This window comes from Chloroflexota bacterium (assembly GCA_011322445.1).
In the GTDB taxonomy this organism is placed as follows: Bacteria; Chloroflexota; Anaerolineae; order Anaerolineales; family DRMV01; genus DRMV01.
Window position 1 is genome coordinate 1 of record DRMV01000033.1, and the last position, 57,671, is coordinate 57,671.

Annotated in this window: 45 protein-coding genes (1 of these 45 running past the window's edge); 20 read left to right on the plus strand and 25 right to left on the minus strand. The window is 61.4% G+C overall.

All coding sequences use genetic code 11. The annotated features are described in order from the left end of the window. Positions 1 to 77: 77 nt before the first annotated feature. Together fabD and nifJ are read left to right on the plus strand one after the other, a co-directional pair. Positions 78 to 1,019, plus strand: a complete 942-nt coding sequence (gene fabD, locus ENJ54_06280; protein ID HFC09439.1) for a [acyl-carrier-protein] S-malonyltransferase — start codon at positions 78 to 80, stop codon at positions 1,017 to 1,019. A gap of 152 nt (positions 1,020 to 1,171) precedes the next feature. Next, positions 1,172 to 4,762: a pyruvate:ferredoxin (flavodoxin) oxidoreductase gene (gene nifJ, locus ENJ54_06285; protein HFC09440.1), complete on the plus strand. Its 3,591-nt coding sequence runs from the start codon at positions 1,172 to 1,174 to the stop codon at positions 4,760 to 4,762. An 88-nt stretch (positions 4,763 to 4,850) separates the two neighbouring features. Here the strand turns inward: nifJ and ENJ54_06290 are convergent, their stop codons facing one another. The 4 genes from ENJ54_06290 to ENJ54_06305 are packed head-to-tail and all read right to left on the minus strand — an operon-like array spanning position 4,851 to position 9,106. After that, positions 4,851 to 5,897 (minus strand): L,D-transpeptidase, encoded by a 1,047-nt coding sequence (locus ENJ54_06290; protein HFC09441.1) that lies wholly within the window; start codon positions 5,895 to 5,897, stop codon positions 4,851 to 4,853. After that, positions 5,894 to 7,087, minus strand: a complete 1,194-nt coding sequence (locus tag ENJ54_06295) for a GAF domain-containing sensor histidine kinase (GenBank protein ID HFC09442.1) — start codon at positions 7,085 to 7,087, stop codon at positions 5,894 to 5,896. Before ENJ54_06295 ends, ENJ54_06290 begins: the two co-directional genes overlap by 4 nt. After that, a complete protein-coding gene (locus ENJ54_06300; GenBank protein ID HFC09443.1) occupies positions 7,084 to 7,857 on the minus strand; it encodes an NAD-dependent deacylase in 774 nt (257 codons plus the stop codon). Before ENJ54_06300 ends, ENJ54_06295 begins: the two co-directional genes overlap by 4 nt. A gap of 13 nt (positions 7,858 to 7,870) precedes the next feature. Next, positions 7,871 to 9,106 carry a response regulator gene (locus ENJ54_06305; GenBank protein ID HFC09444.1) on the minus strand — a complete coding sequence of 412 codons (1,236 nt, stop codon included), beginning with the start codon at positions 9,104 to 9,106 and terminating at the stop codon, positions 7,871 to 7,873. A 97-nt stretch (positions 9,107 to 9,203) separates the two neighbouring features. Here ENJ54_06305 and tal point away from each other — a divergent pair, with 97 nt between their 5' ends. Further along, a complete protein-coding gene (gene tal / locus ENJ54_06310) occupies positions 9,204 to 10,301 on the plus strand; it encodes a transaldolase (GenBank protein HFC09445.1) in 1,098 nt (365 codons plus the stop codon). 257 nt (positions 10,302 to 10,558) lie between these two features. Here tal and ENJ54_06315 read toward each other — a convergent pair whose 3' ends face one another. Continuing rightward, positions 10,559 to 11,149, minus strand: a complete 591-nt coding sequence (locus ENJ54_06315) for a hypothetical protein (protein ID HFC09446.1) — start codon at positions 11,147 to 11,149, stop codon at positions 10,559 to 10,561. Between the two features lie 75 nt (positions 11,150 to 11,224). Continuing rightward, positions 11,225 to 13,087, minus strand: a complete 1,863-nt coding sequence (locus ENJ54_06320) for a DUF2207 domain-containing protein (protein HFC09447.1) — start codon at positions 13,085 to 13,087, stop codon at positions 11,225 to 11,227. Positions 13,088 to 13,338: 251 nt separating this feature from the next. On the opposite strand from ENJ54_06320, the gene ENJ54_06325 reads away from it, so the two are divergent. The 5 genes from ENJ54_06325 (at position 13,339) to ENJ54_06345 (ending at position 20,350) form a co-directional block, all read left to right on the plus strand. Then, positions 13,339 to 13,938 carry a TIGR00730 family Rossman fold protein gene (locus ENJ54_06325; GenBank protein ID HFC09448.1) on the plus strand — a complete coding sequence of 200 codons (600 nt, stop codon included), beginning with the start codon at positions 13,339 to 13,341 and terminating at the stop codon, positions 13,936 to 13,938. Positions 13,939 to 14,282: 344 nt separating this feature from the next. Next, on the plus strand, positions 14,283 to 15,557 hold the full coding sequence (hisS, locus tag ENJ54_06330; GenBank protein HFC09449.1) for a histidine--tRNA ligase: 1,275 nt from the start codon (positions 14,283 to 14,285) through the stop codon (positions 15,555 to 15,557). Positions 15,558 to 15,604: 47 nt separating this feature from the next. Further along, entirely contained in the window at positions 15,605 to 17,740 is a 2,136-nt protein-coding gene (locus ENJ54_06335) for a diguanylate cyclase (GenBank protein HFC09450.1), read from the plus strand. Positions 17,741 to 17,852: 112 nt separating this feature from the next. Next, positions 17,853 to 19,538, plus strand: a complete 1,686-nt coding sequence (locus tag ENJ54_06340) for a methylmalonyl-CoA mutase (protein ID HFC09451.1) — start codon at positions 17,853 to 17,855, stop codon at positions 19,536 to 19,538. Positions 19,539 to 19,621: 83 nt separating this feature from the next. Beyond that, positions 19,622 to 20,350, plus strand: a complete 729-nt coding sequence (locus ENJ54_06345; protein ID HFC09452.1) for an SDR family oxidoreductase — start codon at positions 19,622 to 19,624, stop codon at positions 20,348 to 20,350. A 95-nt stretch (positions 20,351 to 20,445) separates the two neighbouring features. Here the strand turns inward: ENJ54_06345 and ENJ54_06350 are convergent, their stop codons facing one another. Genes ENJ54_06350 through ENJ54_06365 form a run of 4 tightly spaced genes read right to left on the minus strand, consistent with a single transcriptional unit; the run spans position 20,446 to position 25,653 of the window. Next, positions 20,446 to 22,068: a hypothetical protein gene (locus ENJ54_06350; protein HFC09453.1), complete on the minus strand. Its 1,623-nt coding sequence runs from the start codon at positions 22,066 to 22,068 to the stop codon at positions 20,446 to 20,448. 8 nt (positions 22,069 to 22,076) lie between these two features. Next, the gene (locus tag ENJ54_06355) at positions 22,077 to 22,778 is read right to left on the minus strand and encodes a TIGR01906 family membrane protein (GenBank protein ID HFC09454.1); all 702 of its coding nucleotides are present in this window, start codon (positions 22,776 to 22,778) and stop codon (positions 22,077 to 22,079) included. A gap of 12 nt (positions 22,779 to 22,790) precedes the next feature. Next, positions 22,791 to 23,240 (minus strand): nucleoside-diphosphate kinase, encoded by a 450-nt coding sequence (locus tag ENJ54_06360; GenBank protein ID HFC09455.1) that lies wholly within the window; start codon positions 23,238 to 23,240, stop codon positions 22,791 to 22,793. Between the two features lie 49 nt (positions 23,241 to 23,289). Further along, positions 23,290 to 25,653, minus strand: a complete 2,364-nt coding sequence (locus ENJ54_06365) for a ComEC/Rec2 family competence protein (GenBank protein ID HFC09456.1) — start codon at positions 25,651 to 25,653, stop codon at positions 23,290 to 23,292. Between the two features lie 114 nt (positions 25,654 to 25,767). Here ENJ54_06365 and menD point away from each other — a divergent pair, with 114 nt between their 5' ends. From menD to pyk, 6 genes are all read left to right on the plus strand, one after another. Then, positions 25,768 to 27,564: a 2-succinyl-5-enolpyruvyl-6-hydroxy-3-cyclohexene-1-carboxylic-acid synthase gene (gene menD / locus ENJ54_06370; GenBank protein ID HFC09457.1), complete on the plus strand. Its 1,797-nt coding sequence runs from the start codon at positions 25,768 to 25,770 to the stop codon at positions 27,562 to 27,564. Between the two features lie 38 nt (positions 27,565 to 27,602). Beyond that, positions 27,603 to 28,379: an SDR family NAD(P)-dependent oxidoreductase gene (locus ENJ54_06375; GenBank protein HFC09458.1), complete on the plus strand. Its 777-nt coding sequence runs from the start codon at positions 27,603 to 27,605 to the stop codon at positions 28,377 to 28,379. Between the two features lie 95 nt (positions 28,380 to 28,474). Then, a complete protein-coding gene (gene argF, locus ENJ54_06380; protein HFC09459.1) occupies positions 28,475 to 29,401 on the plus strand; it encodes an ornithine carbamoyltransferase in 927 nt (308 codons plus the stop codon). 71 nt (positions 29,402 to 29,472) lie between these two features. Beyond that, positions 29,473 to 30,561: an alanine dehydrogenase gene (locus ENJ54_06385; protein ID HFC09460.1), complete on the plus strand. Its 1,089-nt coding sequence runs from the start codon at positions 29,473 to 29,475 to the stop codon at positions 30,559 to 30,561. A gap of 3 nt (positions 30,562 to 30,564) precedes the next feature. Then, positions 30,565 to 31,875: an acetyl-CoA hydrolase/transferase family protein gene (locus ENJ54_06390; protein ID HFC09461.1), complete on the plus strand. Its 1,311-nt coding sequence runs from the start codon at positions 30,565 to 30,567 to the stop codon at positions 31,873 to 31,875. Positions 31,876 to 31,923: 48 nt separating this feature from the next. After that, the gene (pyk, locus tag ENJ54_06395) at positions 31,924 to 33,381 is read left to right on the plus strand and encodes a pyruvate kinase (protein HFC09462.1); all 1,458 of its coding nucleotides are present in this window, start codon (positions 31,924 to 31,926) and stop codon (positions 33,379 to 33,381) included. 105 nt (positions 33,382 to 33,486) lie between these two features. Here the strand turns inward: pyk and ENJ54_06400 are convergent, their stop codons facing one another. From ENJ54_06400 to ENJ54_06470, 15 genes are all read right to left on the minus strand, one after another. Next, entirely contained in the window at positions 33,487 to 35,505 is a 2,019-nt protein-coding gene (locus ENJ54_06400) for a DUF505 domain-containing protein (GenBank protein HFC09463.1), read from the minus strand. Between the two features lie 25 nt (positions 35,506 to 35,530). After that, positions 35,531 to 36,253 (minus strand): TIGR00703 family protein, encoded by a 723-nt coding sequence (locus tag ENJ54_06405; GenBank protein HFC09464.1) that lies wholly within the window; start codon positions 36,251 to 36,253, stop codon positions 35,531 to 35,533. 363 nt (positions 36,254 to 36,616) lie between these two features. After that, complete coding sequence (locus ENJ54_06410; GenBank protein HFC09465.1) at positions 36,617 to 37,690, minus strand: hypothetical protein; 1,074 nt, start codon at positions 37,688 to 37,690, stop codon at positions 36,617 to 36,619. Then, positions 37,677 to 38,582, minus strand: coding sequence for a DMT family transporter (locus tag ENJ54_06415; GenBank protein HFC09466.1), 906 nt, complete (start codon positions 38,580 to 38,582; stop codon positions 37,677 to 37,679). The genes ENJ54_06410 and ENJ54_06415 overlap by 14 nt, the downstream gene beginning before the upstream one ends. 175 nt (positions 38,583 to 38,757) lie before the next feature. Next, positions 38,758 to 38,904 carry a Flp family type IVb pilin gene (locus tag ENJ54_06420; protein ID HFC09467.1) on the minus strand — a complete coding sequence of 49 codons (147 nt, stop codon included), beginning with the start codon at positions 38,902 to 38,904 and terminating at the stop codon, positions 38,758 to 38,760. 100 nt (positions 38,905 to 39,004) lie between these two features. Then, a complete protein-coding gene (locus tag ENJ54_06425; protein HFC09468.1) occupies positions 39,005 to 40,060 on the minus strand; it encodes a hypothetical protein in 1,056 nt (351 codons plus the stop codon). 21 nt (positions 40,061 to 40,081) lie between these two features. After that, positions 40,082 to 40,723: a response regulator transcription factor gene (locus tag ENJ54_06430; protein HFC09469.1), complete on the minus strand. Its 642-nt coding sequence runs from the start codon at positions 40,721 to 40,723 to the stop codon at positions 40,082 to 40,084. Continuing rightward, positions 40,714 to 42,189, minus strand: coding sequence for a hypothetical protein (locus ENJ54_06435; GenBank protein HFC09470.1), 1,476 nt, complete (start codon positions 42,187 to 42,189; stop codon positions 40,714 to 40,716). Before ENJ54_06435 ends, ENJ54_06430 begins: the two co-directional genes overlap by 10 nt. A 71-nt stretch (positions 42,190 to 42,260) precedes the next feature. After that, on the minus strand, positions 42,261 to 43,877 hold the full coding sequence (locus ENJ54_06440) for a hypothetical protein (protein HFC09471.1): 1,617 nt from the start codon (positions 43,875 to 43,877) through the stop codon (positions 42,261 to 42,263). Continuing rightward, complete coding sequence (locus tag ENJ54_06445) at positions 43,877 to 45,427, minus strand: hypothetical protein (protein ID HFC09472.1); 1,551 nt, start codon at positions 45,425 to 45,427, stop codon at positions 43,877 to 43,879. The genes ENJ54_06440 and ENJ54_06445 overlap by 1 nt, the downstream gene beginning before the upstream one ends. Next, positions 45,424 to 46,662: a DUF2029 domain-containing protein gene (locus ENJ54_06450; GenBank protein ID HFC09473.1), complete on the minus strand. Its 1,239-nt coding sequence runs from the start codon at positions 46,660 to 46,662 to the stop codon at positions 45,424 to 45,426. Before ENJ54_06450 ends, ENJ54_06445 begins: the two co-directional genes overlap by 4 nt. Next, entirely contained in the window at positions 46,659 to 47,999 is a 1,341-nt protein-coding gene (gene hflX / locus ENJ54_06455) for a GTPase HflX (GenBank protein HFC09474.1), read from the minus strand. Before hflX ends, ENJ54_06450 begins: the two co-directional genes overlap by 4 nt. Continuing rightward, positions 47,984 to 49,162 carry an aminotransferase class I/II-fold pyridoxal phosphate-dependent enzyme gene (locus ENJ54_06460; protein HFC09475.1) on the minus strand — a complete coding sequence of 393 codons (1,179 nt, stop codon included), beginning with the start codon at positions 49,160 to 49,162 and terminating at the stop codon, positions 47,984 to 47,986. Before ENJ54_06460 ends, hflX begins: the two co-directional genes overlap by 16 nt. Positions 49,163 to 49,165: 3 nt before the next feature. Then, complete coding sequence (locus tag ENJ54_06465) at positions 49,166 to 50,419, minus strand: HAMP domain-containing histidine kinase (protein ID HFC09476.1); 1,254 nt, start codon at positions 50,417 to 50,419, stop codon at positions 49,166 to 49,168. Positions 50,420 to 50,475: 56 nt separating this feature from the next. Then, entirely contained in the window at positions 50,476 to 50,991 is a 516-nt protein-coding gene (locus tag ENJ54_06470; protein HFC09477.1) for an NUDIX domain-containing protein, read from the minus strand. Between the two features lie 163 nt (positions 50,992 to 51,154). Here ENJ54_06470 and phnD point away from each other — a divergent pair, with 163 nt between their 5' ends. The 6 genes from phnD to ENJ54_06500 form a co-directional block, all read left to right on the plus strand. Next, positions 51,155 to 52,165: a phosphate/phosphite/phosphonate ABC transporter substrate-binding protein gene (phnD, locus tag ENJ54_06475; GenBank protein ID HFC09478.1), complete on the plus strand. Its 1,011-nt coding sequence runs from the start codon at positions 51,155 to 51,157 to the stop codon at positions 52,163 to 52,165. 95 nt (positions 52,166 to 52,260) lie between these two features. Then, complete coding sequence (gene phnC / locus ENJ54_06480) at positions 52,261 to 53,031, plus strand: phosphonate ABC transporter ATP-binding protein (protein ID HFC09479.1); 771 nt, start codon at positions 52,261 to 52,263, stop codon at positions 53,029 to 53,031. Between the two features lie 1,039 nt (positions 53,032 to 54,070). Further along, positions 54,071 to 55,201, plus strand: coding sequence for an ABC transporter permease subunit (locus tag ENJ54_06485; GenBank protein HFC09480.1), 1,131 nt, complete (start codon positions 54,071 to 54,073; stop codon positions 55,199 to 55,201). An 85-nt stretch (positions 55,202 to 55,286) separates the two neighbouring features. Further along, positions 55,287 to 55,946, plus strand: a complete 660-nt coding sequence (locus tag ENJ54_06490) for a hypothetical protein (protein HFC09481.1) — start codon at positions 55,287 to 55,289, stop codon at positions 55,944 to 55,946. Continuing rightward, complete coding sequence (locus ENJ54_06495) at positions 55,943 to 56,518, plus strand: HDIG domain-containing protein (GenBank protein HFC09482.1); 576 nt, start codon at positions 55,943 to 55,945, stop codon at positions 56,516 to 56,518. Before ENJ54_06490 ends, ENJ54_06495 begins: the two co-directional genes overlap by 4 nt. A 128-nt stretch (positions 56,519 to 56,646) precedes the next feature. Then, positions 56,647 to 57,671: the 5' portion of a nuclear transport factor 2 family protein gene (locus ENJ54_06500; protein ID HFC09483.1), read on the plus strand. Its footprint extends 85 nt past the window's final position; the window shows 1,025 of its 1,110 coding nt (coding positions 1-1,025); its start codon is at positions 56,647 to 56,649; its stop codon lies beyond the right edge, outside the window.

The window sequence follows — 57,671 nt, forward strand, 5'->3', positions numbered from 1 at the left end:
ATTCCACCGCCATAGGGGTTTTAGCACTACAAGCCGCGGGAAGTCCCCGCCGGAATTTTCTTACTTCGAGGTTGCCCATGAAGCTCATTCCCGAACAAACCGCATTCGTCTTCCCAGGCCAGGGGTCGCAGGCCGTTGGCATGGGAAAAGCCCTCGCCGAAGCCTTTCCCGTGGCAGCCGAGACCTTCGCCGAAGCCGATGACATCCTCGGCTTCCCTCTCAGCCGCATCGCGTGGGAAGGCCCGGCCGAGCGCCTGAACGACACCCGCTACACCCAGCCCGCCCTGGTGGTGCATTCCATCGCCGCGCTGCGCGTGCTACACCAACACCTGCCGGGCTTCCAGCCCGCCTTTATGGCAGGGCATTCCCTGGGCGAACTGAGCGCGCTGATTGCTGCCGGCAGCATGACCTTTGCCGAGGGCCTGCGCCTGACCCGCGCGCGCGGCGAAGCCATGCACGCCGCCGGGGGTGCTCAGGGGGGCATGGCCGCCGTGCTGGGATTAGACATTGCCACGCTGGAAACCATTTGCCAGGAAGCCAGCACCGCCGAAACGCGGGTGGAAATTGCCAACGACAACTGCCCCGGCCAGGTGGTGATCTCCGGCCACAAAGAGGCGCTGGCGCGGGCCATGCAGATGGCACAAGCAGCCGGCGCCCGCAGGGTCGTGCCGCTGGCCGTCAGCGTTGCCGCCCATTCCTACCTCATGGCCCCCGCCCAGGAAGCCTTCAACCGCGCCCTGGAAGCCACCATCATCCAGAAGCCTGCCGTGCCCGTGGTGGGGAACATCCATGCTCGCCCTTTAGAAACCGCCGACGACGTGCGCGCCGACCTGCACGCCCAACTGACCCATCGCGTGCGCTGGACGGAAAGCGTGCGTTTCATGCTTTCCCATGGCGTCAGCACTTTCGTCGAAATCGGCACCGGCAACGTGCTCACGGGGCTCATCAAGCGCATCGAACGCAAAACCACCCGGCTGACGTGCGGTCTTCCCGAAGAATGCGCCGCTTTCGAAGCCTGACACTGCCTTCGGCAACCCCCTCAAAGGCGACATCATGCCAATCGTCACCTGTTGCAGCATAGCAACAGTAGTATAATGAAAGTTGGTAAGTGAAGGTATCTACCGGCCCCCGTACTCGGGGAACGACGACCCACCCTTTTAGGAGGCTTTTCATGGCAAAACGGCCCTTTGTAACCGTAGATGGCAATGAAGCCACCACTTACGTCGCCTACCAGGCCAGCGAAGTGGTTGCCATCTACCCCATCACTCCGGCTTCGCCCATGGGCGAATTGGCCGACCTGTGGGCCGCTGAAAAACGCCCCAACATCTGGGGCAGCGTGCCGCAGGTCATTGAAATGCAAAGCGAAGGCGGCGCCTCCGGCGCAGTGCACGGCTCGTTGCAGGCCGGCGCGCTGACCACTACCTTTACGGCTTCCCAGGGCTTGCTGCTGATGCTGCCCAACATGTATAAAATTGCGGGCGAACTCACGGCAACCGTGTTTCACATCGCGGCCCGCTCCGTAGCCGCTCAGGCGCTTTCCATCTTCGGCGAACACAGCGACGTCATGGCCGCACGCGCGACTGGCTTTGGGATGCTCTTCTCGGCCAACCCGCAGGAAGCCCAGGACCTGGCGCTCATTGCCCACGCGGCCACGCTGGAAGCCCGCGTGCCTTTCTTGCACGTGATGGATGGCTTCCGCACTTCCCACGAAATTCGCAAAATCGAGCGCTTGCTGCCCGAAGACATCCGCGCGATGATCGACGACGAACTGGTGCGCGCCCATCGCGACCGCGCCCTCAACCCCGAAAAGCCCTTCATCCGCGGCACCGCCCAAAACCCCGATGTCTTCTTCCAGGCGCGCGAAACCGTCAACCCCTATTACCTGGCCACGCCCGAAATCGTCCAGAAAGCCATGGACAAATTCGAGCGCATCGTGGGGCGGCGGTACGAACTATTCCAATACGTGGGCGCCCCCGACGCCGAGCGCGTCATCGTGCTGATGGGTTCCGGGGCCGACACCGCGCACGAAGCGGTCGAATACCTCACCCAAAAGATGGGCGAGAAAGTCGGCGTGCTCAAGGTACGCCTCTATCGCCCCTTCTCGGTGGAACACTTCCTCAAAGCATTGCCCAAGACCGTCAAGGTCATTGCTGCCCTCGACCGCACCAAGGAACCCGGCAGCGCGGGCGAGCCGCTTTACCTCGACCTGGTCAACGCCATCGACGAAGCCTACGCGCAGGGCGAAGCCCCCTTCGAAACCCGCCCACGAGTCATCGGCGGCCGCTACGGGCTTTCCTCGAAGGAATTCACGCCCGCGATGGTCAAAGGCATCTTCGACGAGATGACCAAGCCCAACCCGAAGAACCACTTCACCGTGGGCATCTACGACGACCTCACCCACACCAGCATCGACTACGACCCCAACTTCTCTACGGAAGACCCGCGCACCACGCGCGCCGTGTTCTTCGGCCTGGGTTCCGACGGCACCGTCGGCGCCAACAAGAACAGCATCAAAATCATCGGCACCGAAACCGACAACTGGGCACAGGGCTACTTCGTTTACGACTCGCGCAAATCGGGTTCGATGACCACCTCGCACCTGCGCTTCGGCCCCGACCCCATCCGCTCCACCTACCTCATCAGCAAGGCCAACTTCGTGGCCTGCCACCAGTTCTCCTTCCTTGAGCGGGTGAACATGCTCAAAGTGGCCGAAGAGGGCGCAACCTTCTTGCTCAACAGCCCCTACGGCCCCGACGAAGTGTGGGATAAACTCCCCCGCACCGTGCAGCAGCAAATCATCGATAAGAAACTGCGCTTCTTCGTCATCGACGGCTACAAAGTCGCCAAAGAAACCGGCATGGGCGGCCGCATCAACACGATTTTGCAGACCGCCTTCTTCGCCATCAGCGGCGTGCTACCGCGCGACGAGGCCATTGCCAAAATCAAAGAGGCTATCAAGAAAACCTACGGCCGCAAGGGCGAAGACATCGTCCAAAAGAACTTTGCCGCAGTGGATGCCGCGTTAGAGCACCTGCACGAAGTGAAGGTCCCTGACAAGGTGACTTCCACCTTCGATATGCGTCCGCCGGTACCCCCTGAAGCGCCGGAATTCGTGCAGAAAGTTACGGCGAAAATGATTGCCGGCGAAGGCGATGAAATTCCGACCAGCATGTTGCCGGCCGACGGCACCTACCCCAGCGGCACCACCCAATGGGAAAAACGCAACATCGCCCTGGAAATTCCGGTTTGGGAAACCGACCTGTGTATTCAGTGCGGCAAATGCGTGATGGCCTGCCCGCACGCGGTGATTCGCGCCAAAGTGGTGGATCCCGAACTGCTCAAGGATGCACCACCGACCCTCAAGCACATGCCGGCCAAATGGCGCCAGTTCAAGGGCATGGAATACATCATCCAGGTCGCCCCCGAAGACTGCACCGGCTGCGGCCTGTGCGTGGAAGCCTGCCCCGCGGTGGACAAGAAAGACCCCAACCGCAAAGCGCTCAACATGGCGCCTCAGCCGCCGCTGCGCGAGCAGGAAGCCGAAAACTGGGACTTCTTCCTCAACCTGCCCGACCCGCCGCGCAAGGAACTCAAATTCAACGTCGTCAAAGACGTTCAACTGCTTGCTCCGATGTTCGAGTTCTCTGGCGCGTGCGCGGGCTGCGGTGAAACGCCGTACCTCTCGCTGCTCACCCGCCTCTTCGGCGACCGCGCCGTCATCGCCAACGCCACCGGCTGCTCCTCCATCTATGGCGGCAACCTGCCCACCACGCCGTGGTCCTACGGCAAAGATGGGCGCGGCCCCGCCTGGTCCAACTCCCTCTTCGAAGACAACGCCGAATTCGGCCTGGGGATGCGCGTGGCGATCGACAAACAGCGCGAATACGCGCTGGAACTGGTCGAGATGATGGCTTCCCAAATCGGTGAAGACCTGGCGAAAGCCATTCTGGAAGCCGACCAGAGCACCGAAGAAGGCATCCACGCCCAGCGCGAGCGCGTGATTGAACTGAAGAAACGCCTCGAGAAGATGGAACAGACCCCCAAAGTCAAAGACCTCTACCACGTGGCCGACGCGCTGGTCAAGCGCAGCGTGTGGATTGTCGGCGGCGATGGTTGGGCCTACGACATTGGCTACGGCGGTCTCGACCATGTGTTGGCTTCCGGGCGCAATGTCAACATCCTCGTGCTCGATACCGAGGTGTACTCCAACACCGGCGGGCAAATGTCGAAAGCCACCCCGCGGGCTGCGGTGGCGAAGTTTGCCGCTGCCGGTAAGCCGCTGCCCAAGAAAGACCTGGTGATGATGGCGATGACCTACGGCAACGTCTATGTTGCTCGCGTAGCCATGGGCGCCAACGATGCCCACACCACCAAAGCCTTCCTGGAAGCCGAATCTTACGACGGGCCTTCGCTGATCGTGGCCTACTCCCACTGCATCGCCCACGGCTACGACCTGCGCTATGGCTTCGACCAGCAAAAGAAAGCCGTGGATTCCGGCTACTGGCCGCTCGTGCGCTTCGACCCGCGCCGCATCAAGCAGGGCAAGAACCCGCTGCAACTCGATTCTCGCCCGCCGAAGATTCCGTTGCACGAATACGTCTACAACGAAAACCGCTACACCATGCTGGCCCGCAGCCAGCCCGACCGTGCAGAGGAACTCCTCGCCAAAGCGCAGGAAGACGTCAACATGCGCTGGCAAATGTACAAGATGTGGGCGCAGATGAAGTTCGACGTGGACGAAGACGACGGCGGGAAGAAATGACCGCCCACCAGGCAAAAAAAGCGCCGCCCTTGGGGGCGGCGCTTTTTTTGTGCAAGGGAACCGTTTGATAACCTCTGCTTCGGATTTGTTATTCGTGCACCCACACTCGCGTGCCGTTGCCGCTGCTTTCGAAATCCCACGGTGCATAAGTCGGCGTGCTCCACCGAAAAACCCACAACGCATCGGCATTCCGCATGTTGATGCACCCGTGGCTCATCGGCATACCGAAATTGTCGTGCCAGTAAGTGCCATGAAACGCCACGCCCGTCTTCACGAAAAAACTCACCCAAGGCACGCCGGGCAACTCGTAGGCTTCCAGCGATGAAGTCAGGTCGCCGTTACCCATGTGCCGGGCAGGAAACTTGTTGAAAATGCGGAAACGCCCCGATGGTGTGCGCGTGGGAATGCCATTATCGGTCGGCTTATCGCTGGGAATGCCCGAAGAAATCTGCATGCGCCGCACTTCCTGGCCAGCCTCATAGGCAATTGTCTCCTGGGTGCCGAGGTCTACTTCCAGCAATTTCTCGCCAGGGGGCACGTCGGGCGAGAGCGGCGCCACCTCTTCGGGCGGAATCAGCCGCAAATGGGGGGCATAAACCTCATACGGCACTTTCAACAGGTCATCGGTGATTTCGTACAACGGCTCACCGTGCTCGCCCAATTTGACCCCCGTCACCCAATGCGTCGAGCCATAATACAAGCGGTAAAGCGGCCGACGGCTGCCATCGGGAAGCCGTTGCCAGCTCTGTGTAAAGGGCACCGTCACCTCTGCCACACGCCCTCCCGGCGGAATTGCTACCGCCACCGGGTTGAGGCGCACAGCCACCCGCTGGGTGTAAGCCGTGTGCAGGAAACCACCAGGCACGCGATACCAACGAGGGTTGCGCGGCGGGCCGTGCGGGGAAACCACCTCCGCCAGCACCCGCACCAGCGTATCGCGAGGGTAAGTGAGCACACGCGGACTACGCAGGTCGGCTTCCCGATGCAAAGGGACGTCAGGAATGGTAATGCGCGCCAGGCCAATGAAAGGCCATGCCCCCTGGGGCATGCGCGCCAACGGACGCCACGCCAGCCCCCCCAGCCCCAGCAAAGCCAGTTTCAATACATCCCGGCGGCTGAGCGCAGCAGGTTTCATGGCGTCAACGGAAGGTCCACGATGAACGTGGTGCCCTCACCGGGCTTGCTATGCACGCGAATATGGCCGTGGTGGGCTTCCACAATGCGTTTGCAAATGTAAAGCCCCAACCCCGAACCGGTGGCTCGCTGGGCGCTGCCCGGCACCCGATAAAACTTCTCGAACAGGTGCTTGAGGTGCTCCGGTGCAATCCCCACACCGGTGTCGCTCACGGTCACGACAAGGTGCCCGTTTTCCCGATAGGCCGCCACGCGAATTTTCCCGCCTGGCCGGTTGTATTTGATGGCATTGCTGACCAGGTTGATCAACACCTGCTTGATTTTGCCCCGGTCGGCTTCCAGCGGCGGCAAATCGTGGGGGATGGCCGTTTCCACCGTCAAGCCGGCTGCCTCGATTTCGGCTGCAAAGAGTTGCAGCACTTCGTCCACCAAAGGGGCCACGGCAAAGCGTTCACGATGGAAGCGCGCGCGCCCCGACTCTAACGCTGCAAGGTCGAGGAAAGTGGTCGTGAGTTCATTGAGATAGCGGGCTTCCCGCTCGATGGCATCAATGGCCTGCCGGCGCTGCGCTTCCGAAATCTGGGGAAAGCGCAGCAGTTGGGTTGCCGCCAAAATAGCCCCCAACGGCGTGCGCACTTCGTGCACCAGTTCGGCGATCAAATCAGCCTGCAAGAAAAGGCGGGCGTTCTGAATAGCCACTGCCGCCTGCGCGCCCAACACCGTCAGGATCTCTTCATCGGCATCCGAAAAAGCGCCGCTGCGCTTGTTGACCGCTTCCAGCACGCCAATGGGCTCGCCATTGGCAATCAACGGCACGGCAATCAGGCTTTCGGTCGCGATATGCGTCAGTTTGTCGAGGTGTCCGTAATGGTCGGGGTCGGTATGGGCATGCTGGCGCCGCACAGGGCGACGGCGACGGAGCGCCAGGCCAGCCAGGCTGCCTTCCAGCGGCACTTGCATCGTTTCCTGCAACGCCCCAGAAAGGTTGGTCGCCGTTTGGAAATGCAAAATCTTACGCTGAGGGTCATACAGCAAAATCGAAGCAGCCTCAGCATCGCTAAGTTCCGCGGCAGCCGTCACAATGCGATGCAAAAGCGATTCCAGATCCAGCGTGGCTGCCAGATCGCGGGCAATATCCAGCAAACGGCGATAGGCCTCTAACGGCAATTGCGGCACAGAAGGCGTCATCATGGGGAAAGCACCTGTTCAGCAATAGCGGGCAGAATATCGGCCACATCCCCCTGAAGCACCACATCGGCGCGAGCATCCATGTAAGTGGGCGTTTGGTTGATGATAATCACCGCGGCGCCATGATTGGCAGCCTCCACCGGCAAACGCGCCACCGGCATCACGGCCAGCGACGAACCCGCGATGAGCATCAAATCGCTCTCATGGGCCAAAGCCTGCGCCGCTTCCCACGCCCGCCAGGGCAGTTGTTCACCAAACAACACGACGTCGGGCTTGAGCACAGCGCCGCAATGCGGGCAGTGGGGCACTTCGCCGCTCTCTAAAAAAGCCGGCAGGAACTCGGCGCTGGTGTATGTGCGGTAGCACTGGGTGCAGGTCGCCGTCTCGAGGGAACCATGCACTTCCACCACCCGTTTCGAACCAGCCTTTTGATGCAGGCCATCGATGTTTTGTGTCACAACCCCCGAAAAATGCCCGGCCTGCTCCAACGCGGCCACGGCTTGATGCGCTGCATTCGGCTCGGCCTGCAAAATCGTTTCCAGCAACGGACGCACCCAGGCAAAAAAACGGTCTGGGTGATGGCGAAACGCCTGCAACGAAGCCACTTCTAACGGGTCGTGCTGCGCCCACAGGCCGCTGGAAGGCGAGCGGAAATCGGGAATGCCCGAGGGGGTCGAAATGCCAGCCCCCGTGAGCACCACGCCGCGGCGCGCCCGACGAATGAGCGCCGCCGCCTGGGCAATGCGAAATTCGGTTTCAGAAGTCAAGGGCATAACAAAGTCAGCATCAACGGGATTTTTCGATTTGGGTGCGGACCACTTTGCCCATCTGGGCCGCCAGCATACCGTGGGGCTGCATCAGCACCATCGGCTTGTTGCTCATCTGGGCCCGGTAGGCAACTTCCGGCATCGGTGGGATTACCGTAGCAACCGGCACCCCCAGCCGGTTCTGGATGTCCATCCAGGCCATTTGAATATCCGCCCGGACACGATTGACCAACACCGCAGCAATCTTGCCCTGGCCAATGCCGTGCATAAGTAAGTAATCGATCAGGGTTTTCCCCATCTGCACCGTCTGCGGGAAACCATCGACCACGACGAGAATTTCATCGCACAAAGGTAAAACCTTCGGCGTGGCAGGCTGCAACGAAGGGCCTAAATCCAGCACACTAAAACGCCCCGCCTGCCGCACGTAGCGCGCCACCGTTTCCAGCGCGCTCAAATTGGTGCTGCGAGCCACCTCAGCCGGGTCGAAGGAAGCGAAAAGCAAACGCACCCCCGCAAGATAACTCACCAGCATCTCTTCCACGGCCTGCGGTGTAATCTGCTGTGCAGGCTGGGCCAACAGCGTTCCCAAGCCGTTCAATGCCGGGTGTCCCAGTTCTAACCCCATCGTCCCCTGCCCCGGCCGCAGTTCGGCGATCACCACATCTTCTTTGCTTTCCTGATACAACATAATGCCCAGGGTCAGGGCAATGGTCGAAGTGCCAACCCCGCCTTTGGCCCCCAACACCCCCACCGTCCACCGCGGCTGCGAAGGCCCTGCCGGCGCCGCGGGCAAATTGCCAGTCGTGTGCGTGCCGTGGAGCAACTTCTTGACCCGAGCCAACAATTCGGCAGGATGGGCCGGCTTGGTGAGGTAGTCATCCGCACCGGCATCGAAGCCCGTGAGTTTGTCTTCCACCTGGCTTTTGGCCGTGAACATCAAAATCGGGATGTTTGCCGTTGCCGGGTCTCCCCGCAGGCGGCGGGTAACCTCAAAACCATCCATCTCCGGCATCATGACGTCCAGCAAAATCAGCGCCGGCTTTTCGGCCTTCGCCATCGTCAGCGCCTTCGGGCCGCTATTCGCCACCACAATGCGGTAACCCTGCCGCTGGAGCATCAGCCCCACCAACTTGAGGGTATCCAGGTCGTCATCGACAATCAAGATCTTTTCGTTCGCCATGACCGTTGCTCCTCGTCCTGGGGGGAAACACCGGCTTTGCCATCTGCCGGTCGCCGTGGAATGCCACCCCTTCATTTTACCCTAAAACGCGCCGAAACGGGGAAGGCGCGAGCCGCTTCGCCAGCAGGGTGGTGGTAGAATTTCTCCATCTTCTCTTCCGGGAGGCACTTGCATGAACCCCCTGAAACAACTGCAAACCTTTGGCCAAAGCATCTGGCTGGATTTCATCCGCCGCGGCATGTTGCACGACGGCACGCTGGAAGCCTTCATCACACGCGACGGCATCTCGGGGATGACCTCCAACCCTTCCATTTTCGAACAAGCCATCGCCCAAAGCGACGATTACACCGAGGCGATTGCAGCACTGGTACGCGCGGGCTACAATGCCGACGCCATCTACCAAACGCTCACCGTGGAAGACGTCCAGCGGGCAGCCGATATTTTCGGCAGCGTGTATCAAGAAACACAGCGTCGCGATGGCTACGTCAGCCTGGAAGTCGATCCCCGGTTGGCCTACGACACCCCCGGCACGGTGGAAGACGCCCGGCGCCTTTGGGCGGCGTTAGACCGCCCCAATGTGATGATCAAAGTCCCCGCCACGCGCGAGGGACTGCCCGCCATTCGGACACTGCTCACCGAAGGCGTGAATGTCAACGTCACCCTGCTGTTCAGCGTCACGCGCTATCGTGCCGTAGCCGAAGCCTACCTGGAAGCCCTGGAAGCCCGCCAGGCCCAGGGTTTGCCGTTAGACGGCATCGCGTCGGTAGCCAGTTTCTTTGTGAGCCGCATTGACACCTTGCTGGACGCCTTGCTCGACCAGCATCCCTGCGCCGACGCCCGCGCGCTGAAAGGCCGCATCGCCGTCGCCAGTGCCAAAGCCGCCTATGCCGTGTATCAAGAAATCTTCCACAGCGAGCGGTTCCGGGCGCTGGAAGCCCACGGTGCACGCCCCCAACGCCTGCTGTGGGCCAGCACCAGCACCAAAAACCCGGCTTACAGCGACGTGAAATACATCGAGGCCCTCATTGGCCCGGAAACCGTTTCCACCGTTCCGCTGAAAACCTTAGACGCCTACCGTGACCACGGCCGTCCGGCCGAGCGCCTCACCCAGGGCATTCCTGAGGCCCAGGCCACGTTAGCCCAACTGGCTGAACTGCAAATTGACCTGGAAGCCGCCATGCAGCAATTGGAAGAGGAAGGTGTGCAAAAATTCATCAAGGCTTTTGAAAGCCTGATGCACACCCTGCAGGAAGCCGCCGTGCGTGCCTAAAGCCGCCTTCCCGACGCAAAAACCGCAGGCCGGGAACATGAACCGGCCTGCGGTTCTTCGTCGCTTCTTCATTGGAGCGAGGGGGCAGGAGACTGCTTCCGCAGGCTTCCACATCGCTCGGCCTGCCTCGCAGTGACACACCCTCAAGGGAAGTTCATAACCTGCGTTTCGGATAACGGGTTGAGCGGAGATCGCGAAGCCATCGTCGTCAAAACAGGGCCACAGAGATGATCCGAAACGCAGGCTTCAATCGGCTCTCAATGCTCCGTAGCGGTACCCTGTCCGGCAGAAGGGGGCGGCTTGGGTTCGGCCCGCGTGTTCGGTGCATCGGGGGGAATGAACAAGGTTGCCCCACAATACGGGCACTTGACAATCCCTTTGCCCACGAATTCCCGCGTGCCGCCGCAGTTAGGGCACACGTTGCTCACCATTTTCGCCGCGTCGCTGGCGTAAAAGGTCATGCTTTCCCAGTCGATGTAGCCCGTGAACAACCCCAGACTAACCAAATCGTAAATGGCCTGGGTGATCTGCTGGCGGGTCATCTTCATTTCCACCATCACCTGGCCCAGCGAAACCTGCCCGTGGCTTTGAATCATGCCCAACAGGCGCTGCAACTTGTCGGCTTCGGCTTGCTCCTTTGCCTCGGCCTTGCCTTTCACCAACAAATAGACCCCGATCGCCCCCAGCACCATCGCCGGAAGCGCGCCAAACAAAATAAAGCCCAACACAGCCCCAGGCACAGTGAGTTTGTGCACCGCCAGGCCGCTGGCCATGAAGCCGCCCGAAACGACCAGGGCAGCCACGGCCAGGCCCAGGGCAATCCATCCGCTGGTTTTACCGACGTTCATAGAGCGTCCTCCTTGATTGATCGCCTCGTTAAAGTTTCCAATGACGTAGTTCCAGCGACTTCTGCAAAAGGCGGTTTAGCCGAAACCGCTGGAGCCGCCGCCACCGCCGCCACCGCCGCCGCCACCGCCGCTGAACCCACCACCGCTGCCGCTGCTGCTGGGGTGGCTGACGAAAGTAGCCGAGGCCTCATTCAGCGTCGAGAGCAGGCTATCGGCAATGTTGGAAAAGGAATTGAAGGCGCCCGATGCCATACTATCCAACGAAGGTGCACCCTGCCCCGGCGATGCCATGTGGCCGCCCACGGCAGCGCCGCCTCGAGACATGCCGCCGCCATAAGGGTAGAGGGTGTACCATCCGGGCGCAGGCATATCGGGCACCCGTGCAAACTTGCGCACCCAGAGTTTGGAAATGCCAAATGCCGTTGCGTATGGCAGGTAACGATCGAACAGATCTTTGGCTCGTTCCAGCGAAGTATGACGCTCGAGTTCCTGCAAATAGCGTTTGAACGCGCGCCACTTGGCGGCTTCCAGCGCGCCCTGGCGGGTCTTTCGTGGCATTGCCCGGGCAAGCACCAGCCACACAAGCGTCACCACAATGCCCAGGAAGATGGCCGCGCCTCCCGCTGCATGCGCTCCCATCCACTGTGCAGGGAAGTACAGGGCTGAAATCACCCCGCCCAGCAACACTGCCCATGCCATGTATTTCGTGCGCACCTTCTCAGGATCTGAAGGGAACAAGCGAGCACTGACCACCGCCTGGTAGAGTTTGCGCTTAATGTCGGGAATGGAGGTGTAAAATGCGTTTTTCAGGCTTTCCAGCGAACGCTTTTCACCCGGCACCACAACGCCGCCAAAAATCGCCACCATCAACGCCGTCTCAAACGGCAACAAATCGGGCGGCATTTTCTCGGCCACAAAATACGTTTCCTCATGCGTGCCCAGGAAAGCCTTCTTGCGCACCGTTTCAATTTTCAGCACCCCGCGCCGCGCCAGATCGAGCAGCGTAGCCAAAATATCGTCCATATCGGCGCGCTCATCCACCAGCGTGCCTACCATGCCAGGCGGCAACTTACTGGGGGGTTCCGTCACCAACGTCGGCACCACACCCACCGCGGGGTCGCGCCCCCGCTGATACCACAACAGGAAACCACCGCCCAGCGCAGCGGCCATCACCAGGAAGAGAAACAGCCACCACCCCAGGTCGATCCACGGCTGCAGTTTCATCCGCGTTTCCCAGGGCGGGGGAGAAGCCGAGACAAACCCGTGCGGCCATTGCACACGAATTTCCCACTCCGTGCCACCGGGGAAAGGCCCACCCTGAAACTGCACTGTGCTTGCATCCAGCAGTTGTGCGTTTCCATCCTTCTCTCCGTCGAGATACGTCGCGGTCAGAATCTGGCTGCTGTTAAACTCTCCTGGCAGGTGCACCACCACCCGGGCACTCTCAATGGGGTAAGACCGATCGCTTTCGATGAACTTCCAGAAGAACTGGTCGCCTTTGTCGTCAATCCACAACGCCCCCTTCAACACGTAAGTCAGCGTAAATGTCCGCGTCGTATCGGTGATTTCCGGAAAATACCACACGATTTTGCGCGCATTGTCCGTAGCCTTGAGCGTGAACGTATAAGGCTGCCCGCTGTCGTCATGGAGATAGCGCGTTCCCCCTTCCGAAACGCCCCAATCGGTAATGTCTTCCACTCGATTGAGAGGGATTTCGCGGAAAGCGTAATGAAAAGGGCCGCCCATAAAGTCGACCTGCCAGGTTTCCACAATCCGCACATCACCATTTGGCAAAATCGTGATCTCGGCATCTCTGCGCAGGACGTCAACGCTTTTAGCATGAGAAGCCGCCTGGGCCGTTCCCATGCTGCCCCCCACCACCGCAAGCAGGGCTGCCAATAAAAGGACCCACAGCACCCTACGGACAGGCACACGCATACGCCACTCCTTTCAAGTGAACCTTGCACACCCCCGCGGGTATTTCAACCACACTCTCATCATATCATAAAACACCTCAGCCTTGCAAAAGAGCCGCCCGGCCATCGCAAAACATCCGTGGGACCGAGGCCAGAACGCGCCGCCGCTTTTTGAAAGTAACTGCATTAGCGGCCTGCACAGCATCATAGCAGGCATCATAAAAAGTGCGTAACTCTCAATAATAACAAAGGTATATGCGGTATAATTTTTTCATGGTTACATCGACTTCTCTTAAATCCATTTGCGTTTATTGCGGCTCATCGGATGATGTGCCAGCAATGTATTATCAGGCTGCCCACGAGATTGGGCAGGCCATTGCAGCCCGCGGTTACACCGTCATCTATGGCGGCGGCTCCACCGGCCTGATGGGCGCCGTAGCCGATGCCGCGCTGGAAGCCGGCGGCGACGTCATTGGCGTCATTCCCGAACACTTTTACACCCCCCAACTGGCCCACGACCACCTGACCCGGTTGGAAATCGTTGCCGACATGCACACTCGCAAAGCCCGCATGGCCGAACTCGCCGATGCGTTCATTGCACTCCCTGGCGGTTATGGCACACTGGAAGAAATGTTCGAAGCCCTGACATGGGCCCAAATTGGCCTTCACACCAAACCCATTGGGCTGTTCAACTTCCAAGGCTATTACAACCACCTGCTGGCCTTCATCCGCCACGCCCGCGAAGAGGGCTTCATCTTCGACGAGCACGAAGCCCTTTTCGTTCACGCCGCGGCTGCAGAGCCGTTGCTGGATGCCCTGGAAGACTACCGCCACCCTGGCGGGGTGGAACGATGGTTACGCGAAGCGCCTTAAAAGCCGCTGCTCTTGCGGTGAAGGTGGGGTCGCCCCAGTTCACCCCCGGTGAAGCGCTCTTATGGGCGGGCGTACCGAAGGCCCCCCACGCCGCAATGTGACTTGGCGGCTTTCCTGCTTCATGATACTCAGCCGGCCCCCAGGTTCCCCCGCCTGCCACCCCGGGAACGCCTTCCCCTGCTCCCCAACTTCAACACCTACATCATGAACCGGCGTCGTCACCCGCGGCGGTGGGACGACTCGCTGGAAACCGTTGACCTCAAACACAATGGGCACGAATTCCTTCCCCCCAACATGAAACCCTATATCCCTTTCAAGCGTCTAATTTAACACGAGGTTCCTTCATGGCCAAGAAAATCATCGCATCCGTCAAAGGCACTCGCGACTTCTACCCCGAAAAGATGGCCGTGCGCACCTGGCTCTACCGCCAAATGCGCGCCGCCTCCGAAGCCTTCGGCTATCAGGAATACGACGGTCCGTTTCTGGAACCCATTGCCCTTTACGCGGCCAAATCGGGCGAAGAACTGGTCAAAGAACAAGCCTTCGTCTTCCCCGACCGTGGCGGCGACCTGATCACCTTGCGCCCGGAACTCACCCCCACTCTCGCCCGCATGGTCGCCCAAAAGCAAGGGCAACTGGTCTTCCCCCTGCGGTGGTGGTCGTTTGGCCCCTTCTGGCGCTACGAACGCCCGCAAAAAGGTCGCGCCCGCGAATTCTTCCAGTGGAACATTGACATGATCGGCGTCAACAGCCCCGAAGCCGACGCCGAACTGGCCGCTGTGGGCGCAGAATTCTTCCGGCGGGTGGGCCTCAGCCCCAACGAAGTGCAAATTCTGGTCAACAACCGCCGCCTGATGGATTCCCGCCTGGACGCGCTTGGCATTCCCACCGCACAGCGCAAGGCCGTCTTCCGCCTGATTGACCGTCGCGAAAAAATGAACGCCACAGCGTGGGAAGCCTACGCCACCGAAATCGGCCTGAGCGAAGCGCAACAGCAGGGCCTGAAAGACCTGCTGGCCGACGACCGCCTGTGGGAACAATCGGAGGAACTGGTGCGCTTCTTCGCCGCGGCCGAAGCCTTGGGCGCGCGGGAATATCTGCGCTACGCCCCCTACATCATCCGCGGGCTGGATTACTACACCGGCACCGTGTTCGAAGCCCGCGACCGCGACGGCGAATTCCGCGCCATTCTCGGCGGCGGGCGCTACGACAACCTGGTGGGCGATGTGGGCGGCAACCCGCTGCCCGGCGTGGGCTTTGCCATGGGCGATATGGTGGTCACCTTAGTGCTGGAAAAATACGGCCGCCTGCCCGAACTTGTCACCCAGCCCGCGCCCATTCTGGTCACCGTCTTCGACGCTGACCACCTGCTGGAAGCCTACCGGTTGGCCGCCGAAGTGCGTGCTGCGGGCTTCAACGTAGTGACCTACCCCGAACCGGCCAAACTGGGCAAGCAATTCAAATATGCCGACCGCATCGGGGCAAAGGTGGCCCTGGTGCTGGGCCCCGACGAACTCGCCGCGGGCAAAGTGGCCCTCAAGAACCTCGCCACGCGCGAACAACTCCTCATCGACCGCACGACCTTAGACACACAATTACGCCAATATCTCAACCTCTAAATTTTCAAACGCCGCTGTTTACGTCCTGCAAGGCTATCTCCTTCCACATGGCTACTGAGTTTCTGTTCAAGCAAGCCGCCAGGTTATGCAAAGTCCGCTGGGTTGTCTTGCTCTTTGCCACCCTGCTTGCCCTGCTTAGCGTCTCATTGGGGGCTTCGCTTCACCTCTTTCACATTTACCTGCGCCTCATCGCGCTCACAGCAGTCACCAACCTCATCTCCACCATCGCCTACGAACACTATCAGGCCCACGCGCGGGAATATACGTCCCGACAAACCACCGCGCTGCAATGGTGGACTTACTTCCAAACCCTGGCCGACCTGCTGCTCCTCACCGCAGGCATTCATTACACCGGCGGCATCCACAGCCCCGGCATCTACCTGCTTCTCATTTACATCGCTGGCATGGCCATTACCTACGGCGCCATCCTCCCCGTCGCCATCTTTACCGGTATCAGCATGGCGCTGTTCACTGGCCTCTTCGTCGCCTACAAACATCAATGGCTGACACCCGTCGCTATTTTCTCTCCCCCAGCCGACAACCTGCCCCCTCCTGCCAGTTTTACCATCACGATTATCGCTGTCAACGGGCTTCTGCTGGCAATGGCAGGCATTACCCTGGCACAATCCAGCCGCTTGCGCAAATTGTGGGAAGACTCGGAAGCCCAGCGCGCCTTTTTTTCCTCACTGCACCAACTTAGCCGCCACGGCTTGCAATACCACGACCTTCACCAGACCGTAAGTTTTCTCTCACAGCGCCTTCAAACGCTGTTGGAGGCCGATGAAGTTTTCACCATTTTGTGGGAAGAGCGCGGGGGGCATCTTTCACCGCTGGCAACCTACAACATCCACAACGACCTGAAGCACCGCTCTCTTTCACCCCAAGAAAGCGAGGCTTTCCACGAGAACTGCAACATGCTCTTCCAACATCTGGAAGGGCTGCATCCCTTCTGGGTTCACCTCCACAAAGGCCCCCACCCACCGCTTCCGCCCGCCCTGCACCAGCGGCTTCAACAATACCAAAGCCTGCTCCTCTTCCCCATCCACACCCCAGGAAGGCAAACCCTCATTGGGGTGGTTACCCTGGGCTTCCGTCGCACGCCGCGCGACCTGCAGGAATACACCCAACGCGCCCAGCGGGCGCTGGAAGTGGTCGCTCCCCTCTTTGCCCGCACCGTAACCCTCCACCAAACTTCGGCCCATCTGGCGCTGTTACAGGAATTAGCCAACGACGTCACCGGCCTGACACAGAACCTCAACCTGCACCACCTGGCGCCTGCGATCACCGAAAACGCAGCACGCTTGCTCAACGCCACCACGGCCATTTTCATTCCCTATGCCAATGCCCCCCTCGCCCAATACCTAAAAACCTGGCACACGGCAGGGCTTGACCCCTTCCTGGCGCAGGAATGCTACAAACATCAAAACATTTGCCAGCGCCTGCTACGGGACGAGACCTTCCTGCAACTGGCCTTGCCCGAAGATTGCGCGCTTCTTCCGTCCACCTTGCAAGAAGCCTGCAAGGCGCACCATTTCCATGTGCTGGCTTTCTTCACCATCCCTTCCCCGCGAGCGCCGCTCGGCCTGCTCATTTTGCTCTGGCAAGACAAACGCCTGCTGCTCACGCCCCACGAAATCGCCGTGGGGAAACTCTTCGCCGCGCGCGCGGGCGCAGCCCTTTACAACGCTTATCTTTACCACTTGCTCCGCCGAGAAGCCCGTACCGACGCCCTCACCGGCCTCCCTAACCGCCGCGCCGTTGACGAAGCCCTGGAACAGGAATGGAAACGCGCCCAACGCTATCGTCACCCATTTTCCATCGTCATGCTCGACCTCAACCATTTCAAGCGCATCAACGACCAGTTCGGCCATCAAAAAGGCGATGTGGCCCTTCAACACGCCGCAGCCCTTTTGAAACAAAACCTCCGGGAAACCGACTTCGTCGGGCGCTACGGCGGCGATGAATTCCTCATCATCCTCCCCGAAAGCACGCGGGAAGACGCCCGCATCGTCATGCACAAAGTCACCGAAGCCGCGGCCCACACTTCCTGGGACTTCCTGGCCCCCGATTTCCGTCTGACCCTCTCTTACGGCATTGCCACTTACCCCGACGATGGCACCGATGTGTACACCCTGGTAGACATCGCCGACAGAAGGCTATACGAAAACAAGCCTGCCGAATGAGAGGATATGCTATACTTTTTCCCAAAGCCGTCCGGCCTTCCCAAGCCCTGACGCCTTCCCCCCGCATTCTCCCCGGCGGCTATTCCATCCTGTCTTCTAAGGAGACGGAGCCATGTCCCTCTATGACCCCAAAGCCGTTGAAGAAATCCGCGAGCACAAGCAGGCATGGGAAAACACCACCCTCAAACGCTCGCTGGAGCGCTTCCCTGAACGCCAAGAGGAATTCGTCACCGCCTCATCCGAACCCGTGGAACGCCTCTACACCCCCGACGACGTGGCCGATATGGACTACGCCCGCGACCTGGGCATGCCCGGCGAATACCCCTACACTCGCGGCATCCACGCCACCATGTACCGCGGGCGGGTGTGGACGATGCGCATGTTCGCCGGCTTCGGCACCGCCGAAGAGACCAACCAGCGCTTCAAATATCTGCTCGAGCAGGGGCAAACTGGCCTCTCGGTGGCCTTCGACCTGCCCACGCTGATGGGCTACGACACCGACGCGCCCGAGGCCCTGGGCGAATTTGGCAAATGCGGCGTCGCCATTTCCTCCCTGGCCGATATGGAGCGGCTGTTCGAGGGCATTCCGATGGGCAAGGTTTCCACCAGTATGACCATCAACGCCCCGGCAGCCATCATCTGGGCCATGTACATCGCCGCCGCCGAAAAGCAGGGCTTCCGGCAAGAAGAACTGCGCGGCACCATCCAGAACGACATCCTCAAAGAATACATCGCCCAGAAGGAATACATCTTCCCGCCCGAACCCTCCATGCGGCTGGTAACCGACACCATCGAATACGGCTCGAAACACCTGCCGCTGTGGAACACCATCAGCATCAGCGGCTACCACATTCGCGAAGCCGGCTCAACCGCCGCCCAGGAACTCGCCTTCACCCTCTCGGACGGGCTGGAATACGTGCGCTGGGCATTAGCACGCGGGCTGAAGATCGACGAATTTGCGCCGCGGCTGTCGTTCTTCTTCAACTCCCACAACGACTTCTTCGAGGAAATCGGCAAATTCCGCGCTGCCCGCCGCATCTGGGCACGCGAAATGAAGGAAACCTTCGGCGCCAAGAACCCGCGCTCGTGGCTGCTGCGCTTCCACACCCAAACCGCGGGCTGCACCCTCACTGCCCAGCAGCCCGAAATCAATGTCGTGCGCGTCACCATCCAGGCGCTGGCCGCGGTGCTGGGCGGCACGCAATCGCTGCACACCAACAGCCTCGACGAAGCCCTCGCGCTGCCTTCCGAAAAAGCCGTCACCATCGCCCTGCGCACCCAGCAGATCATCGCCGAGGAAAGCGGCGTCACCAACACCATCGACCCGCTGGGCGGCTCGTTCTTCGTGGAAGCCATGACCAACCGGCTGGAAAAGCAGGCCTACGACTACTTCCGCCGCATCGAAGAGATGGGCGGCGTGCTGCCCGCCATCGAAAAGGGCTTCTTCCAGAAGGAAATCTCCGAAGCCGCCTACCGCTACCAGCAGGAAATCGACGAAGGCCGGCGCCACATCGTGGGTGTGAACATCTACAACGACAACAAGCCCTACGAAGTGCCCCTGCTGGAAATGGACCCCGAAGGCTACAAACGGCAGGTCGCCCGGCTCAACGAAGTGCGTGCCAAGCGCGACAAAGGCCGTGTGGGGCAAACGTTAGACCGCCTGCGCATTGCCGCGCAGGGCACCGAAAACATGATGCCCTACATTCTGGACGCGGTGCGCGCCTACGCCACCCTGGGCGAAATCGTGGGCGTGCTGAAAGAGGTGTTCGGCACTTACGAAGAACCGACGTGGATTTAGAAGATGCCCGGTGCACGGTGCAAGATGCATGGTGCAAGATGCACGAATGAAGCGACCGGGCAACCAGGTAACGAAGTGACGAAGTGACAACCCTCAACGTGCTCATCACTGGTGCGGCGCGGCGGGTAGGCAAGATGTTAGCCGAAGCCGTCGCCGAAGCAGGGGGCAACATCGCGCTGCATTACGGGCATTCACGCGCCGCCGCGGAAGCCACCGCGGCGGCGTTGCGCGCCCGCGGCGCCACCGTCGCGCTGCTGCAAGCCGACCTGAACGACCCCACCGCGGCCGCCGCGCTGGTGGGCCGCGCGTGGGATGCCCTGGGCAGCCTGAACGCCCTGGTCAACAGCGCCGCTATCTTTGAAAACCTCACCTGGCAAACCACCGACCTCGCCGCCTGGGAACGCCACCTGCGCATCAACCTGACCGCGCCCTTCCTGCTCTCGCAGGCCTTTGCCCGCCGTCTGCTGGCCCAGCCGGAAGCCACAGGGCGTATCGTCAACATCCTCGACTGGCGCGCCCTGCGCCCCGCCGACGACCACCTGCCCTACACCATCAGCAAGGCCGGGCTGGCGGCGCTGACGCAATCCCTTGCGGTGGCTTTTGCACCCCGCATCACGGTCAACGGCATCGCCCTGGGCGCGGTGCTGCCGCCTTCCGACGGGCAGCCCGCCCCCAAGGTACTGCACGCCACACCCATCAGCCGCTGGGCCACGGCTGAAGAAGTCCGGCACACGCTGCGCTTCCTGCTCACCGGCCCGGCCTACATCACGGGGGAAATCCTTCACCTCGACGGCGGCAGGCATCTGGTGTAACCGAGCCCAAGCGAGGCGCATGGAGATATCAAAAACAGCCCCCGAATCGGGGGCTGTTTGCGTTTCCAGGGCCAAACGCCGCATCTGCTCAGAACTTACGGCAAACTCGTCCAGTAATCCACTTCATCTACTGCCACGGTAAAGTTAGCCGTCTTTTCCGAAGCAATCACCAAACCAAACTTCCCCGCCGCACTGTATCGGCTTTGCGATACCGAAGCCAGCAACACCCGGTTGGCATACAGTTTGATCGTGTTGCCTTCCAGCCACACGCCCATGCGGTTGGTCTGATTAGGCCCTGCATGGATGCCCGCCCCATGAGCCCAGCGGTGCAAGGCAGTGTAATTCGAGCCATCCCAGATATAGATGCGGTAACGCCCATCACAAGAGAACTCAATGACGATACCCTGCGTGGGGTCAGGAGCGCGCACAATCAAGCCGTAGCGGTCCAGGCCGGTGCAGGTATTGCCAGTGATGAAAGTTGCCTCAATGAAACCATCGCCCAACGGCGGGTAAGATGAAAGCGCCCACGAATCCAGCATGCCGGGGGTCAAGGCGTGCAACAGCAGTTTGCCGCCCCCCATCTCGAACCGGGCATCGGCGGTGTCGAGCAAATACCACCGGGCTGCGCTATTCATCGGGTCGGTCACGCTGGGCGCGCCGAGGTTCAGCGTCGCCACCACTTCCGGCACCTTGATTTCCACCCATACCGAGCCTTCGCCCTGTTTCCCCGGCCCAAAGCGGTCGCCTTTGGGGTCTTCCAGCCGCCACTCGCTGCGATAAGTGCCGGGGGTTGTGGGGGCCACAAACTTCACCTTCAGCGTCACCTGCCCTCCCGGCGGCACGGTCTCGGTCAACGGCACCCGGTCGGGAGCGCCCAGCAACTCGCCATCGGTATGCACCAGGGCATAGTTTTTCGTCCACGGGCAGGTGCCGGTGTTTTCCAGCACCCACTCTTTCGTGAACGGGTCGCCCGGTGTGACTTCCGAACCGTCGGGGTAATTCTCGGAAACGAACTTCGCCCGGTTGTCGCAATGCGTCCAGGGGAACCAGCCGAAGCCCACCTCAACGGTCTCTCCCGCACGCACCACGACCTGCCGGAAGCCGGTCTTGACGCCGGGGGCGGTCCATTCGCCTGCGAGAAAGCGCCCAGCATTCGGCGGCTGATAGGGGTCAATGCTCACGCAATAGGTGCCGGGGGCAAGGTTAGGGAAAGCATAATGCCCTTGCTCATCGGTTGTCACCGAGAGGAAAGGCTCACCGGGACATTCCCCGCTTGCCAGGCTCACCTCGACGCCGCTCATGGCCGGCTCTTCATCCTGATGTACGCCATCACCGGCATAGCCAATTTCGGGGTACTGCTTGCAATTAGGACCAGGCGTGGGGCTGGCAGCATCGCCGGTGGTGGTACACAGATCTTGCCATACCAAACCTTCTATCGTGCCGGTGGCAGGCGTGGGCGTGCCTCCCGTCGCTGTCGGGGTAGCACCTCCCGGTTGAGCGGAAGGCACCATCGCACTACCCGAGGGTCCAGCGGTTCCTTGGGGAGTGCCTGCCATCCCCGGCGTGGGTTGGTTCCCCCCGCCGTGCCCCACGATGGCTGTCAACGTCGCCTGCACCGCCGTCGCCACTGGCACCGGTGTGGCCTGCGGCAAATTGCAAGCGGCCAATGCCAACAACAAAACCACAGCAAGCAGAAAGCCAACCCGTTTTGCCACCATCTCGCACCTCACTTGCGCCCCAACAGCGCCAGCGCCCGCCCAAGCAGCAGGCTCAGCCCTCCCAGTAACACAAAGGCATCACGCCAAAAGCGTTCCGGGAACAGGCGGATCAATGAATCACTATAATTGAAAAGCCAGGTATCGCCCTCGAAAAACACGCGATGGAAATCGACGAAGAGCGTTTGGAAAGCAACGACGGCCAGCACGACCACAGCCAACATCAAACCAATGGTCAACCAGCCGCCCCATGCCAACCCACGCCGATAAGCCGCCCACTGACCGCTGCGATAAGCCGCCAGCCCCAACAACACCAGCAGCGCGAGCACGCCATACCACACGGTCAACGCCGCCTTGACCACCCGCTTGACGTCGGCCATGTGGCGCAATTCACGGGCGTTGTAAAGCGGCGAGCCATCGGGCAGGCGTTGCTCAGCCAGGAAGTCAATGCCCGCATTGTTGAGCAGGTATTGCCGCGAAATGTCGGCCCAGTGCAGGCGGTCAGCGGTGGTAAAGCCAAACACATCAGGCGGGAAGTTGGGGGTGCGGTATTCCACCTGAATGAAAAGAGGGGTCAGCATCAGCCGCACCACCCCCAGCACAATGGCAGGCGGCACCAACAACATCACGAGCCAGGAAAGGATTTTGGAAAGCGTCATCGCGTTGCTCTCGTGTGCAAGACAAAAAGCGGCCACCTCGCGGCAGCCGCTCATGCGTTCAGGAATTTACTCAAAAATCCAGCGGTCAACATCCCGGCTCCAGGCCACCAGTTCCTCAGGCCGGAACCAAAGGGCCACTTCCTTCTCGCCGTTCTCAGGCGAATCGGAGGCATGGGTCAGGTTGCGCCCAATTTCCAGGGCGAAATCGTGCCGAATCGTGCCCGGCGCAGCCTCAGTGGGGCGTGTTGCCCCCATCGTCTGCCGCACAGCAGCGACCGCGTTGGGGCCTTCCCACACCATCGCCATGACCGGCGCCGAGGTAATGTAAGCAATCAAACCATCGTAAAAAGGCTTGCCTTTGTGAATGGCATAATGCGCCTCGGCCAGTTCACGGCTAACCTGCATAAACTTTGCCGCCACCAGACGCAGGCCGCGGCGCTCCAGGCGAGAAATCACCTCGCCAATCAACCCTCGCTGCACGCCATCGGGCTTGACCAACACAAGTGTTCGTTCCACAGAAAACCTCCTCGTCGAAATTTGTGGCCTAATTGTACCATGTGCGCCCTCAAGGCACGCAAGAGCGCGCCGTCCGCGTCCACAAACGGCTGCCGTCGGTCGTCAGGGTGATGCGGCCACAACGATCCGTGCGCAACAAGGGGAAGCCCTGCAAAGCCTGCAACAATTCCAGGCTGGGGCGACCATGAGGGTCCGCCTGGCGAACACTCAACAGCACTACCCGCGGCTCCAAACGCCTCACCCACGCAGGCGGATTGAGAGGAGCATAGCCACCATCGGCCAGCAGCAATGCGGTCAGGGGCGCCCATTGGCTTTGTTGCCCTTCCACCTGCGCCAGAGCATCGAAATCCATCCCCAGGGGCAACAAAAGCCGGAAATCGCGCCACTGCAACAAGAAAACACCGCCCCGGGGGGAAACTGCCAAAGCCCGCAGGCGGGCCCCATCACCCAGCGCCAGCGACGCGCCGGGGACCACGGCCTGCACCGGCACCCCTGCGGTCTGCAACTGGTCTCGCAAAGCCCGCGCCGCCGGCGAAATTTGCGCCGCCCCCGCCCACCACACCGCGCGCGGCGGGTCGGATGCCAGCACGGGCAACAGGCCTTCCACCATTTCACTACGGGTTGCCCCCACCACCCACCAGTCCAAACGCGCGCCCAGCGGCAGGCTGCGCCCCAAAGCCTCGGTCAGCGCGCTGCCACGTTCCCCGCCGCCAATAAGCACCCAGCGGCCGGTCGGCGTATGCACCAGAAGCGCCGCGCCGTTGCCTACCGGCAACAGCGCCACCTGCAAACGCCCATCGGGGCGTGTCAGCCCCACATGCCATACCAACATAGCCATCACCGCCAGGGAAGGCAGCAACGCCGCCTTCACCACGCCCGAGCGCCATCGCTCCAACCAACGCGTCCGTTGCCGCCACAGCGCAACACCCGCCGCTAACGCGGCGTAATAAGCCACCACGCCGCCCACCCCAAAATTCGCCGTGGCTACCGTCGTCAAGGGCCAGGCGGCAAAGAATTCCACCGCCCGAATCGTGTAAGCCGCCAGCGGCCATACCGCCCAGGCCACCATCTTGCCCAGCGGCAGCCACACCAACCCCAACACCACCGCCGCCCCTGCCCCCACCATCAGCGGGGCCTGCACAGGCAACACCGCAGGGTTGGCAAGAAACGAAATCACCGAAATACGATGGAAAGCATAGGCGCTGATAGGCAAAGTGAGCAACTGCGCCGCGAGGGTAAAAAGGAAAAACTCCCCCACGGGCGCAGCCCAGCGCCGCGCTTGCCGGGGCGCAAGCCAGCGCCGCAGCACACGCTCGGCAGCCTGCTGGAACGGTTCGGCAAAAAGCACCAGCCCCAACGTGGCGGCAAAAGAGAGCTGAAAACCAACATCGCCCAGAATGCGCGGATTGAATGCCGTCATGACGGCCGCTGTCACCGCCAGGGTCGTGTAAGCGTGCTGCCTGCGACCCGCGCGCAAGGCTGCCATACCCAAAAGGCCCATGATGGCTGCCCGCACCACCGCCGCCCCCGCGCCCACCAACACGGTATAGCCCACCACCGCCAGCGCCGCCAATGCCGTGCCCCGCGCTTCCCCCAACAACCGCCCAAACAACGCTACAAACAGTCCCGCCAAAATGGTGATGTTGAAGCCGCTGATGGCAATGATGTGCGCCGTGCCCGTCGCCCGGAACGCATCGTACACGGCGCGCGGAATGCCCTTTTCCAGCCCCAACAAGATGCCAGCCAGCAAAGCCGATTCAGGGCTGGGCCATAGCCGCTGCACCACTGCCGCCGCACGTTCCCGCAAGGCATAAACGGCTGCCAACAGGGGATTCCCCTGCCCGCGCGCCAGCACCCCCAGCCGCCGCGCGGTCATCGTCACGAAAATACCCTGCCGAGCGAGATAATCGCGCCACGAAAAACGCGCCCCCGCAGGCGGCAGCGTCAACCAGCCGCTCACCACCACGCGGTCGCCATAGCGCAAATGCTGCGTCTGCTCGGGCGTGGTGCGCACCAGCAACAGGCCATGCACCGGCGTTTCGGCGGTTTCCCCCGCAAAGCGCAAGCGCTCGACCCTCAGCCGCAAATTGGCGTAAGTATCCCGAATATCGGGCGGTTCGGTCAGCACCCCCACCACCGTGGCTTCCTGCCGCCAACCGGCATACGCGCCAATGAACGTCAAATCGTCGAAATCGGGTTGCACAGCCTGCCAGCGCCATATCCCCAACGCTGCCATGCCTACCAACAGGAAAACACCGCCGCGAGCAAGCCCCCCGCGGCGGGCACCCCAAGCCACCGCCACACTCGTCCACGCGACCACCACCCACCCCCAACCCCATCGCGGCAGCCAGGGAGCCATCACCACGCCAATGACAAAGGCCAGCGCCATCCACAGCGCCGGATACGCGCCCATGCGTTCCCCCGCAAGTAGTACAATAACGTGCTTCAACCGCCCGCCCTGCTTGCCCAGCGCGGCAAGCCCAACCCCTTGGGCATAAAACGCCCCTTTCTTCAATTATACACGCCGATGAACCCTGCCATCCTTTTTGCCGAAATTTTCGTCGACGAGCTCACCCGCCTGCCGCTGAGCGGGGTCGTGATTTGCCCCGGCTCACGCAGCACGCCGCTCACGGTTGCTTTCAGTCGTCAGCACGCCCTGCCGGTGTACATGCACCTCGACGAGCGCGCCGCGGCCTATTTTGCTATCGGGCTGGCGCTGGAAACCGGCCGCCCTGCCGCCGTGGTCACGACCTCGGGCACCGCAACGGCCAACCTGCACCCCGCGGTGCTGGAAGCCGATCGTGCTCTTGTGCCCCTGTTGCTGCTCACCGCCGACCGTCCCCCCGAACTGCGCGACAGCGGGGCCAACCAAACCACCGACCAGGTAAAACTCTACGGTCAGGCCGTGCGCTGGTATGCCGAAATGCCCTTGCCAGAAAGCTCCCCCAGCAGCCGCCTGCTGCGCGCCGTGCGGGCAACCGCCGACCGTGCCGTCGCCGCGGCACAGGGCATCACCGGCCGCCCCGGCCCCGTGCACCTCAACTTTCCTTTCCGCAAACCGCTGGAACCGGAAGGCAACGAAAGCGCCCTTCTCGCCGACAGCGTCCCCACTTCCACTCTGTCTCCCGCCTGGGAATTGGCTATACGAAACCCCCTCGGCGCGAAGGGACGCGCGCAAAAACAGCCACTCGTCGCGCTTTCTGCCGCGCCCCGCCAGCCCACGCCACCGCAAATCGAAGCCCTGGCCGCACTGGTGCGCGCCCATCGCCGGGGCGTCATCCTCGCGGGCCCCAAGGCCGCGCCTACGCCCGAAATTGCCGCCCTGCTCCGCCACTTTGCCACAGCGGCAGGCTATCCTCTCCTCGCCGACGCGCTCTCAGGCGTGCGTTTCGGGGCAGCGAGCCATGCCCCGCTTGTGCTGGGCGGTCAAGCCCTCTTCCTCGCCGCGGGGCTGCCCCACACACCCCCGCCTGAGGTCGTCTTCCTCTTCGGAGCGCCACCCGTCAGCAACGCCCCGCTGGCCTTCCTCGCCAACCTGCCCCCAGAAACCCAAGTCGTCGCCATTACCCCTCACGCCGCCTGGCCCAACCCGGCGTTCCGGCTCGCGCACTGGTTGCTGGCCGACCTCGAGCCCACCCTGCAGGCGCTTACTGTCGCGCTGGAACCTTCCCCGCCCACCGACGAAAGCTGGCTGGCCGCCTGGCAGGCTGCCGAGCGCACCACCCGCGAGGTTGTTGCCGCTGCGCCGCGCACCGAAGGCCGCCTGCTGGCCGACCTCGTCCGGGCTCTGCCCGCCGAAGCCCGCCTGTTCGCAGGCAACAGCCTGCCCGTCCGCCACCTGGACGAATATGCCCCACCCACCGAAACGCCCCTGCGGGTTTTCGCCAACCGTGGCCTGAGCGGCATTGATGGCGTGGTTTCCAGCGCCGCGGGCGTGGCCGCAGCCAGCCAACGCCCCACCGTGTTGGTGCTCGGCGACCTTTCCCTGCTGCACGACCTCGGCGGGCTGTTCGCCGTGCGCCGTTTTGGCCTGAACCATTTGCAAATTGTGGTGCTGAACAACGACGGCGGGGGCATTTTTCAGCGCCTGCCCATCGCCCAACACGAACCGCCCTTTACCGCCATGTTCCGTACCCCTCACGGCCTGACCTTCGAGCATGCTGCAGCACTCTACGGCCTGAACTACCGCCGTCTGGAAGCCACCGACCTCACCGACGCCCTGCGCAGCGCCTTGCGCAGCGGCCAGCCCCACCTGCTGGAAGTGCCCACCGATGTGCAGGCCCACGAAACCGCGCGGCAGCGTTTGCTCACCCGGTTGAGGTAGAATAAGCCCAACGCACCCTGTCATTCGGAGGTTCCCTTATGGCATCTCACACTCCCGTCATCCTGCTCACCGGCGCGTCGCGCGGTCTGGGCGCGGCTGCAGCACTGGAAGCCGCCCACCAGGGGGCGCACCTGGTGCTCAACGCCCGTCAGGCAGCGCGGCTGGAAAGCGTGGCCGAGGCCTGCCGCGCGGAAGGCGCGACCGTGCACACCGTGGTCGGCGACATCGGCGAAGAAGCCACCGCCCGCCGCATGGTCGAAACAGCAGCCGAAGCCTTTGGCCGCCTCGATGCCGTGATTCACAACGCGGGCGTGCTGCCGCCCATTGCACCCATCGCCAAGGCCGACCTGGCAGCGTGGGAAGCCAACTGGCGAGTCAACTTCCTGGCGGCGGTGGCGCTGCTGCGGCACGGCATTCCTCTGCTGCGGGAAAGCCACGGACGGGCCGTGTTGGTTTCCAGCGGGGCGGCCATTCACGCCTACCCCACGTGGGGGGCCTATTGCAGCGCCAAAGCCGCCCTCAACCACTTCACCGCCGTCCTTGCTGCCGAAGAGCCTGACATCACCGCCCTGGCCTTCCGCCCCGGCATTGTGGATACCGACATGCAGGCCGACATTCGCACGCAGGGGCAAGGGGTCATGCCACCAGATTTACACGCCAAATTCCTCGCCTATCAGCGAGAAGGCCGCTTGCAGCCCCCGGAGGTTGTGGCGCGGCCGCTGATTGCCGTCGCCCTGCACGCCCCCCACGCGTGGAGCGGCCGCTTCGTGGCTTATTACGACGCCGACGTGCAACAACTGATGCAAGAAACCTGAACAGCAGGCAGACAAATGCTCCACATACTGCCTTCCGATGGTATACTTCAAGAGGAGAAACTGCCACTCAAAACACCCCGCTTCGGAGGAATGCCATGAAACGCGACTTCATCGCCATTGCCGATTACAGCGCGGCCGAACTGCAAGAAATGCTGGAACTGGCGCTGTTGCTCAAACAAGAATGGAAAACCGGCGGGAACAAGCCTGTCTTGAAAGGCAAATCGCTGGCGCTCATCTTCCAAAAGCCCAGTTTGCGCACTCGCGTGTCGTTTGAAATGGCGATGGTGCATCTGGGCGGCTACGCCTTTTACCTCAGCCCGCAGGAAATCGGCCTCGGCAAGCGGGAATCCATCGCCGACGTGGCCCGGGTGATTTCCGGCTACGCGGATGGGGTCATGGCCCGCGTCTTCGCCCACGAGCATGTGGTCGAACTGGCCCGCTGGGCCGACGTGCCGGTCATCAACGGCCTGAGCGACTACAACCACCCCGCCCAGGGCTTCACCGACGCCTTCACCATCTACGAACACTTTGGCACCGTCAAAGACCTCAACATCACCTTCATTGGCGATGGCAACAACGTCGCGGTTTCGCTGATGCACATTGTCGCCAAACTGGGCGGCCACTTCACCTGGGCAGGGCCGGAAGGGTACGAACTGCCCGAAAAAGCCATCACCGAAGCGCAAAAGTTCGCTGACGAAAGCGGCAGCCGCCTGCGCTTCCTGCACGACCCGCACGAAGCCGTGAAAGACGCCGATGTGATTTACACCGACACATGGGTCAGCATGGGCGAAGAGGCCGAAGCCGAGAAACGCAAGCGCGTCTTCCCGCCTTATCAGGTCAACGCAGCGCTGGTTGCCGAAGCCAAACCCGAAGTGGTGGTCATGCACTGTCTGCCCGCCCACCGCGGTGAGGAAATCACCGACGAAGTGGCCGACGGGCCACATTCGCTGCTCTTCCGGCAGGCGCATAACAGATTGCACGCCCAAAAGGCCATTCTGGCCCGCCTGCTGGGTGGGTTGTAACGGACTGAGCCGCGGCACCCTCCCCAGCCGCGGCTTTTTTCTTCGCTTTTCCTGTCACGAGGAGCGTTCCCATGAACATCTGCATTCCCAAAGAACGTCGTCCATTCGAATACCGCGTCGGGCTGTCCCCCCACGGCGTCCACACCCTGGTGCAACACGGCCACACGGTGTATGTGGAACATGAAGCAGGCAAAGGCGCAGGCTTCTGCGACGAAGATTACGAGCGCGCCGGCGCCCGCATTGTCTATTCCCCTCACGAAGTTTTTGGCCGTGCCGACCTGTTGGTCAAAGTCGGTCGGCCGCTGATGGAAGAAATCCAATGGCTGCAACCCGGAGCCATCATCATGGGGTTACTGCATCTGGCTTCGGCACGACACAACAAAATCACCTACATGCTGGAAAACGACATCACCGCGGTGGCGTTAGAGCAAATCGAAACCGAAGACGGTGACCGCCCGGTGCTCAAGCCCATGAGCCGGATTGGGGGGCTGATGGCCGTCCAGGTGGCAGCCCGTCTGCTGCAAAACAACCACGGCGGCAAAGGCATCTTGCTGGGCGGGTTGCCCGGCGTTCCGCCGGCCGAAGTGGTCGTCATCGGTGCGGGCGTAGTCGGCACCTGTGCCACGCGGGGCTTCCTGGGATTGGGCGCTCACGTCACTGTGCTGGACATCAACCAAAAAGCCCTGGAACGCATTTTCCAGGCCTTTCCACAAGTGGGCACCCTGCCCGCCACCCCCTACAACGTGGCCCGTACACTCTCTTTCGCCGATGTGGTGGTCTGCGGCGTGCTCAAGCCCGGCGAACGTGCACCGCTCATCATCACCCGCGAGATGATCAAAAGCATGAAACCGCGCGCTTTGCTACTCGATGTCAGCATCGACCAGGGCGGCTGCGCAGCCACCTCACGACCGACCACACACGACCGCCCCACCTACATTGATGAAGGCGTGATTCACTACGCTGTGCCTAACATGCCCGGCGTTGTCGCGCGCACCGCGACCCACGCCCTCGTCACGGCAGCCATGCCCTACATTCTCGCCATCGCCAACAAGGGCATCGCCCGCGCCATGGTCGAAAACCCAGCCCTCGCGCGCGCCATCAACACCTACAAAGGTGAACTGCGCAACCTGAGCCTGCTTACGCCCGCCGAGGAGAAGTGACCGATGGACTGGAATAAAATTTACCGCTCGCGCATTGTCAGTGCAGAAGAGGCCGTGGCGGTCGTCAAGTCGCACCAGCGCATTTTCCTGACCGGCAACTGCTCAACGCCTCAGGTGCTGCTTAAAGCACTGGTCAAGCGCGCCCCCGAACTGGAGGACGTCGAAATCGCTCAGGCGCTTACGGTCGGCACGACCGAATACGTGGCCCCGGAAATGGAAGGTCACCTGCGGGTGAACACGATGTTCATCAGCGACAACATCCGCAAAGCCGTGCAAGAAGGCCGCGCCGATTTCACGCCGGTGTTCCTTTCCGAATTCCCTCACCTTTTCCGCGATGGCATCTTGCCGGTTGACGTCGCCTTTGTGCATCTTTCGCCGCCCGACGAACACGGCTTCTGCAGTTTCGGCGTGGAAGTGGGGCTCACCAAAACCGCGGCAGAATCGGCCAAAATCATCATCGCCGAAATCAACGAGCAAATGCCGCGCACCCTGGGCGACTCCTTCATCCACGTCAGCCGCCTCGATTACATCGTGCCGGTCAATTACCCCCTGGTGGAAGTCAGCATGGCCGCCAAAGGCGACCCCGAAGTGGTAGAACGCATTGCCCAATACATTGCCGACCTGATTCCCGATGGGGCGACCATGCAAATGGGCATCGGCGCTATCCCCGATGCTGTGCTGCGCTACCTGACCGACAAAAAAGACCTCGGCGTGCACACCGAGTTGTTCTCCGATGGTGTGATGGACCTGGTCGAAAAAGGCGTGCTCACGGGCGCGCGCAAAACCCTGCACCCCGGCAAGATCATCGCGGGGTTCATTCTGGGAACGCACAAACTCTATGACTGGATTGACAACAATCCTATGATTGAGTTGCATCCCACGGAATACGTCAACGACCCCTTCATCATTGCCCAAAACGACCGCATGGTCGCCATCAACTCAGCCATCGAAGTGGACCTCACCGGCCAGGTTTGCGCCGACAGCATCGGGCCGAAACTTTACAGCGGCGTGGGCGGCCAGTTGGACTTCATCTACGGTGCTTCGCGCGCCAAGGAGGGCGTACCCATCATCGCCTTGCCCAGCCTGGCCATTACCCGCAGCGGCAAGCGCTTCAGCCGCATTACCGCGATGCTCAAACAAGGCGCGGGGGTGGTCACCACCCGCAACCACGTTCACTACGTGGTCACCGAATATGGTGTTGCCAACCTTTACGGCAAGTCTATTCGCCAGCGGGCGCAGGAACTCATCCGCATCGCCCACCCCGACTTCCGTGACGAGCTGACCCACCAGGCCAAAAAGCTCAACTACCTGTAAGTCGCGTGTGCTACTGCCACCTCGTGGCACAACCAGAAGGCAAAAACCATGAACTTTCATCGTCGGAATGTCAAAATCGTCGCCACCGTCGGCCCCGCCAGCGAAGACGAGGCCACGCTGCGGGCACTCATCGCCGCGGGGGTGGATGTCGTGCGGCTCAACTTTTCCCACGGCACGCACGAACAACACGCCGCGGTGCTGCACCGTGTTCGGGAAATCAGCCACCGGCTGGGGAAAGCCGTAGCCGTTTTGCAAGACCTGCAAGGGCCCAAAATCCGCGTGGGGCAACTTCCCACAGAGCCGCTCGCTCTGCACGCCGGTGAAACCGTCATCCTTTACCCTGAAAACGCCCCCCCGCCGGAGGAGGCCGACACCAAAGCCATTCCGGTTGATTTCCCCGATCTGCCGCGAGTCGCCCACCCCGGCGGCCGCATCTTGCTGGACGACGGGCACCTGGAACTGCACACCCTCACCGTAGAAAAACCGTGGGTGCGGGCAAAAGTGGTGCTGGGCGGCGAACTGCGTTCCCACAAAGGCATCAACTTCCCCGGCACACCGCTTGACATTCCCGGCTTCACCGCCAAAGACGAGCGCGATCTGGCCTTTGGCCTGGAACAGGGCGTGGACGCGGTGGCGGTTTCCTTCGTGCGCAGCGCCGCCGACATTGCTCGGGTGCGCCAGGCCATCGCGCAAATGGCGCCCGACCAAACCGACCTCCCCATCATCGCCAAACTGGAACGCCCCGAGGCCCTGCAAAACCTGCACGAAATCATCCACGCTGCCGACGGCGTGATGGTGGCCCGCGGCGACCTGGGCGTGGAACTCCCCCCCCAACGGGTACCCATCGCGCAAAAAGAAATCATCACGATGGCCAACCACCATGCCAAACTGGTCATCACCGCTACCCAAATGCTGGATTCCATGATTCACGCGCCGCGCCCCACCCGCGCCGAAGCCTCAGATGTAGCCAACGCGGTGTTCGACGGCACCGACGCGGTCATGCTTTCCGGCGAAACGGCAGTGGGCGACTACCCGGTGGAAGCCGTCAAAATGATGGATGCCATCGTGCAGGAAGCCGAAGGGCACTTCACGCAATGGGGGCACTTGGCCGAAATCGAAACCAGCGCAACCCGCGACGACGCCCGCTCCCTTACCCGCGCCGCCCGCGAACTGGCCCACGAGCGAGACGTGGCGGCCATTGCCGTCTTCACCCAAACCGGACGCACCGCGGTGCTCATGTCCAAAGCGCGCCCGCGGGTGCCCATCTTCGCTTTCACCCCTGAAGAATCGACTTACCGCCGCCTGAGCATGTATTGGGGCGTCATTCCCCAACAGGTGCCCTTCGCCAACACGGTCGAGACCATGTTGCGGCACGTGGAAGCCGCCTTGCGGGCTACAACGCCCATCGAGCCGGGGCAACAGGTTGTGGTCATCTCAGGGTTCCCCGTCGGCGCCATGCGACCGCCCAACTTCGCTTTGCTGCACACCGTCGGGGAAGCCGGGTAAACGCCAGACCACGCCGGTTCTCAACACTCCCCTCTATACAAAAAGCCCGAGGAAGCACCTCGGGCTTTCTGCATCATCGAAGGCAGTCATCGGCAAGGGGGAACCTTATGCAGCCTCTTCAGGTTGCACCAACCCCAGAATGCTGCTGCCGGGTTGCGGGTTCATGGCCGCGACGGCCTCCAGCACCAACAGGCCCGCGGTGGTCACCGCGTTCTTGCCGACAAAGCCAGCCACGCGAGCAGCCTTGAGTGCATCGTCAAAGGCTTCCTTGCTCAGGCCACTGCGCTTCCAGGCTTCCTTGATGTTACGCGGCAGGATGCGCACTTTGCGTTCTTTGACGTAGAGGGTGCCTGCTTCCCGCAGAGCCTGCAACACCCGCACCATCACCGGCGTGATGGGGTTGCCAAAGCCCTCCGGCACGCCCGCGAGGGCCTCATCCAGCAGTTCGCCAGGGGCGGTTTCGACGATGTTGCCGTCGGGCAAAATTTCAATGAGATGCCGGGCTTCGAGTTTCTCCAGCGCCCAGCGAATGCGCTCCGTAGATTCGCCCCGCTTTTCCAGTTGCGCGTACACCTCGTCTTCGGTCACACCGCGCGCGGGGATGGTGTGGAACACCTCCAGTTCAAAGCGGGTAAGCAACGGCTTGCGCTGCAGGGTTTCGGCCAGGCGGGCATACATCCAACCGCTGCGGGTCGGTTCAGCCGAGCCGATGAGATGGGCGTCATAGGCTTGCTGCCACCAATCTTTGGCTGGCGCGGAGAACATCTTGCGGGTCATGGTGATGGCTTTGACCGCGGTCGAAGGGATGTCCCGCGGGTTGTCGCCCTGCTCTTCCAGCACTGCGCGGCCAAAGTCGGTCAGGTGGAACACTTCGCGGCCGCGGGCATCTTCTTCGCTGGCCAGCAGGTCGAAAGATTCCAGGCTGTAAAGGGTCTCCCGCAGGGTGAAGTTGTCATCATACCAGCGTGCCAGATCTTTGGCCTCGGCAAACTTCTGGGCAATGGTCTGATATTTGCGGGGCATCTCCTTGATGCGGCGGCCATATTTCTCCAGCAATTTGCGATATTCGGCGGCCTTGCGGTCAACCATCTCACGGCGCAGGCGCTTGAACGTGGGAATTTCCTCTTCGTTGCCGGTTTCGTCATATTTCTTCCACAACGCGGCCAAGGTTTGGAGCACTTCCACTTCTTCGGCCTCGATGGCCAGTGTCCAGACGTCCTTCCGCGGGCCGCCGTGCCACAGACGGAACGCCTCCAGCGCCCATTCACCCGCCGGGAGCAGTTCACCTTCAGTGTCCAGGTAACCCAACGACTGCAAAAGAGCCAGCCCCTCCGAACCAACATCTTCCCCATCCACATGCTGGGCCAACAGCCAAAGCAAGTCGCCCGAAAGCACCGTGCCTTCGCCAAAGCCACCAGCCTGCAAGGCTCGCTTGACAGCCTGCCCCAACGCGGTGAAGGCCACCCCTTCAGAAACGGGCACGCTGTAAGCAATCAGGCGCATGGCTTCCAGCAGGTGCTCTTCGTGGGAACCCAAAGGCAGACGGCTGGCCGGGGCAGGCCCAATGGGCGCACTGCGGATGAAGTTGGCCAGTTGGTCGTCTACAATGAGGTGCGGACGGGCTTGATGGTAAATTTCCAACACAGTGCGCCCGGCTTCGCTGAGCACCACGTATTCCTTCTTCTTGGTCCGGTCCCAGATCCGCACGGCCAGGCCACGGCTCAAGAGGGCTTCTTCGGCCTTAGGGCCCACACGGTCAGCCCGAGCAGCAGCATCCAGCATCGCGATGACTTCACTACCAATCCAGCGCCAATCTTCCGGCCAGTTTTCCGGGGTATCCAACCCACGGCCTTCGCGAATGACCCATTCGCCGCCCACCTCGGCTTCGTCTTCCGCGTAGGGCCTGGGGCCGCGCGCATACAGTTCGCGCAACACCCGGGCCAGGGCCGTCCCTGCATAGGTCAACACCCAACGCACCGGCGTCTGCTGGCGCACCAGGTCGGCGCGCGCCAGTTCCAGCAACACCGGGTCGTTCTCGCTCGCAAATTCGGTAAACGGTTTACGGTCGTCTTGATCTTGCAAAAGGCGCTTCAGCGCCAGGGCATGGGTTTTCCTGATGATCATGGCATACCTCCTCGAGAACCGCGGCTCAGTCTAAGGCCGCGAGCAGTTTTTCGATGCGCTCGGCAATATCCACGTCAAACAAGTGGATAGTGGGCACAAGCCAGGTCACGATGTAGCGATCATCACCGTCTTTGTTTTTGCCAAAATACACCAGGGTGAAGCGGCCAACGTGCGTGCGCTTGCGAATCAAGTCGCCGGCCTCACGCAGCGCGCGGCGCATATGGCTGGGAAGCTGGTCAAAGTCGTAAGCCTTTCCCTGTTCGCCGCGCTTTTGGATGAACTCGGTGGTCAAACCGCTGGCGTGGAAGGCTTCCAGCAACTTGCCGAAGCCACGTTTCTTGAAGTAGGCCAGCAACAACTCGGCTGCAGGCAGGGTGAAGAGCAGAGTTTCTTCACCGTGGGCTGCCCGATAATACGCACGGATCACACCACGGCGCTCTTCCAGACCAACGCGCACCAACAAACGCGCGCCTTTGGGCAACTGCTTCCAAACTTCCTGGACCTCAAAGGTCTCGCCCTGATCTTCGTAAACATCACCCACGCCGCGGCGATCTTCTTCCCGAGCCACAAACACGCTCTGGGCACCGCCGCGCAACCCGGAGAGCAAATCAAAACCCCAGGCTTTCAAACTGCGCAGTTTGACTTCGATCTCTGCGGGAATTTCATCCCACGCTTCACGCACAAACGTGTTCAGCATGCGCTGATGACGCCGGCGCAGTTCCTCGGCGCTAAGTTTCTTTCGGCCCATCGGATTTCCTCCTCAAATGTGCGAATTAAAGGTTTTGGAAAGGGGGACAAATAAAGATACCTGCAAAACAAAAGCATGCTTTACGAAAGCCATAAGCATGGCGGGAAAAGGGTAGTTGCCGTCACGTCATGCCGGGGGCGTTTTCCGCCCACAGCATTTCCATTATGCTTGAGGAACGCAAGATTTTCGTTGGCAAAGCATTAGAAGCGTATTAACCCCCAATGCAGAAGAAGTGCCGTGCAGCAAAACGAAGGGCACAAAAGACAACACCCCACCTTCCTTCTTCGCACAGCATCCGCGAAAAGGTCCGTCCTTCTGCGATTGCCCCCTCTTGACCTGCCCCCTTTCAACCCACCAGACGCGCTATCCCAACCGCTCAAGCGTCATGTCGTCGCGGCGGTGGGAAGCCAGTAACAGAGAAACTAACAATGCCACAACACCTACCGCGGCCGTTCCTGCCCCCAAAAGCCGCAAAGGCGACAAAATGCGCGCAACATAAAACGCCACCGTTCCTTGCAAACTGGCCTGTGCCCAGGCAGGCACCTGAGAGGCTATCTGCCCCATCGTCCACGCCGTGACCATATCGGGAAGCAGCCCCATCACAGCCACCGAGATGCCCCCCAACAACAAGGTGACGCCAGCCGCCTGCAGCCATCCCTTGAAAGAACGCCCCACCAACAGCACACCCACCAGCCACAAAACCGCCAACGCGGCCAAAGCGATGTTGACCACCCTGCGCGCCTGCCAGAGATCGTTTTTGACGGATTCCACGTCTTGAAGCGGAACCTGGCGCGGGTCGAGCAAATTGACCGCGTTCGGGGCAGCATTCACTTCTTCGGTTACAGCGGCGGTGATCATCTGCTCCCACATCTGCCGCGGAGCCCCCAAAGGCACACAAAGAGGCGGCAACGCCCAATCATTCCGAATGGTGGCTTCCGCCCAACGGGCTGTTTCCGGCACCGTGCATTCCCGAAACTGGCTCAACAACCAGGAAGTCAGCGGGGTGGCATTAGCCCGGACGGCTTGCTTCCAGGGCGTCAGCGCGACTTCCACTTTGGGCGGTGCCCCGGGGGTCTTCAACCACAGCATCAGGGCATTTGCCCCCTGGGCAACCACCGCGTGCACAGCCTGCTGAGGGGCAACGTACGACACCAGCGTCCGCCACTGGGCCGCGCTCAAAGCATCCAAAGCCCGCCAGAACACCAACGTGCGGTCGCTGGAAGGCGTTTGCTGAACTTGCTTGTGGACATAGGCTTTCCCCAAACTCGCCAGCGATTCAGGCCCCACCCAATAGGTTTCGACCGCTTCGGCCAGCGTAGGGGCGTCGTATATGACGTGAAAAGCCCGTTGCGTCACGCCCAGCACCGGCAGGAACAACAACACCCCCAGCAAGATCAACCCGCCCAAGGCTTTTGCCAGACCATCAAGCACGCGCATGTTCGCCTCCTTGAAGCACAGGTTGTGGTGCGACCGCCGCCAGGTACATTCCCACGCCAATCAAGGTGCCGCCCAACACAAAAGGCCAGGTGACCGCATCGCCCAGCCAGAAGACGCCGACCAAAACCCCTACCACCGGCTGCGCAAAAAAGGTCAGGGCCGCCGTACCACTTTCCAGATGAGCGAAAGCGTAATTCCAAAGGAACATAGCCGCCGCGGTCGCGCCCAAGGCCACATAGAAAATGCCCGCCACCGTGCCCCACGAAATGCCTTCCCAACGCACCTGACCGCTTTGCCACACCGCCAGCGGCAACACCACCGGCAAACCTCCCAGCATTGCGCCCCAACTGACTTGCAGAGTATCCAGCCGGCGGGTCAGTGCCCGCACCAACACAGAATACAGCGCCCAACCCAACGCCCCCAGCAAAAGCGCCAAATTGCCCAGAAACATCGCATCCAGGCGCGCCTGTCGGGGATCGATGACCAGCAGCACCCCCACGGTCGCCACAATCAGCGCCACGGCCTGAGCGCGGCTCAGGCGCTCGTGCAACAACAGAGCGCCAAAAAGCACCACAAAAGCAGGGGTTGCCGTCGTGACCAACGCGCCATTAGAGGCCGTGGAAAGATGAGTACCGATAAATTGAATGCCCAAGGTCAGGCCAAAGCCCATTGCCCCCACCGCCAGCACCTCGAACCAGGTGCGCCGGTCCCAGTGGATGCCTCCACGCCACCACACGAAAGGCCATAACACCAGCAACGCCAGCGACAAGCGCACCGTCAACAAAACAAACGGTGGCATGACCTCCATGATGACTTTAATGGCAGGGTAAAGACCACCCCAAAAAGCCGAGGCGCCCAACCCCGCCAACACAGCAGTGGTACGCGTGGACATAGCGCAATTGTACCAACAAGAAGCCAGGAAGCAAACAGCCAGAGCGGCATTCACCGTGAAGCGAGGCGCAATGGCATCGTCTCCCACCAGGCACCCGCAAAGGGAGAAGGCAAGAAGCCATTAAAAGCAAAAAGCCCCGCCAGAGGCGAGGCTTCGACTGGCCAGACACACCATGTTAGATCGCGCTGACCACGTTGCTGAACACGTTCCCGATTGCCGGGCCCAAAATGGCCAAAATAGCAATCACAACAATAGCCACCAACACAAGAATCAACGCATACTCTACCAGGCCCTGGCCTTTCTCTTTCGGAGCAAACAACATAGCGATTCACCTCCTTTCCGATGGGATGCGCCCCTTGCGGGACGTTTTCATTATACCATACGGTATCCGCTTTTGTCACCAAAAAAGTTACAATTCCGTTTCAATTGACCTGGGGCGCCAGCACCTCAAACACAATCCGGTTTTCGCCATCGTCGTTGCTGACCGTCATAGTGCCCCCAAGCATTTCGACCCGCTCACGCAGCAAACGCAACCCCATGGGGGCGTTAGGCCCTTCAGTATCGACTTCAAGCAAGTCGCCGTTGTCGGTCATCTCGACCTTGACCTGGCGCTCATCTAAATCGAGGCGCACAGCCACGCGGGTAGCCTTGCGGTTGTGAATAGCGGTCGAAACCAGTTCCTGAATGGTACGGAAGACGAACACTTCCAGATAACCCGCATAGCGCCGCTCCTCGCCAAAGATCCGCACTTCAATCTGGGCTTCCCCTTGCTTGCTCAACGTCTCCAAATACCGCTTGACGGTGGGCACCAACCCCAGATCATCGAGCATCATGGGGCGCAATTCGAAAATAAACTCGCGCACCTGCTGAAACGTGTGCGCCGCCGCAGTTTTCAGGGCTTGCAATTCCTGGCGGGCGCTATCAGGGTCTACCTCGAACAAGCGGCTGGCAATCTCGGTTTGCAAGATGAAGTTGGAAAGCGCCTGCGCGGGGCCATCGTGCATCTGGCGAGAGAGCCGCTGCCGCTCGGCTTCCTGTGCCTGCACCAACATCTCGAGGACAGCCAGCGAATTTTCATTGCCACCCGGGCGCGCCGAAGGCTGCTGCTCACTGGCCTTTTGCAAAGCCAGCAAAGTCTCTTCAAAACGCCCCAACGCTTCATACACCTGCTGCAACTTCTCCAACTGGCCGCGCATGATGAGATACCGCTGCTGGGCATCCAACGCGCTTTCGCACGCCGACGCAAGGTCTTCCCACTGCTTGCGCTCGCGCATTTGCTTCACGTAAGCCACCACCGAGGCGCTTTTTTGACCCAACCGGCTCACCTCGGCCTGGCTCTGTTCCAGCATCAGGGCAACTTCCCGCTGCTCGCGGCGCGTGTCTTCCAACGCCTTGCGAATCAACTCGGCAAACGAACCCTCCTGGGCCTGCTCTGCTGCCGGTTTAGGTTGTGCCTCTCCCGCGGGTAACTCATTCATGGCAAGCCTCCTCCAAAAGCGTTAAGCCATCCGCACCCAGCCATGTTGCAAAGCATAAACGGCCGCCTGTGTGCGGTCTTCCAGTTGCAACTTGCGCAAAATCGCCGTAACATGATTTTTCACCGTTTGCTCGCTAATACCCAGTTTGCGCGCAATACCTTTGTTGCTCATGCCCTGGGCGAGCAATTGCAACACTTCCATCTCCCGAGGGGAAAGGGGCAACATCGCCCGCTGGGCATCGAGCCAGGCCGCCCGGGCAGCAGCATCCATCACCTGCTTTTCCACCACATAGCGCCCCGCGGCCACGTGTCGAATGACCTCGGCCAGCCACGCGGGAGGCACCTCCTTGCTGCAATAAGCCGCCGCGCCTTCAGCCAGGGCCTGGCGCTGCTGCGCCTCATCGTCATACGCGGTCAGAAGCACAATGCGGGTCGGCAAGCCCTCCTGCCGCGCCCGTCGCACCACATCGTGGCCGTTGAGGTCAGGCAAATTGACATCCACCAATGCCACATCAGGGCGCAAGCGGCGCATGACTTCCAACGCGGCTTCGCCCGAGGCAGCCTCGGCCACCACTTCCAGCCCTTCTTCCAACGAAAGCACATCGTGCACCCCCCGCCGGAAGACCGGATGGTCGTCTACCACCAAAAGTTTGATCACGGCCATGCCCAAAGTATAGCACAACTCCCCCGCCAGGCGTACACCGTCATGTGAGTTCCTCCCAGGCGCGGCCCCCAACCCTGAGAGTTCGCATACAGCGGTGTGAGCCCGGCCGTCAGGTGCGGATACCAATCGGGGAAAGCCACCAACACGCGCACGTGCTGGCGGTCGAGAAAAGCGCACAACGCCCGCTCATCTCCGATGAACGGGATGACCTCTGGCGAGACCAAACCGGCCATATCTACCAGCGGGAAGTCGGTAAAATACCCCATTGCGCCAATATCATGCGCTGCTACCACCGTGCCGGCGGGCAAATGGGAAGGCAACCAACGGGCCGCGGCGACCATTTCACTCTCCACGAAGGCCACGTCGCGAGCATAGGCGCGCGCGCCAATGCCCAGGAAGAGGAGCCCAGCCACCCCCGCGGCCAGTGCCCAGGTACGGGAAAGCGCCCACGCGGCAGTCAACCGGCCTTCCCAATGAGGCCAGGAAGCCGCCAGCCCGCGCCACCCCCACACCAATAACACCGGCACCACCGGCAGCACATACCGCCCATGCTGATATGCCACCGGAAGCCGAACCGCATACGCCGCGACGTGCAACCCCGCCCACAGCGGCGCGGCCATCCACGCCCAGCGGCGAGCGCGCACATCGGCAATCACCTGGGCTATCGCGGGCAACAGCAACACGCCGCCCATGCCCGCCAGCAACGGCGCGCTCACGTGCCCAAAGCGGCGCCACAACGGCCATTGGCGCAAGATGGCATATTCTGCCTGCTTGGCGTAAAAGGTGTTCGGCCAAATATGCCCCGAAAGCCAGGCATTGAACCCCAAATAGGGCCCAAAAAGCAAACCAAACCCCACCCCCAACGCCACGACCTGTCGCGCCCATTGCCCCCACGGTAGCCGCGGCTGCCCTCGCGGCGGACAGCACGCCTGCAACAGCCACGCCGCCGCCACAGCCGGCAACGCCAACATTGCCTCAGGCCGCAACCAGACCGCCCCCCCCACCGCCGCGCCCCACGCCAGGCCGCCCCAGCGCCGCGCCGCACGGCCTCCCCAAAGCACCAACGCCGTCATCAGCAGGGCAAACAGGGCTGTTTCCATACCCGAAAGAGCAGCCCAAACCAGGTGCCATGCTCCCGCCACGCTGGCCCCCACAGCCCACGGCCACCATCCTCCACGCGTCGGCAGCATTGCACGCCACCACGCCCACACCAGCAGCCCCAACGCCGTCAGTGTCACCCAGCCCAGGGCAGTGCTCCACACCAGCGGCGAAAGCCCAAGCCTCTGCCCCGTGGCCTGCAGCACCACCCACAAAGGTGCCGTCACGCCCGCGGAGGGCACCCCCAGGCGGTACGCCCACTGCCCCCACGTTGCCAGGTTGCGGGCATAGGTCTGATGAATCCAGGCGTCATCCAGCGGGAAACCCCAGCGGTAAGCCATCTTCGCCGCGGTGATGAAAACGCCCATCCAAAGCGCCGCCCAAAGGGCGAAAAAGGCTGTTGCGCGCCCCCACGACACTCTCTGGCGATGCGAAGCACTCACGGCGCGGCACCCAACACAAACGCCGGCGTATAGCGGTCAACCATGCCCAGGAATTCCCACGGCGGCGGCACCGTCGGCGGATGACAATAGTAATGATTCAAGGGCCGCGGGTGGTTGGCTTCCAACACCCAGTAGCGCGCACCATAGCGGCGGGCTACCGCAGCAGCAACGTCAGAACCGCCATCGGGCACGGCCAGGCTGGGGTGGCCGGTCGCCAACGTGAACCCCGGCGGATTGTTGACCAACACCAACGCATCAGCAGGCACCCCCAACGCCGTCAACCCTTTGCCGTAACGGGCATAAGCCCGTGCGGGATCATCCCACGTCGGCTCGGTGGGCAATGGCCCAACGACCCGCCGTTGCACAACCAGCACCGAGAGTAACGCCGCTGCGGCTACCAGCCCCCACCCCAGCACCGAGAACGCTTCGCTCAAACGCCAACTTCGCCAGCGGGCCAGCGGGCGCAGAAAAACCATCAACCCTGCGGGGGCCACAGCCCACAACAGCGGCTGCACGGCAGCCCCAGCGTGGAAAAAGCCCCCGCGCGCGCCGGAGAAGGGGAAGACCACGCTCATCAGCAACCACAACAACAACCACATCCCCGCGCCCACGCGCACGCGCCGATCTTTGCGCCAGCGCCACAGCCCGGCCAGCACCATAGGCAACCACACCACCGCGCCCTGCACCGCCAGCGCCGAAGTTAAATTTGTGCCCGCAGCATGAAGTCGTGCGCTCACGATCGCCTTCCAACCCGAAGCCCACCAGTGAGCGAAAGTCAACTGTGAAGCAGGATAAGCGTAAAGTTCGTTGTAATTCGTCAGCCACAACGTGCGCCACCCGCCCGGTGCGAAAGGCGTGCCAAAGGCCGCCAGGTTGCGCCAGAACCACGACACCATGACCACAGCATACCCCAGCAATACTTCCAGGTAAGGGCGCAGGCTACGGCGACGGGCCAGCGCCAAACCGACCCAGGCCGCCAGCAACCACAAAAAGCCTTCCGCACGCGCCAGATGCATCATCCCGGTCAGCAGCCCCAATACCAAAGGCTGCCAGCGCGCCAGGCGCCTTCCCAACAACCGGCTACCCGCCCGCAGCGGATGCAAGGCATCGGCCAGGTGCAGGGCTTCCGGCCAACCCAGCACCAAAAAGAACAGCGCGCCCAACACCATCAGCAGGGTAAAAGTGTCAGGCACGGCCAGATACGGCAAGTAAAAACCCGAGGCCACGGCCAGCCCGCCGCTCAACAGCGCCAGAGCGCGCTTGCGGGTCAGACGAAACGCCAACAACGCCGTGAGGGGCGGCACCAACAAAGCCAGGGCGAAAAACGGCCAGCGAGCCGCAGCAAACCCGCCGTGCCCTGCCACGCGGATGCCCCACGCCGCGACCAACGCCGCCAACGGCTGCCAGTAAGCAAAGCCAGGGTGCGGCACCCCTTTCGGGTCATCAAGGTAATTCCACAAAAATGGCTCCGCCGCCGTGCCGTGCGCAAGCTGCTGCCCCATCAGCGTGTAATAATCGGCATCCATATAACCGGGGCTGTGCTGAAACATGGCGACACCAGCCAGCACCAGGGCTTCCAGCACCATCAAAAGCACCCAATCGCGCAGTTTCATCATCGCCTCCCGAAAATCAACAAGCCGCGACTTCCGTAAATATCGGTTGGGAAGTCGGCCAAAAGGGCGTATTCCTGCCAAAACCACGGCTGCGAAAGCAAACTCTTGCGGCCGTACACTTCCAGAATGACAATGTAATCGGGTTGGTTGTCACGAATCAGGCGCGCCGGCACGGCATAGTTGATGACGTAATCTGAAGCCGGCAAAGGGAAGTAAGCCAGCGTTTCCGGGCTGTTCAGCCCCGCCAGGTCGAGGATGCGTGCGCCCGTATCATAGCCCAGCACCCCCACGTCGCCGGCGGCAATGGTCACCGCCAAAGGGTCCGGCTGCAACCGGGGAGCCAGGAAACGCGCCGCCTGGTGGTAAAGCAATTCCAGGCGATACCAGGCCATGCTGGGTGCAGGTGCGAGGCGGCCATGACTGGGATGCCATTGCCAGGTTGAGAGCGGCACCACCAACGGCACCAAAAAAGCCACACTCAGGAAAGCAAAGCGCACGCGCGGGCGCCGCAACGCTTTCCCCACCACCCATACGCCAGCCAAGATACCGAAAAAGTAAGGCGGCAAAGGGGGCGTAAGATACCAGCGAAAAATCAAGGGGTTAGCAAGGGCAAAAGCCGCAAAATACACCACCGGGAAAGCCATCCACGGCCACAGGCGCGCCTCACGCCGCACCAGCCAGCGTGCACCTACCACGAAAAGCGTCGGCCACAACACCAGCCCCACGGCAATGAAAGCCGGGGAAAGCCAGGTCTGCAACAAAAACGGCGTGGCGTAATGCTGCAACAGCCGCACCAGCGCCGCATTGGCCGATTGCCGGTACACCAACTGCTTGGCAACCATCGAATGCGGCAGCCAGGCGCCGTAATAAATGCGCGCAAAAACCAGCCAGCCACCCACCAGCAGTCCCCCCGGCAGCCAGGCCCGCCACCAGCGCCACCACGCAACCCAAGGGCTTCCACCTCGGCAGCGCGCCTGCTGCCACCCTCGCCACAGGTCGTCGGCGAACACCAGCAACCCCAGCAACAACGCATCGGGACGCGTCAAAAAAGCCAGCGCGCCGGCAACAAACGCCCATTCGCGCTTTCCCACCACATAAGCATAGACCATTGCCGTCAAAAGGAAAACGTACACGCTGGTTTCCATCCCCCCAATGGCAAATGTCACACTCCACGGTGCCACCGCCCAGGCCAGGGCGAAAACATATCCCACCTCAGGCACACGCAGCCGACGGGCCAACCGCATCACCAGCAAGGCCGTAGCAGCATCGGCCAGGGCATTCGTTCCCCACGCCAGCCAGGGGAAAGGCGCCTGTGTGCCACCGCTGAACACGCCCAGCAAAGCCATCCAGAGCGCATAAAGTGGCGTCGTCGTGCCCAAGACGTGCTGGCCGGGGTTATACACCAACCCCCACCCCGCCAACAGATTACGGGCATAGCGAAAAGTAATGAACGCGTCGTCAATGGTGCGCGGGCCGGGCACCAGCCGGAAGACCAACACAACGCCCGCCAGCAGCCACGGCAACCCTCGCCTCCATCGACTGCGGTTCATTCCAACAATGCCTCCGGCGAAAGCACCACCGGTGCGCGGCTCGCCCACCAACGCACAGTATACAGCAAGACCCACACCACCAGCGGTTCAAAGAAACACATCCCCACCGACGCGCACACCCCACTGGCCGAAAACAACCGTCCTCCCCAGAACAGCCACGGCAACACCCAAAACACAGCCAGCGTCAGGGCAGCCGCCAGGCGACCATACGTTTTCCAGCGACTGCTCCAATACGCCCACACCCACAAAAGGGGCAACAAAAGCAGCACCTGGTCAGCCGGGACCACCCGTCCGCCGATCAACAAAGAGCCCACCACCGTCAACGCCGTCGTCCAGGCAGCCTGATAGGCCGACTGTCCCCACGAAGCCGCCCATTCGGTCAGCACCGCGACGGCCACGACGGCAATCAACAGCCAGCCCACCTGCCGCCCCACCCCCGGCACAGCATGCACCAAAGCCAGGCGTGGCGAAGCCGCGGCTTTGAACCGCCACAGCACGAAAGCCATTTCCAGCCCCCAGGAAGGCAAAAGCCAAAACGCCAGCACGAGCATGACCGTCATGCCCCCCCAGAACCCCCGCCACAAGCGCCACCGCCGCCGTGAAGCCGACCACAGCAGCAAAAACAGCGCAGGGTAAAGCGCCACGCCGGGTTTGATCAGCGCCAGCGCCAGCGCAACCCCCGCCAGGTCGTCGCGGCCATCGAGCAGCGCAGCGAGAGCCACCATCAGCAACAACAAAACCAACACTGCCACATCGGCGCGTCGCAAGGCCACCACGGCAAAATAGCCCGTCAATGCAAAAGCCCCCAACACAACCGCACCGCTGCCGCCCAATCGCCAGCGCAAACTACGGGCAGCCAGCGCCACCACAGCCACCATCGCCAACACCGACCCCCACATCGCCCAGATGCGAGCGACGGCAAAATCTTTCAGCAACGCCAAAGGCGCAAACAACACCAGCGCCATGGGGAACGGGTAAGGCTGCGGGGCAACCGCGAAACCATCGCGTTGCGACCAGCCATACAGCAGCGCCAGGCGGTGGTAGGGGTCTTCCCCGCCGATGAGGAAAGCCCGCATCGCCTCCCAGGGATAACGCAACGTCTCACCGCCGGGCCAGCGATGCACCACCCACGCGCTGAGTGCATACACCCCCACCAGGGCCACCACAGCCCCCGCAACCACCATGAGCAGGCGAAACACCCCCGCCCGCACGGTGCGCGGCTCTCCTCTCATCATGCCGCTTCCTCCGTGCCAGCATGCACCACAAACGGCGCGTACCGGGCAACCAACCGCCCGGGCACCCGTCCGCGAATGCGTACACCGCCGCGATGGTGTTGCACTTCCTCAACCTGCCCCATCTCGTGAAACAGCGCAATCAGGCCACCTTCTTCATAGGGCAAATCCACCACAATGGGCTCATAGGTGGCATACAGTTTTTCGGAAACCGCCTGGAGCAGTTCGGGAATGCCGTCGCCTCGCAGCGCCGAAATCGCCACCGCATGGGGGAAAGCCTGCAAAGCCTCGGCGGCTTTTTCAGGCGCGGGCAAGCGGTCGATTTTATTGAGCACCGTCAACACCGGAATGTGCTCCGCCCCAATCTCGGCCAGGGTTTGCAACACCGCCTCAGCCTGGGCTGCAGCCTGAGGATGCGTAATGTCAATGACGTGCAACAACAAATCGGCTTCGGTAATCTCTTCCAGGGTGGCGCGAAAAGCCGCCACAAGCGAAGTGGGAAGTTTTTGAATGAAGCCCACGGTGTCGGTAAACAAGGCCAAGTGACCGCCGGGCAGTTCCACGCGCCGGGTGGTTGGGTCGAGGGTGGCGAAAAGTTGATCGGCCACGTACACATCGGCCTGGGTCAAGCGGTTGAGCAAGGTCGACTTCCCTGCGTTGGTGTAGCCTACCAGCGCAACCACCGGCAAGCGGTTCTTGCGGCGGCGGGTACGGTGCCGCTGGCGATGGGCGCGCACTTTCTCCAGTTCTTTGCGCAGGTTCGCCATGCGGCGGCGAATATCGCGCCGGTCGACTTCCAATTGCCGCTCACCCGGGCCGCGCAGCCCCACACCGCCCATGCGGCCGGCGCGGCCACCGCCACCGCCCGTCTGCCTTGCCAGGTGCGTCCAGGCGCGGGTCAACCTCGGCAGGCGGTATTCGTACTGCGCCAGTTCGACTTGCAGCGCCCCTTCACGCGTCTGAGCATGTTGGGCGAAAATATCCAAAATCAGCGCCGTACGGTCAAGCAGGCGCACTTTTTCACCAAAGGCGTTCTCAAGTTCCCGCAGGTGGCGCGGCGAGAGTTCGTCGTCGAAAATGACCACGTCTGCCTGGAATTCCTCTACCAGCGCCTTGACTTCCTCCACCTTTCCCGGGCCAATAAAGGTTTTGGGGTGAGGGTGGTCAAGGCGTTGGGTGGCTTCCCCCACCACCTCCAACCCTGCCGTTTCGGCCAGGCGCGCTAACTCGGTCAACGAGTCTTCCAAAGGCAAAAGTTGGGGTTTCCCCCGTAGGGAGACCCCAACCAAAAAAGCACGTTCTCGCGGCGGCTGCGTCGGTTGGCTCACTTTTTCAGCCATGCCACCAGCCACTCCATGGCCTCGCGCAGTTTGGCCGTGTCGGTGCCTAACGAAATGCGCACGAACCCTTCCCCGTGCGGGCCAAAGACCACGCCAGGCGTCATGCTCACACCAGCTTCTCGCAAGGCGCGATCACAAAAGGCCTTGCTGTCGGTTTCGCCTTCCGGCAGGGGGTACCAGACATACAACGAGGCTTTGGGGGTTTCCACAGGAATGCCCGCGGAGCGCAAGGCCGCGACCACAATATCCCGCCGCTCCTGATAAATGGCATTCCGCTCGGCCACCCAGGGCCACACCCGTTCATCGGTCATCGCCACAATGCCGCCTTCCAACACCGGCAGGAATTGCGAGGTATCGACCTGCGATTTGTAGATATGCACATAGCGCACCACATCGGGGTTCCCCACCATCATGCCCAAACGCCAGCCCGCCATGTTGAAGGCCTTGGAAAGCGAGTTGAACTCGACGGCCACTTCTTTTGCACCCGGCACCTGCAAAATGCTGGGGGCTTCATAGCCGTCGTAGGTGACGTCCACATAGGGAGCGTCGTGTGCGATGAGGAGGTCGTGCTTGCGGGCAAAGGCCACTGCCTGCTCGAAAAAGTCCAGCGAGGTAACGGCCGTGGTGGGGTTGTTGGGGTAATTCAGCCAGAGGATCCTGGCGCGCTGCAATACCTCCGCGGGGATGGCCTCGAGGTCGGGGAGGAAGCCATTTTCCGGCAAGAGGGGGACGAAATATGGCTCGGCCCCCGCCAACACGGTGCCCGCCCGGTAGGTGGGATAGCCAGGATCAGGGATGAGCACCACATCACCGGGGTTGAGCATGGCCTGGGCGAGATGAAACAGCCCTTCTTTGGAGCCGATCAGCCCCAGCACCTCTGTGGCAGGGTCCAGGGCCACCTGGAAACGGCGCTGATAGTAATCTGCCACCGCCTGTTTGAAAGCCGGGGTGCCGCCGTAGGTAGTGTAGCTGTGGGTGTCTGGACGACGTGCCGAAGCCACCAACGCCTCGATGACAAAATCAGGCGGCGGCAGGTCGGGCGCGCCAATATCAATGCGGATGATATCTTTACCTTCGGCACGCAGGGCTGCGATGCGCTTGCCCAGTTGAGCAAAAAAGTAGGCACCAAATCCAGCGAGGCGGTCGGCAGATTGGAACGACATGGGTCACTCTCCTTTCTTGAGATAAGCGGCCAGTTTGGAAAATATGCCACTTTTGCCCGATTCATCGGGAGGTTCTTCACGTAAGGGAAGCAAAACATGGAAAGTGGAACCCGGGCACTTTTCTTCATCGTAACCGGGAGATTCCACCCAAATGGAGCCGCCGTGGGCTTCGACAATGCCACGGGCAATAGCCAGCCCCAGCCCCGGGCCGCCTCCCTTGAAACGCGTCTTCCCGCTGGAATGGGTTTGGGGGTCTCCAAGACGCCCAAATTTATCGAAGATGATGTGCTGGTCTTCCGGTGCAATGCCAATGCCGGTATCGGCGACCCACACTTCCACAAAGCCCGGCAAAAGACGCCCATCCACCGTGATGCGCCCCCCATCGGGTGTGTATTTGATGGCATTGGTCAACAGATTGCGGAACACCTGCTGCAGGCGCTCCACGTCGCCGAAAATCAGGCGTTCACTGCCAGGAAACCGGTGAACCTTGAGGGTCAGCCGTCGCTCTTCCAACACCGGCGCAAGTTCGTCGGTCAGCGAGCGGAAAATTTGCCCCAACCATAAAGGCTGAAACGAAAGTTTCAGCATGTTGTTGTCTAACAGCGAAACATCGACCAGGTCGTCCACGATTTCGCGAATACGCTTGCTGCCGCGAAAAATGCCTTCCAAAAAAGGGCGTGTCTGCTCTCGCAAGGTCTCGGGGGCAGCGCCTTCCAGCACATCGCGCAGCATGGCGGCATAGCCCTCAATAAGCGTGAGAGGGGTTTTGAGTTCGTGGGCCGCCACGGAGATAAAATCGGATTTGGATTTGTCTAACCTCTCCAGTTCCCGCTGCACACGCTCGAGTTCGGCGGTGGTATGGTCCAACTGGGCCCGCATTTCCTGGTTTGCGGCATATTCCAGCATGTGCAACCAGTAAGGCATCAACGCGGTAATGAATTCCAGGTTTTCGCCTTCCGTCAGCCGTTCCCGCGCCACCTGAATGGTGACTTCAATCAACCGCTGGAGCGCCTCGGCGATGGTAATCACCTCGCTATCCAAATCGGTGACGGTTTGAGACCACACCCACAAGTAAACAATGGAATCCAACCAGGCAGGGTCGCCGCTGGCCGCGGCCTGCCGCAAGAGTTCGTAAAAACGCTCCAACTGAGGGCGCAACCCAACCCGCGTCGCCTCCCCCTGGGCAAGCGCTTCCAAGGCAGCCTCTAACCATGCGTCATGCAAGGAATCCAGCGTTTGAGCAAGATCCATAAGCATAGTTTACGATAAGATGAGCATTTTGCCAATAGTATGCCCAAAGCGCCCTCGCGGCCTCACCCCACCTCCTCCGCGAAAGCAATGTGCAGACGGCCAGCGTCATCATAAGTATATTGGGCAAAGAAAGGTGGCGTCTGGGGCGTGGCGGCCAGCACGCGCGGGAGCAACACCTTCAAGTCTTCGACCAGCGGGAGTTGCGACCAGTCTTCCAGCGGCACCCAGGAAACCAGCCCTTCGCGCGAGGGACGCAAAGGCGCATCAGCCGGGCGCGGCTCGCCCCGAAAGACAAACAACCCCACCCCTGGGTTGGTACCGGTATCAATGGTCACAATACCGCATAACCAGAGTGAGGCATCCAGCCCGGTTTCTTCCCGCAGTTCGCGGCGGGCTGCGGCGAGCACATCTTCGCCAGGCTGGATATGCCCGCCCACCCCATTATAAAGGTTGGCCCACAGCGGTTTATCGGGCGCGCCCTTCAACAGCAAGATTTCATCCTCGCGGGTGAGGAAAATCAACGTGCGCGGCACCAGCATATAGCGCTCGGTGCTCACCTTTTGCGCAGATTTTGGCACCTTCGCCTCCTTTTTGAAGCGTATGACATTCGGCACATCGTGCTGCGGCTAATTTTAGCGCCCCTTGCGACAAAGCACAAATTCAGGTAAGATAGAAGCGTTGATTCGGTTCTTCTTGCGAATCGCAGGGAGAACGCTACCCCACCTCATCAGGAGGAGAAGCATGCGCAAGAGACGAACTCTGTACCTCGTATTTGCGCTCCTGGTTGTGGCGGCTACCGTGTTGGCGGCCTGCGCCAAAGCCACGCCGACGCCCGCCCCCACCGAGAAGCCCGCTGCGACCGAAGCGCCCACCCAGGCACCCGCGGTCACTGAGGCCCCGACCGAGGCGCCCACCGAAGCGCCGCAGAAAGCCGCCCTGGGCACCGCAGAAAACCCCATCGTCTGGGTGTTGACCCCCTCCCAGGATACGCAAAAAGTGCTTGCTGGTGCTGAGCCAATCGCCCAATATGTCGAAGACAAGACCGGCCTGGTGATCAAGCCCGTCATCCCGACGGACTACTCGGCACAAATCGAGGCCATGTGCAGCGGCGAGGCCCAAATGGGCGCGCTGAACACCTTCGGCTACGTGCTCGCCAGCAAGAAGGGCTGCGCCGATGTGGCGTTGGCTTCCGTGCGCTACGGCTCCACCTCCTACGCGGGGCAGATCATCACCCGCCCCGACACGGGCATCAAGAGCATCAAAGATCTCGTCGGCAAGACCTTCTGCCGCCCTGACCCTGAATCCACTTCGGGTTGGGTGATGCCCAAACTGATGATGCTCGGCGCGGGCATTGACCCCGACAAAGACCTGAAGCAAATCGTCGACACCGGCGGCCACGACGCCACGGTGCTGGCCGTCTACAACGGCGACTGCGATGCCGGGGCCACCTTCCAGGATGCCCGTGTGCTGGTAGCGAAAGACTACCCCGACGTCAACGACAAGGTCATCGTCATCGCCACTTCCCCGCCCATCCCCAACGACAACATCTCCTTCCGGCCTGACTTCCCCCAAGACATGCGCGAGAAGATCGTGAACGCGCTGCTGACCCTCAACGACACCGATGAGGGCAAGGCCATGCTGAAGGGCCTGTTCTCGTGGCAGGGTCTGAAGAAAGTGGACGATCACTTCTACGATGGCTTCCGCCAGGCGCTTGAAGCCGCGGGCCTGAGCGTTGAAGACCTGAACAAATAACCACGCGTTTCTCAAGGCGGGGGAAGTCCGCTTCCCTCGCCTTGATTTTTTTATCTCCTGCCGGGCTTCCGGCCTTCCCACTTTGCGAGGGCTTTATGCTGGTTGTAGAACACCTCACCAAAGTTTACGAGGACGGCACCGTTGCGCTGAAAGACGTCAGTTTCACAGTCGAAGACGGGGAATTCCTGGTCATCATCGGCTTGAGTGGTTCGGGTAAATCCACCTTGCTGCGGTGCATCAACCGCCTGATTGAACCCACAGAGGGGCGCATCCTCTGGAACGGTGTAGACATTACCCAAACCAGTGAAGCCGAAATGCGCCGCATTCGCCGTGAAATCGGCATGATTTTTCAGCACTTCAACCTGGTCGAACGCTCCAGCGTGCTGACGAATGTGCTCACCGGCCGGCTGGGCTATCTGCCCTCGTGGTGGAGCCTGATCAACTATTTCCCTCAATCTGAGAAGCGGCGGGCTATGGCCGCGCTGGAGCGCGTGGGCATTGGCGACAAGGCCCAAAACCGCGCCGACGCCCTCAGCGGTGGTCAAAAGCAGCGCGTGGGCATCGCCCGGGCGCTCATGCAGGAACCCAAAATGATCCTCGCCGACGAGCCTGTCGCCAGCCTCGACCCGGTGTTGGCCCATTCCATTTTGGGCTACCTTGAAACCCTTAACCAGGAACAAAACATCACGGTGCTGTGCAGCCTGCACTACCTTGATTTGGTCCAACGCTATGCCACCAAAGTCATCGGCCTGCGAGACGGACGCCTGGTGTACGAAGGCACGCGTGAACAGATCCGCAACATTACCGACGCCGAATTCAAGCACATCTACGGTCAAGAAGCCCAGCGGCTCAGCGTGGGCGGATAACCCTCAAGCCTGAACTGCATAAGGAGTCATTGTGGCCGAAAAAAGCACCCCTCTTGCCAAGCCCTCCTGGCTCCAGGCCCTGCTCTCGCTGCTGGTACCCGGCCTGGGACAAGCCGTTGGCGGCGCCATTAGCCGCGGTTTCTACATCTTACTGAGCATCGTCACCCTGAGCGGGCTGGCAGTGTTTGCCGCAGCCCAGCGCCCGCGCTACCCCGACTACGCGCTCAGTTTCCACGCCTATCTTCTCTTCCTGGTGGAATCCGCGGCGCTCCTTGTCTTCCTGCTGGCGATTTACTGGCTGGCGCGGCGCTATGCCATGCGCTCGGAATTTGCCCGCAACGTCGCCACGCCGGCATTCGTCATTCTGGTCATCGTGGTGCTGGGCATCACCGCGCCGGCAATGATCGACACGGTGCTTTCCGCCGCCGACATGAAAAAGCTCTACGCGATGACCTCGCTGCTCACCGCCTTCGTGACGGTGGCCATTTGGGCGTGGAACATCTTCGACGCGGCACGCCTGCGCGGGCGAGAACATGCCCCCAGCATGGGCACCTTCTACATGCTGCTCATCGTGGGCATTCTGGTGCTGGGCACCCGCATTGTACAAATCAACCCCGAAAAGGCCATCCGGGAATACAAAGACACCGGCGTCATCCTCAGCCGCATTGTGTGGCCGTGGAAAGTCGCCTTCGACTACTCAGAATCGCAACTGGTTGCCACCGCCAAAATTCAAGCCCCCTGCCCCCCTGGCTCCACCCCGCCGCCGGTGGAACAGCCTAAAGAAGGCCAGCCGTGGGTCAGCGTTACCCCAACGTGCGGTGAGTTGAGCACTCGCGATAGCACCGGGAAACCCATCTTCGGCACCCTGCTCACCATCAAAGGCGGCGGCTTCCAGCCCAACAAGAAAGTCCACATCCAATGGGCGAACCCGCTGGGGAACGCGTTCACGCCGCGAGGCTTTGGCCCCACCGACATCGAAGTAGGCCCCGACGGCACGTTCACCACCAAACTCTACATTCCCGACGTCACGATCCCCAGCATGGCGCAAGGACCGCAGATTCACGAACTGCGGGTGGTGCAGCGCGGCACGGCGAAGTTTACCGGCAAACTGAGCAAAGAAATGAAACTCGCCCTGCAAGCCATGCTGGAAAGTATCATGATGGGCCTGATGGCGACCGCGGTCGGCATTGTGCTCAGCGTGCCGCTTTCCTTCCTGGCGGCTCGCAACCTGATGAGCACACTGCATACCACTACCCAAGGCTTTGTGGGCGGCGTGATTGGGCTGGTAGGAGGGGCCTATCTCGGCAAACTTGCCGGCGACTGGCTCACCCCCATGGTGGGTGGGCTGGAAAAAGCGCCCATCCTCACCTTCAGCATTTACATCGTGCTGGTGTTTAGCCTGGCCATTCTGGCCTATCGGTTGCTCAGTCGCGCCTTAGACAGCGTGGCCGAGCACCTGCCCCCCCTGGTTTCCCTCGGTGTGGGCATGGTCGGCATGGCGCTGGTCGGTGCGGCCGTAGGTTACGCGCTGGGGTTGGGGTACGCCCACGGCATCCTGGGCATCACCCGCGGCGCCGAAGGGGCGCTGGCTGCCGCCCCCCACACAGCCCTGCTCGGCGCGGTGCTGGGGGCCTTCCTGGGCGCTTTTTGGGCCTGGCGGCTGGGCACCAGCAGCACCATTCCCATTGGGCAAATGATCTACGCCGCGGTGCGGCTCATGCTCAACATCGGGCGCTCGATTGAGCCGCTGATTTGGGCCATTATGGGCGTCATTTGGGTTGGCCCCGGCCCGTTTGCCGGTTTCATCGCCCTGACTATCCACTCGGTGGCCGCCCTCGGCAAACTTTACTCAGAAGCCATCGAAAGCATCGACCCTGGCCCCATCGAGGCTTTGCAAGCCACCGGCGCCAGCCGCCTCCAGACCATCGTCTATGCGGTGGTGCCGCAAGTCATGCCGCCTTTCACCGCCTTCACCCTCTACCGCTGGGACATCAACGTCCGCATGTCCACCATCATCGGTTTGGTCGGCGGCGGTGGTATCGGCTTCCTGCTCATTCAGTGGATTCACCAGTTCCAATACGAGCAAGCCGGGCTGGCCGTGTGGCTCATCACCATTACCGTGGCAACGCTCGACTTCGTCAGCGCGAGCATTCGCGAAAAAATGGTATAGCCGGGCACCAAGGCCTTCCCCACAGCCCCTTGTCATCTGGCAAGGGGCTGTTTTGATGATTTTCATGGATGGTATAATCTCGGCCATGCGTCATGGGCTGTGGTTCACGCTGAGGCTGGCCGTGCTGGCCGCAGCAACAAGTCTGCTGATATTGCTTTTGGGGCGAGTATGGGTCATGTGGCGGGCAGCGCCCTTCATCACATCACCGTCAGAAGCACCAACCCGCCGGGTCGCCATCGTGTTTGGCGCCGGGCTGTGGCGTGATGGCTCCCCCACCCCCGTGCTGCGCGACCGCGTGGCCACGGCAGCCGACCTCTATTTCCAGGGGAAGGCACAAAAATTGCTCTTTAGCGGAGACAACCGCTTTATCAATTACAACGAGCCGGAAGCCATGCGCCGCTATGCACTCAGCCTGGGCGTGCCCGACGACGCCATTGTGCTCGACTACGCCGGTCGGCGCACATACGACACCTGCTATCGCGCCAGAGCCATCTTCGGCGTCGAGCAGGCGCTGGTAGTGACACAACGCTTCCACCTTGCCCGCGCCGTTTACACCTGTCGTGCCTTAGGCATTGATGCCATCGGCGTGCCTGCCGACCGCCGCCGTTACCGCACCTTGCCGTACATTTACTGGAACGCCCGCGAAGTGCTGGCCTCAGCACGGGCGTTGCTCGACGTTCACGTCACCCACCCTTTGCCTGTGCTGGGCAAGTTCGAACCCATCTTTCCGGAGGAAACCCCATGATCGACCGCGACCAAGCCCTCGCCATTGTGCACGAATTCGTGCAAAGCCCTAATCTGCGCCGCCACATGCTGGCAGTGGAAGCCGCGATGCGCTTCTATGCCGAAAAATTTGGTGAAGACGTCGACAAATGGGGCATCACCGGCCTGCTGCACGACTTCGATTGGGAAATCCACCCCACGCTGGAAGAACACCCCACAGCAGGCGCCCCCATTTTGCGGGAACGCGGCGTGCCGGAAGAGATCGTCCACGCCATTCTCACCCACGCCGACCACACCGGCGTGCCCCGCGAAACGCTGATGGAACACGCCCTCTACGCGTGCGACGAAATCACCGGCCTGATCACCGCCGTCGCGCTGGTGCGGCCTTCCAAATCACTTTACGACCTCAAGGTAAAATCGGTCAAGAAAAAATGGAAGGACAAATCGTTCGCGGCCGGCGCCGACCGGGAGGCCATCCGCCGCGGGGCCGAGGAAATTGGCATTGATTTGTGGGAACACGTCGGCAACGTCATCGAGGCCATGAAGCGCATTGCCCCCGAACTCGGGCTCGACGGCTCGTTGGCCTCTTCGTAGCACGCTGCAGCGCTTTCCAAAATATGCTACACTATAAACATCGCGGCGCGCCTGCCCCATAGCAGGACGTCCACCCCAAAGTTCACCGCGCACGCCCGCGCTCACCGGCCACGGAAGGAGGAGGTGCCATGCTTAGCGGGAAAGGAATGTATTTGTGGAAAATCTACCGCTGTGAAAACGGCGACCCGCAGGCCATTGCCAACGTTGCGGCAGAAGCCGGACTTTCACACGTGCTGATCAAAATTGCCGACAACGGCGGCATCTACAATTACGACTGGGACAACCATCGCGACTTGGTGCCGCCGCTGGTCAGCGCGCTCAAGGCCAAAGGCATCACGCCCTGGGGATGGCACTACATTTACGGCCGCGACCCGGTTGCTGAGGCTCGCACCGCCGCCCGACGCACCCAGCAACTGGGGCTGACGGGCTATGTCATCGACGCCGAGGTAGAATTCGAAGCCCCTGGCATGGCCGAAAAAGCCAAGACCTTCATGAACACCCTGCGGCGCGAAATGCCTTCGGGGGTGCTCATTGGCCTGAGTTCCTACCGCTTCCCCAGTTATCACCCGGCCTTCCCCTGGCGCGAGTTCCTCGACCAGTGTGACTTCAACATGCCGCAGGTCTATTGGATCACCGCCCACAACCCCGGTGCCCAACTGACCCGCACCGTGCGAGAATTTCGCGCCATGTATCCCAATCAGCCCCTTTTGGCGGCCGGTTCGGCTTACAAATACGGCACCTGGGTGCCTTCGGCCGCCGAAATTCGGGAATTCCTGCAAACGGCCGTCAACCTGGGCGTGCATGCGGCCAACTTCTGGGAATGGCACCTCACCCGCGATTTGCTCGACCCCAGCATCTGGAAAGCGATTGCCGACTTCAAGTGGCCCGACAGCCCCCCGCCGGTGCCCCAAGACATCACCGAAAAATTCATCGCTGCTCTCAACACGCGCAACGCCGATACCGTCACCAACCTTTACACCGAGCGGGCGGTGCATGTCACCAGTGCCCGCACCGTCACAGGCAAGGCAGCCATCCACTCGTGGTACACCACTTTCTTCAACAACCTGCTGCCCAATGCCACCTTCCGGCTCACCGGCCACTCAGGCACGGGCAACTCCCGGCATTTCACCTGGGAAGCCACCTCCAGCGCCGG

What these genes read in the sequence shown, in the direction of transcription:
- ENJ54_06315 (HFC09446.1), bottom strand. Translation starts at nt 11,149, where the DNA reads ATGAACGTCGGTAAAACCAGCGGATGGATTGCCCTGGGCCTGGCCGTG.
- hisS (HFC09449.1), top strand. Translation starts at nt 14,283, where the DNA reads ATGGCCAAGAAAATCATCGCATCCGTCAAAGGCACTCGCGACTTCTAC.
- ENJ54_06400 (HFC09463.1), bottom strand. Translation starts at nt 35,505, where the DNA reads ATGATCATCAGGAAAACCCATGCCCTGGCGCTGAAGCGCCTTTTGCAA.
- ENJ54_06435 (HFC09470.1), bottom strand. Translation starts at nt 42,189, where the DNA reads ATGGGCGTTTTCATCACCGCGGCGAAGATGGCTTACCGCTGGGGTTTC.
- ENJ54_06445 (HFC09472.1), bottom strand. Translation starts at nt 45,427, where the DNA reads ATGAACCGCAGTCGATGGAGGCGAGGGTTGCCGTGGCTGCTGGCGGGC.
- menD (HFC09457.1), top strand. Translation starts at nt 25,768, where the DNA reads ATGAACCCTGCCATCCTTTTTGCCGAAATTTTCGTCGACGAGCTCACC.
- tal (HFC09445.1), top strand. Translation starts at nt 9,204, where the DNA reads ATGAACCCCCTGAAACAACTGCAAACCTTTGGCCAAAGCATCTGGCTG.
- ENJ54_06340 (HFC09451.1), top strand. Translation starts at nt 17,853, where the DNA reads ATGTCCCTCTATGACCCCAAAGCCGTTGAAGAAATCCGCGAGCACAAG.
- hflX (HFC09474.1), bottom strand. Translation starts at nt 47,999, where the DNA reads ATGGCTGAAAAAGTGAGCCAACCGACGCAGCCGCCGCGAGAACGTGCT.
- ENJ54_06350 (HFC09453.1), bottom strand. Translation starts at nt 22,068, where the DNA reads ATGGTGGCAAAACGGGTTGGCTTTCTGCTTGCTGTGGTTTTGTTGTTG.
- ENJ54_06415 (HFC09466.1), bottom strand. Translation starts at nt 38,582, where the DNA reads ATGTCCACGCGTACCACTGCTGTGTTGGCGGGGTTGGGCGCCTCGGCT.
- ENJ54_06305 (HFC09444.1), bottom strand. Translation starts at nt 9,106, where the DNA reads ATGAAGGGGTGGCATTCCACGGCGACCGGCAGATGGCAAAGCCGGTGT.
- ENJ54_06405 (HFC09464.1), bottom strand. Translation starts at nt 36,253, where the DNA reads ATGGGCCGAAAGAAACTTAGCGCCGAGGAACTGCGCCGGCGTCATCAG.
- ENJ54_06390 (HFC09461.1), top strand. Translation starts at nt 30,565, where the DNA reads ATGGACTGGAATAAAATTTACCGCTCGCGCATTGTCAGTGCAGAAGAG.
- ENJ54_06355 (HFC09454.1), bottom strand. Translation starts at nt 22,778, where the DNA reads ATGAGCGGCTGCCGCGAGGTGGCCGCTTTTTGTCTTGCACACGAGAGC.
- ENJ54_06450 (HFC09473.1), bottom strand. Translation starts at nt 46,662, where the DNA reads ATGATGAGAGGAGAGCCGCGCACCGTGCGGGCGGGGGTGTTTCGCCTG.
- ENJ54_06335 (HFC09450.1), top strand. Translation starts at nt 15,605, where the DNA reads ATGGCTACTGAGTTTCTGTTCAAGCAAGCCGCCAGGTTATGCAAAGTC.
- ENJ54_06325 (HFC09448.1), top strand. Translation starts at nt 13,339, where the DNA reads ATGGTTACATCGACTTCTCTTAAATCCATTTGCGTTTATTGCGGCTCA.
- ENJ54_06385 (HFC09460.1), top strand. Translation starts at nt 29,473, where the DNA reads ATGAACATCTGCATTCCCAAAGAACGTCGTCCATTCGAATACCGCGTC.
- ENJ54_06460 (HFC09475.1), bottom strand. Translation starts at nt 49,162, where the DNA reads ATGTCGTTCCAATCTGCCGACCGCCTCGCTGGATTTGGTGCCTACTTT.
- ENJ54_06465 (HFC09476.1), bottom strand. Translation starts at nt 50,419, where the DNA reads ATGCTTATGGATCTTGCTCAAACGCTGGATTCCTTGCATGACGCATGG.
- ENJ54_06495 (HFC09482.1), top strand. Translation starts at nt 55,943, where the DNA reads ATGATCGACCGCGACCAAGCCCTCGCCATTGTGCACGAATTCGTGCAA.
- ENJ54_06290 (HFC09441.1), bottom strand. Translation starts at nt 5,897, where the DNA reads ATGAAACCTGCTGCGCTCAGCCGCCGGGATGTATTGAAACTGGCTTTG.
- ENJ54_06485 (HFC09480.1), top strand. Translation starts at nt 54,071, where the DNA reads ATGGCGCAAGGACCGCAGATTCACGAACTGCGGGTGGTGCAGCGCGGC.
- ENJ54_06410 (HFC09465.1), bottom strand. Translation starts at nt 37,690, where the DNA reads ATGCGCGTGCTTGATGGTCTGGCAAAAGCCTTGGGCGGGTTGATCTTG.
- phnD (HFC09478.1), top strand. Translation starts at nt 51,155, where the DNA reads ATGCGCAAGAGACGAACTCTGTACCTCGTATTTGCGCTCCTGGTTGTG.
- ENJ54_06300 (HFC09443.1), bottom strand. Translation starts at nt 7,857, where the DNA reads ATGCCCTTGACTTCTGAAACCGAATTTCGCATTGCCCAGGCGGCGGCG.
- ENJ54_06440 (HFC09471.1), bottom strand. Translation starts at nt 43,877, where the DNA reads ATGAAACTGCGCGATTGGGTGCTTTTGATGGTGCTGGAAGCCCTGGTG.
- ENJ54_06420 (HFC09467.1), bottom strand. Translation starts at nt 38,904, where the DNA reads ATGTTGTTTGCTCCGAAAGAGAAAGGCCAGGGCCTGGTAGAGTATGCG.
- ENJ54_06365 (HFC09456.1), bottom strand. Translation starts at nt 25,653, where the DNA reads ATGGGCGCGTATCCGGCGCTGTGGATGGCGCTGGCCTTTGTCATTGGC.
- nifJ (HFC09440.1), top strand. Translation starts at nt 1,172, where the DNA reads ATGGCAAAACGGCCCTTTGTAACCGTAGATGGCAATGAAGCCACCACT.
- ENJ54_06295 (HFC09442.1), bottom strand. Translation starts at nt 7,087, where the DNA reads ATGATGACGCCTTCTGTGCCGCAATTGCCGTTAGAGGCCTATCGCCGT.
- ENJ54_06430 (HFC09469.1), bottom strand. Translation starts at nt 40,723, where the DNA reads ATGGCCGTGATCAAACTTTTGGTGGTAGACGACCATCCGGTCTTCCGG.
- ENJ54_06490 (HFC09481.1), top strand. Translation starts at nt 55,287, where the DNA reads ATGCGTCATGGGCTGTGGTTCACGCTGAGGCTGGCCGTGCTGGCCGCA.
- ENJ54_06375 (HFC09458.1), top strand. Translation starts at nt 27,603, where the DNA reads ATGGCATCTCACACTCCCGTCATCCTGCTCACCGGCGCGTCGCGCGGT.
- argF (HFC09459.1), top strand. Translation starts at nt 28,475, where the DNA reads ATGAAACGCGACTTCATCGCCATTGCCGATTACAGCGCGGCCGAACTG.
- ENJ54_06320 (HFC09447.1), bottom strand. Translation starts at nt 13,087, where the DNA reads ATGCGTGTGCCTGTCCGTAGGGTGCTGTGGGTCCTTTTATTGGCAGCC.
- fabD (HFC09439.1), top strand. Translation starts at nt 78, where the DNA reads ATGAAGCTCATTCCCGAACAAACCGCATTCGTCTTCCCAGGCCAGGGG.
- pyk (HFC09462.1), top strand. Translation starts at nt 31,924, where the DNA reads ATGAACTTTCATCGTCGGAATGTCAAAATCGTCGCCACCGTCGGCCCC.
- phnC (HFC09479.1), top strand. Translation starts at nt 52,261, where the DNA reads ATGCTGGTTGTAGAACACCTCACCAAAGTTTACGAGGACGGCACCGTT.
- ENJ54_06425 (HFC09468.1), bottom strand. Translation starts at nt 40,060, where the DNA reads ATGAATGAGTTACCCGCGGGAGAGGCACAACCTAAACCGGCAGCAGAG.